The 57,671-nt window shown below is 37.4% G+C and carries 55 protein-coding genes and 6 pseudogenes (1 of these 61 running past the window's edge); 47 read left to right on the top strand and 14 right to left on the bottom strand.

Annotated elements, in window-relative coordinates; all coding sequences use genetic code 11:
* The 3 genes and pseudogenes from ACOMCU_RS09955 to ACOMCU_RS09965 form a co-directional block, all read left to right on the top strand.
* Positions 1-227, top strand: a 227-nt coding sequence (locus tag ACOMCU_RS09955) for a hypothetical protein (RefSeq protein ID WP_421050086.1), incomplete at its 5' end; no start/stop codon positions are given.
* Complete coding sequence (gene tnpB / locus ACOMCU_RS09960) at positions 224-403, top strand: IS66 family insertion sequence element accessory protein TnpB (RefSeq protein WP_421050087.1); 180 nt, start codon at positions 224-226, stop codon at positions 401-403. The genes ACOMCU_RS09955 and tnpB, both read left to right, overlap by 4 nt.
* Positions 404-491: 88 nt before the next feature.
* Positions 492-896, top strand: a pseudogene (locus ACOMCU_RS09965) (IS66 family transposase); the annotation flags it as partial.
* A 557-nt stretch (positions 897-1,453) separates the two neighbouring features.
* Here ACOMCU_RS09965 and ACOMCU_RS09970 read toward each other — a convergent pair.
* Together ACOMCU_RS09970 and ACOMCU_RS09975 are read right to left on the bottom strand one after the other, a co-directional pair.
* A complete protein-coding gene (locus ACOMCU_RS09970) occupies positions 1,454-2,533 on the bottom strand; it encodes a hypothetical protein (protein ID WP_421050088.1) in 1,080 nt (359 codons plus the stop codon).
* Between the two features lie 255 nt (positions 2,534-2,788).
* Positions 2,789-3,448: a septal ring lytic transglycosylase RlpA family protein gene (locus tag ACOMCU_RS09975; protein WP_010861319.1), complete on the bottom strand. Its 660-nt coding sequence runs from the start codon at positions 3,446-3,448 to the stop codon at positions 2,789-2,791.
* 236 nt (positions 3,449-3,684) lie between these two features.
* Between ACOMCU_RS09975 and ACOMCU_RS09980 the strand changes: the two genes are divergently transcribed.
* Genes ACOMCU_RS09980 through ACOMCU_RS09995 form a run of 4 tightly spaced genes read left to right on the top strand, consistent with a single transcriptional unit; the run spans position 3,685 to position 6,442 of the window.
* Positions 3,685-4,263: an accessory gene regulator ArgB-like protein gene (locus tag ACOMCU_RS09980; protein ID WP_421050089.1), complete on the top strand. Its 579-nt coding sequence runs from the start codon at positions 3,685-3,687 to the stop codon at positions 4,261-4,263.
* A complete protein-coding gene (locus ACOMCU_RS09985; RefSeq protein WP_219365015.1) occupies positions 4,250-4,399 on the top strand; it encodes an AgrD family cyclic lactone autoinducer peptide in 150 nt (49 codons plus the stop codon). Before ACOMCU_RS09980 ends, ACOMCU_RS09985 begins: the two co-directional genes overlap by 14 nt.
* A gap of 6 nt (positions 4,400-4,405) precedes the next feature.
* Positions 4,406-5,659 (top strand): GHKL domain-containing protein, encoded by a 1,254-nt coding sequence (locus ACOMCU_RS09990; RefSeq protein ID WP_421050090.1) that lies wholly within the window; start codon positions 4,406-4,408, stop codon positions 5,657-5,659.
* A 12-nt stretch (positions 5,660-5,671) separates the two neighbouring features.
* Positions 5,672-6,442, top strand: a complete 771-nt coding sequence (locus tag ACOMCU_RS09995; RefSeq protein WP_219365017.1) for a LytR/AlgR family response regulator transcription factor — start codon at positions 5,672-5,674, stop codon at positions 6,440-6,442.
* 354 nt (positions 6,443-6,796) lie between these two features.
* On the opposite strand, the pseudogene ACOMCU_RS10000 reads toward ACOMCU_RS09995, so the two are convergent.
* Positions 6,797-7,345 (bottom strand): annotated as a pseudogene (locus ACOMCU_RS10000) (IS3 family transposase); the annotation flags it as partial.
* 291 nt (positions 7,346-7,636) lie between these two features.
* Between ACOMCU_RS10000 and ACOMCU_RS10005 the strand changes: the two are divergent.
* The 3 genes from ACOMCU_RS10005 to ACOMCU_RS10015 all read left to right on the top strand — a co-directional run bounded on the left by ACOMCU_RS10005 (position 7,637) and on the right by ACOMCU_RS10015 (position 10,796).
* Positions 7,637-8,671 (top strand): ABC transporter permease, encoded by a 1,035-nt coding sequence (locus ACOMCU_RS10005; protein ID WP_010861318.1) that lies wholly within the window; start codon positions 7,637-7,639, stop codon positions 8,669-8,671.
* Position 8,672: 1 nt separating this feature from the next.
* The gene (locus ACOMCU_RS10010; protein ID WP_010861317.1) at positions 8,673-9,359 is read left to right on the top strand and encodes an ABC transporter ATP-binding protein; all 687 of its coding nucleotides are present in this window, start codon (positions 8,673-8,675) and stop codon (positions 9,357-9,359) included.
* A 525-nt stretch (positions 9,360-9,884) separates the two neighbouring features.
* Positions 9,885-10,796, top strand: coding sequence for a hypothetical protein (locus ACOMCU_RS10015; RefSeq protein WP_421050091.1), 912 nt, complete (start codon positions 9,885-9,887; stop codon positions 10,794-10,796).
* Positions 10,797-11,148: 352 nt separating this feature from the next.
* On the opposite strand, the gene ACOMCU_RS10020 is transcribed toward ACOMCU_RS10015, so the two are convergent.
* The gene (locus tag ACOMCU_RS10020) at positions 11,149-12,702 is read right to left on the bottom strand and encodes a bifunctional metallophosphatase/5'-nucleotidase (RefSeq protein WP_421050092.1); all 1,554 of its coding nucleotides are present in this window, start codon (positions 12,700-12,702) and stop codon (positions 11,149-11,151) included.
* 190 nt (positions 12,703-12,892) lie between these two features.
* Between ACOMCU_RS10020 and ACOMCU_RS10025 the strand changes: the two genes are divergently transcribed.
* The 5 genes from ACOMCU_RS10025 (at position 12,893) to ACOMCU_RS10045 (ending at position 18,083) form a co-directional block, all read left to right on the top strand.
* On the top strand, positions 12,893-13,978 hold the full coding sequence (locus tag ACOMCU_RS10025; RefSeq protein ID WP_010861314.1) for a phosphate/phosphite/phosphonate ABC transporter substrate-binding protein: 1,086 nt from the start codon (positions 12,893-12,895) through the stop codon (positions 13,976-13,978).
* Between the two features lie 83 nt (positions 13,979-14,061).
* A complete protein-coding gene (gene phnC, locus ACOMCU_RS10030) occupies positions 14,062-14,847 on the top strand; it encodes a phosphonate ABC transporter ATP-binding protein (RefSeq protein ID WP_010861313.1) in 786 nt (261 codons plus the stop codon).
* Complete coding sequence (phnE, locus tag ACOMCU_RS10035) at positions 14,822-15,637, top strand: phosphonate ABC transporter, permease protein PhnE (RefSeq protein WP_421050093.1); 816 nt, start codon at positions 14,822-14,824, stop codon at positions 15,635-15,637. The genes phnC and phnE (ACOMCU_RS10035) overlap by 26 nt, the downstream gene beginning before the upstream one ends.
* Positions 15,638-15,647: 10 nt before the next feature.
* Complete coding sequence (phnE, locus tag ACOMCU_RS10040; RefSeq protein WP_010861311.1) at positions 15,648-16,454, top strand: phosphonate ABC transporter, permease protein PhnE; 807 nt, start codon at positions 15,648-15,650, stop codon at positions 16,452-16,454.
* Between the two features lie 69 nt (positions 16,455-16,523).
* Complete coding sequence (locus ACOMCU_RS10045) at positions 16,524-18,083, top strand: DNA-binding protein (protein ID WP_421050094.1); 1,560 nt, start codon at positions 16,524-16,526, stop codon at positions 18,081-18,083.
* Between the two features lie 244 nt (positions 18,084-18,327).
* On the opposite strand, the gene ACOMCU_RS10050 is transcribed toward ACOMCU_RS10045, so the two are convergent.
* The gene (locus tag ACOMCU_RS10050) at positions 18,328-19,227 is read right to left on the bottom strand and encodes a 3-hydroxyacyl-CoA dehydrogenase (protein WP_421050095.1); all 900 of its coding nucleotides are present in this window, start codon (positions 19,225-19,227) and stop codon (positions 18,328-18,330) included.
* A gap of 341 nt (positions 19,228-19,568) precedes the next feature.
* Positions 19,569-20,201: a LexA family protein gene (locus ACOMCU_RS10055; protein ID WP_010861308.1), complete on the bottom strand. Its 633-nt coding sequence runs from the start codon at positions 20,199-20,201 to the stop codon at positions 19,569-19,571.
* A 143-nt stretch (positions 20,202-20,344) separates the two neighbouring features.
* On the opposite strand from ACOMCU_RS10055, the gene ACOMCU_RS10060 reads away from it, so the two are divergent.
* The 19 genes from ACOMCU_RS10060 to ACOMCU_RS10150 all read left to right on the top strand — a co-directional run bounded on the left by ACOMCU_RS10060 (position 20,345) and on the right by ACOMCU_RS10150 (position 37,043).
* On the top strand, positions 20,345-20,524 hold the full coding sequence (locus ACOMCU_RS10060; RefSeq protein ID WP_421050096.1) for a helix-turn-helix domain-containing protein: 180 nt from the start codon (positions 20,345-20,347) through the stop codon (positions 20,522-20,524).
* A gap of 196 nt (positions 20,525-20,720) precedes the next feature.
* A complete protein-coding gene (locus ACOMCU_RS10065; RefSeq protein ID WP_421050097.1) occupies positions 20,721-21,131 on the top strand; it encodes a hypothetical protein in 411 nt (136 codons plus the stop codon).
* Between the two features lie 238 nt (positions 21,132-21,369).
* A complete protein-coding gene (locus ACOMCU_RS10070; protein WP_010861305.1) occupies positions 21,370-21,765 on the top strand; it encodes a DUF1492 domain-containing protein in 396 nt (131 codons plus the stop codon).
* 593 nt (positions 21,766-22,358) lie between these two features.
* Complete coding sequence (locus tag ACOMCU_RS10075) at positions 22,359-22,670, top strand: hypothetical protein (RefSeq protein ID WP_155242530.1); 312 nt, start codon at positions 22,359-22,361, stop codon at positions 22,668-22,670.
* 60 nt (positions 22,671-22,730) lie between these two features.
* Entirely contained in the window at positions 22,731-22,946 is a 216-nt protein-coding gene (locus ACOMCU_RS10080; RefSeq protein ID WP_010861303.1) for a hypothetical protein, read from the top strand.
* Between the two features lie 78 nt (positions 22,947-23,024).
* Positions 23,025-23,366: a hypothetical protein gene (locus ACOMCU_RS10085; protein ID WP_010861302.1), complete on the top strand. Its 342-nt coding sequence runs from the start codon at positions 23,025-23,027 to the stop codon at positions 23,364-23,366.
* Positions 23,367-23,392: 26 nt separating this feature from the next.
* Complete coding sequence (locus ACOMCU_RS10090; protein WP_010861301.1) at positions 23,393-23,971, top strand: major tail protein; 579 nt, start codon at positions 23,393-23,395, stop codon at positions 23,969-23,971.
* A 59-nt stretch (positions 23,972-24,030) separates the two neighbouring features.
* A complete protein-coding gene (gpG, locus tag ACOMCU_RS10095; RefSeq protein ID WP_010861300.1) occupies positions 24,031-24,345 on the top strand; it encodes a phage tail assembly chaperone G in 315 nt (104 codons plus the stop codon).
* A gap of 210 nt (positions 24,346-24,555) precedes the next feature.
* On the top strand, positions 24,556-29,250 hold the full coding sequence (locus tag ACOMCU_RS10100; RefSeq protein ID WP_421050098.1) for a phage tail tape measure protein: 4,695 nt from the start codon (positions 24,556-24,558) through the stop codon (positions 29,248-29,250).
* Positions 29,247-30,062 carry a distal tail protein Dit gene (locus tag ACOMCU_RS10105; protein ID WP_421050099.1) on the top strand — a complete coding sequence of 272 codons (816 nt, stop codon included), beginning with the start codon at positions 29,247-29,249 and terminating at the stop codon, positions 30,060-30,062. Before ACOMCU_RS10100 ends, ACOMCU_RS10105 begins: the two co-directional genes overlap by 4 nt.
* Positions 30,063-30,075: 13 nt before the next feature.
* Complete coding sequence (locus tag ACOMCU_RS10110) at positions 30,076-32,292, top strand: hypothetical protein (RefSeq protein WP_421050100.1); 2,217 nt, start codon at positions 30,076-30,078, stop codon at positions 32,290-32,292.
* Between the two features lie 30 nt (positions 32,293-32,322).
* Entirely contained in the window at positions 32,323-32,634 is a 312-nt protein-coding gene (locus ACOMCU_RS10115) for a hypothetical protein (RefSeq protein WP_010861296.1), read from the top strand.
* Positions 32,601-32,990, top strand: coding sequence for a pyocin knob domain-containing protein (locus ACOMCU_RS10120; RefSeq protein ID WP_421050101.1), 390 nt, complete (start codon positions 32,601-32,603; stop codon positions 32,988-32,990). Before ACOMCU_RS10115 ends, ACOMCU_RS10120 begins: the two co-directional genes overlap by 34 nt.
* 311 nt (positions 32,991-33,301) lie before the next feature.
* Positions 33,302-33,607: a hypothetical protein gene (locus ACOMCU_RS10125; protein ID WP_010861294.1), complete on the top strand. Its 306-nt coding sequence runs from the start codon at positions 33,302-33,304 to the stop codon at positions 33,605-33,607.
* On the top strand, positions 33,607-33,765 hold the full coding sequence (locus ACOMCU_RS10130; protein WP_010861293.1) for a hypothetical protein: 159 nt from the start codon (positions 33,607-33,609) through the stop codon (positions 33,763-33,765). Before ACOMCU_RS10125 ends, ACOMCU_RS10130 begins: the two co-directional genes overlap by 1 nt.
* A 73-nt stretch (positions 33,766-33,838) precedes the next feature.
* Positions 33,839-35,659: a phage tail protein gene (locus tag ACOMCU_RS10135; protein ID WP_010861292.1), complete on the top strand. Its 1,821-nt coding sequence runs from the start codon at positions 33,839-33,841 to the stop codon at positions 35,657-35,659.
* Positions 35,660-35,674: 15 nt separating this feature from the next.
* Entirely contained in the window at positions 35,675-35,875 is a 201-nt protein-coding gene (locus ACOMCU_RS10140; RefSeq protein WP_010861291.1) for a hypothetical protein, read from the top strand.
* Positions 35,876-35,970: 95 nt separating this feature from the next.
* Positions 35,971-36,375: a phage holin family protein gene (locus ACOMCU_RS10145; protein ID WP_010861290.1), complete on the top strand. Its 405-nt coding sequence runs from the start codon at positions 35,971-35,973 to the stop codon at positions 36,373-36,375.
* Positions 36,372-37,043, top strand: coding sequence for a M15 family metallopeptidase (locus ACOMCU_RS10150; protein ID WP_010861289.1), 672 nt, complete (start codon positions 36,372-36,374; stop codon positions 37,041-37,043). Before ACOMCU_RS10145 ends, ACOMCU_RS10150 begins: the two co-directional genes overlap by 4 nt.
* 91 nt (positions 37,044-37,134) lie before the next feature.
* Here the strand turns inward: ACOMCU_RS10150 and ACOMCU_RS10155 are convergent.
* From ACOMCU_RS10155 to ACOMCU_RS10165, 3 genes and pseudogenes are all read right to left on the bottom strand, one after another.
* Positions 37,135-37,371: pseudogene (locus tag ACOMCU_RS10155) on the bottom strand (multicopper oxidase domain-containing protein).
* Positions 37,331-37,812 (bottom strand): annotated as a pseudogene (locus ACOMCU_RS10160) (multicopper oxidase domain-containing protein). The pseudogenes ACOMCU_RS10155 and ACOMCU_RS10160 overlap by 41 nt, the downstream one beginning before the upstream one ends.
* The gene (locus tag ACOMCU_RS10165) at positions 37,722-37,934 is read right to left on the bottom strand and encodes a hypothetical protein (protein WP_421050166.1); all 213 of its coding nucleotides are present in this window, start codon (positions 37,932-37,934) and stop codon (positions 37,722-37,724) included. Before ACOMCU_RS10165 ends, ACOMCU_RS10160 begins: the two are co-directional and overlap by 91 nt.
* Positions 37,935-38,307: 373 nt before the next feature.
* On the opposite strand from ACOMCU_RS10165, the gene ACOMCU_RS10170 reads away from it, so the two are divergent.
* From ACOMCU_RS10170 to ACOMCU_RS10180, 3 genes are all read left to right on the top strand, one after another.
* Entirely contained in the window at positions 38,308-39,372 is a 1,065-nt protein-coding gene (locus tag ACOMCU_RS10170) for an S-layer homology domain-containing protein (RefSeq protein WP_421050102.1), read from the top strand.
* Between the two features lie 413 nt (positions 39,373-39,785).
* On the top strand, positions 39,786-40,358 hold the full coding sequence (locus ACOMCU_RS10175; protein ID WP_036132426.1) for a hypothetical protein: 573 nt from the start codon (positions 39,786-39,788) through the stop codon (positions 40,356-40,358).
* Positions 40,355-41,305, top strand: a complete 951-nt coding sequence (locus ACOMCU_RS10180; protein ID WP_421050103.1) for a TRM11 family SAM-dependent methyltransferase — start codon at positions 40,355-40,357, stop codon at positions 41,303-41,305. Before ACOMCU_RS10175 ends, ACOMCU_RS10180 begins: the two co-directional genes overlap by 4 nt.
* A gap of 163 nt (positions 41,306-41,468) precedes the next feature.
* Here ACOMCU_RS10180 and ACOMCU_RS10185 read toward each other — a convergent pair.
* Together ACOMCU_RS10185 and ACOMCU_RS10190 are read right to left on the bottom strand one after the other, a co-directional pair.
* A pseudogene (locus tag ACOMCU_RS10185) lies at positions 41,469-41,842 on the bottom strand (transposase); the annotation flags it as partial.
* Between the two features lie 520 nt (positions 41,843-42,362).
* Positions 42,363-43,046 carry a ZIP family metal transporter gene (locus ACOMCU_RS10190; RefSeq protein ID WP_230491922.1) on the bottom strand — a complete coding sequence of 228 codons (684 nt, stop codon included), beginning with the start codon at positions 43,044-43,046 and terminating at the stop codon, positions 42,363-42,365.
* A gap of 512 nt (positions 43,047-43,558) precedes the next feature.
* Here ACOMCU_RS10190 and ACOMCU_RS10195 point away from each other — a divergent pair.
* Both ACOMCU_RS10195 and ACOMCU_RS10200 read left to right on the top strand, forming a co-directional pair.
* Complete coding sequence (locus ACOMCU_RS10195) at positions 43,559-45,247, top strand: FAD-binding protein (protein WP_421050104.1); 1,689 nt, start codon at positions 43,559-43,561, stop codon at positions 45,245-45,247.
* A 269-nt stretch (positions 45,248-45,516) separates the two neighbouring features.
* A complete protein-coding gene (locus ACOMCU_RS10200) occupies positions 45,517-47,217 on the top strand; it encodes a GNAT family N-acetyltransferase (protein ID WP_421050105.1) in 1,701 nt (566 codons plus the stop codon).
* On the opposite strand, the gene ACOMCU_RS10205 is transcribed toward ACOMCU_RS10200, so the two are convergent.
* The 3 genes and pseudogenes from ACOMCU_RS10205 to ACOMCU_RS10215 form a co-directional block, all read right to left on the bottom strand.
* Positions 47,191-47,403 carry a hypothetical protein gene (locus ACOMCU_RS10205; RefSeq protein ID WP_010861324.1) on the bottom strand — a complete coding sequence of 71 codons (213 nt, stop codon included), beginning with the start codon at positions 47,401-47,403 and terminating at the stop codon, positions 47,191-47,193. The genes ACOMCU_RS10200 and ACOMCU_RS10205 overlap by 27 nt on opposite strands.
* A gap of 116 nt (positions 47,404-47,519) precedes the next feature.
* Positions 47,520-47,787: pseudogene (locus tag ACOMCU_RS10210) on the bottom strand (transposase); the annotation flags it as partial.
* A gap of 596 nt (positions 47,788-48,383) precedes the next feature.
* Positions 48,384-48,965 (bottom strand): NUMOD4 domain-containing protein, encoded by a 582-nt coding sequence (locus tag ACOMCU_RS10215; protein WP_010857422.1) that lies wholly within the window; start codon positions 48,963-48,965, stop codon positions 48,384-48,386.
* Positions 48,966-49,158: 193 nt separating this feature from the next.
* On the opposite strand from ACOMCU_RS10215, the gene ACOMCU_RS10220 reads away from it, so the two are divergent.
* The 8 genes from ACOMCU_RS10220 to hutI form a co-directional block, all read left to right on the top strand.
* On the top strand, positions 49,159-50,769 hold the full coding sequence (locus tag ACOMCU_RS10220) for a Na/Pi cotransporter family protein (RefSeq protein WP_421050106.1): 1,611 nt from the start codon (positions 49,159-49,161) through the stop codon (positions 50,767-50,769).
* Between the two features lie 569 nt (positions 50,770-51,338).
* Complete coding sequence (locus ACOMCU_RS10225; protein WP_421050107.1) at positions 51,339-51,782, top strand: SACOL1771 family peroxiredoxin; 444 nt, start codon at positions 51,339-51,341, stop codon at positions 51,780-51,782.
* 198 nt (positions 51,783-51,980) lie between these two features.
* A complete protein-coding gene (locus ACOMCU_RS10230) occupies positions 51,981-52,610 on the top strand; it encodes a sugar transferase (RefSeq protein ID WP_421050108.1) in 630 nt (209 codons plus the stop codon).
* 51 nt (positions 52,611-52,661) lie between these two features.
* The gene (locus ACOMCU_RS10235) at positions 52,662-53,756 is read left to right on the top strand and encodes a glycosyltransferase family 4 protein (protein WP_421050109.1); all 1,095 of its coding nucleotides are present in this window, start codon (positions 52,662-52,664) and stop codon (positions 53,754-53,756) included.
* A gap of 1 nt (position 53,757) precedes the next feature.
* Positions 53,758-55,431 (top strand): GNAT family N-acetyltransferase, encoded by a 1,674-nt coding sequence (locus tag ACOMCU_RS10240; protein WP_421050110.1) that lies wholly within the window; start codon positions 53,758-53,760, stop codon positions 55,429-55,431.
* Positions 55,382-56,170 (top strand): hypothetical protein, encoded by a 789-nt coding sequence (locus ACOMCU_RS10245; RefSeq protein WP_230491810.1) that lies wholly within the window; start codon positions 55,382-55,384, stop codon positions 56,168-56,170. Before ACOMCU_RS10240 ends, ACOMCU_RS10245 begins: the two co-directional genes overlap by 50 nt.
* Positions 56,146-57,141, top strand: a complete 996-nt coding sequence (locus ACOMCU_RS10250) for a polysaccharide deacetylase family protein (protein WP_421050111.1) — start codon at positions 56,146-56,148, stop codon at positions 57,139-57,141. The genes ACOMCU_RS10245 and ACOMCU_RS10250 overlap by 25 nt, the downstream gene beginning before the upstream one ends.
* Positions 57,142-57,587: 446 nt before the next feature.
* Positions 57,588-57,671 carry the 5' end (the start) of an imidazolonepropionase gene (hutI, locus tag ACOMCU_RS10255; protein ID WP_421050162.1) on the top strand. It continues 1,179 nt past the right edge of the window, so only the first 84 of its 1,263 coding nucleotides appear in the window; the start codon lies at positions 57,588-57,590; its stop codon lies off the right edge, out of view.

The raw sequence follows: 57,671 nt of genomic DNA on the forward strand, positions 1-57,671 counted from the left end.
CTATAAAGGTATCAATTAAAGGAGGTGCCTTTCATATGCCACAGCAAAAATTAACGATTATCCCGGTCATATTATATCCCGAACTTAAAAATTCCTCAGTAGTCAACTCAACAGAAGATTCCCGCATTAATACATGTACGATTAAAACAGCAACGGTAGAAATTTCCTTCTGTAATGGAGTAGATGAGCACATCTTCCAAAGTGTGATGAGGGAGTTGAAACTTTGAAACACGATTTTACTAACGTGAAAAATATCTACATCGTTTGTGGAAAGACGGATATGCGAAAAGGCATTGATGGCTTAGCTACACTGATTCAAGATTCTTTCGAACTTGATCCCTATAGCGATTCGATTTTCCTGTTTTGTGGCCTGAATAAAGATCGAAAAATGTTTGTATTTTGATGGGGATGGATTCGCCCTACTCTATAAACGCTTAGTTGGCGGAAAACTCCAATGGCCGAAAGATGAAAATGAAATACCAGGAAACGTGAAACCAATCGTTGAAAAGTTTCAGGATTGGGTTGAAAAATCGCCGTTCTACGGAAAAAATGCGCTTGCAAAGGCTGCGGAATATACACTTAATCGAGTGAATGGTCTGAAAGCATTCTTGAATGATGGACGTATTGAAATCGATAATAATCTAGCTGAAAATACCATTCGTCCCAACGTCATAGGGAGAAAAAATTGGCTTTTCTCTGTCAGTGAAGCAGGTGCAAAAGCAAACGCCATCTGCTTGAGCATCGCAGAAACGGCCAAAGCAAATGATGTGGACTTCTATCAATACCTGATGAAGTTAATGACGGATCTACCGAATCTGGATATCCACAGAAACCTAGAAATTTTAAATCAGTACATGCCTTGGTCAAAAAACATCCAAACTGCATGTGGAAAATAAAATAGCCGTATATCTGATAAATCGTGATGCGTACCGAGAAGGTGCGCCTATTTTTTTATAATTCGGGCTTACGGTTTTTCATACCATATTTTCTTGTTTCTTTGTATAGTAAGAGAAACAAGATTTCGGTATTCGTAAAGTGAAGAAAAAAGTTTGGTATTTTCTAATGAACAATTAACAGACTTAATTGAAGGAAAAATCGTAGGGGACAAGCTCCCATAGAAAAACACCTCCTCATTGATTATTTCAGGTTTCAATACCCGTTATTCAATGAAAGGTGTTTTTCTTTGTCTCATGGTTAGACAAGCCCACTCCTACTCTCAACTCTATTGTTTTACCTGAGGTATGCCATGCATCTATAATACATCTAGTAGCTTTTATTTATCAAAAGGTTAAAAAAGAACCTACGTTTTTTTATTGAAATATATGTATTTAGAGGCAACAATGGCTTGTGACGTGAAGATTTCACTTTCTATAGACGTTTCACTCAACACGGAAGAAACAGCCTGTTTACAAACGAAGGAATGGATCTAGTTTTGACTGAACAACTGTAAACCCTAATATGTAACCGTCAAATCCGTAATCAAAGCTGGTTTTTTATACTCATATACTTTTGTTATTTCTTTATTATCCAAGTCATACTTATAGATACACTGTATTTTAGAAATTATACCGTCAAAATTAACTTCTTCTGCATTTTTAGGTATACCCGAAAAATAAATAAATCGCTCATCTTTTGACAATACCGCTAACCTTCTTTGACCAATCTCTGATAATATGGGATTCTTACTTTTTTTAATCATTTGATCTGTTAATACGGTGGTTAACGATTTGTCTGTAAGAGCTAACTGATAAATGCCGCTTCCTTCATCTTCATTAATATTTTCTCCTCCAAGAATAATAGAATTCCCATTAGATCCATATGCAATCGAATCAATATTGATGGCTTTTATATTCGTTACCAAATTCATGTCAGAGCCATCTAAATTCATTTCATATATTGAATAAACAATTTGCCCGATAGTTCCACCATCTTCATTTGCAGCTGTCCGTCTTGCCGTATTCTCTTCCTCAGAGACAAATGCACCAATAATTTTGTCTTTAGAAATATCATACATTTCTACAGCACGGTCAGGTTGTTCAGTATCAAATACAGTAGAATTCTTCTTTTGCACATCTACTTTCGCAATCTTGGAGACAGGGATTGTTGCTCCTATTATTTCACTGTAGATGGTGTTGCCTTCCTTATCACCAAATCTAGGAATAAGTTGTCCTAAAGTATCATTTGTAACTTGATAAGTTTTTTTATCATTTCTGTCTAATAAATAAATCTCCCAAGGTCCATCACCTTTTGCACTTGTATAGGCAAGATATTGTTTATTGTCTGAAAGTGTTGCATGTAACCAAACTGCTTCATTATTAATTAATTCGTTTTCTACATTTTTTTCAGCATTTATCTCCACTACACTACTTTTACCTTCCTTATCAAATACAGAAACAATGAGTTCTTCATTATCATCAACATGTGGGATGGTATCTTCTTTCTTTTGACATCCAAACAAAACTAATATTAACGATAAAAAAATGATAACAGTAGCACCTATTTTTTTTTTGAATTTACAAATAAATCCATACATTATACACTTCATCCTTTGCGAATTTATTTTAGAAATTGCATTATCACATACCAACAACCGTCAAAATACTACATATTATTTTGATAAGAAACTCAGTTATTTTATAAATTTATACAGCCTATTTCCCCTAATTAAGAAGAATCTAATTTCAATCAGAATCACTGAAAAAGTCAGTTTACGCCAAAAAAAGATTGTGTAAACTGACTTTTCATATCTATAAAAAAAGATAAATCAAAGAATTATTAACCACTCCAACTAATAACTAATCGTTCCGTTAAATAATCCCGCACTTGTAGCATGTAGTTTACCAAAAGATTGTTTAGACATATCTAAAATTCTTCCGTTCACATACGGTCCTCTATCTAGAATTCTAACTGTTGTAGTTTTTGAATTATCGTTACTTTTTACAGAAACAGATGTTTTAAAAGGTAATGATTTATGAGCTGCACCATCATCCGCTTTTTGACCAGATGCTGTAGAACTTTCTGCATAAATATCAAACCAAGAAACTTTCCCCGATTCTGTTTTTGCTTTTGCGGCTAAAGGAAGAATTTCTTGTAACGGACTAATTTCTTTCATTTCAACATTAATGGATTCTCTACTTTCTGGAACAACTACTATTGGTGCACCTAAAGCATCATAAACCACTGTCATACCTGGTTTTATAACTGGCAAATCTGTTTCGTCTTCTTGAAGTCTATATTGCATGAAACTTGCTTTTTTATCTCCTTCTCTCAAAACAACAGATTCTTCCTGTTCATTAAATTTAATTACTGTCCCTGGAGCCATGTATGCAGGAATAGTCACTTCATTGTCTGTACTCGTTTCAATACTTTCACTTGAATTAGCAGCAAAAGCTAAATTGGGAATAGCCAAAGAAGATGCTACTACACAACCTAATAATAATTTTTTCATTTTACATCTTTCCCTTCTCGTTCTTTAGAAATATGTTGCTAGTTGCATCATATTTCTTAAAAAGCATACATGAAAAATATCTTGTATAGAGTGTATTTTCCTATAAAGTAATCTATACATCCTAAACGCTAACTCACACTATTATTGTAACGCATAGGAAGAAAAATTGATATTTAAGGAAATTTAATACCATTTTTATATAATTTGTGTAAAATAGGAAATAAAGGTGGACGTTTATGAAATATATAGAGAATCAACTAGTCAAGCTATTTACACTTGAATCTCATACACAAACTGAGAAGCTAAAAATTGAATATGGTATTAAGCTAATTGTTTCAGAGACAGTTAAATTACTGATTGTCTATATTATTGCTAGTTTATTAGGTTGCTTATTAGAAGTGGCTGTTACTCATATGTCATTTTATTTATTAAGACAAGTTTGCTTTGGCTATCATTTTTCAACAAGTAGACAATGCTTAATAGGAAGTATTTTATTATTTCCTGTCCTATGTAAGATTGTTACATATATAAAGTTTACCACGTTATTCTTATCTATTTTGACGCTGTTAAGTCTACTATTAGTAGTAGCTATAGCACCTCAAGGTACAAAAAAGCATCCTATTTTGAATGTAGCACATAGAGGCTATTTAAAAAAGAAAATTTATAAACGTTCTACCATTCTATGTGGTATCTATTTATTACTTCCGAGGGACTTACTAAAATTCATTACATTAGGCATTTTCTTGGAACTTTTTATGCTTTTATTAGAAATATATTATCAAAAAAGGGAGACTGTTTTACATGAATTATCTTGAAGCAATTATTAAAAATATCTCAACTATTATTATATCTATCACACAAAATGATATGGTCTATGTTTGTAGAGTTTTAGCTTATGAGGAAGAATTACCAGAAGAACTAAAAAAAGAACATCCTTTTTATAAAGGATAGTCCATTATGCTTTTTTACATATTAAGGGATTTAACATTCACTTTTGGAGCATTGTTCTACCTTCTAACGATTCGCCCAACTAAAATAAGGCTTATACAATCTATTGGCTTAGTAATACCTTTTTGTTTACTACTCAAATATGCCTCACAACTTATTGCTATTGGCTATTTATTTATTGTAGCTAGTTGGCTATTTTACTCATTCAAAAAGAGTATTATAGCTTTTTTTGATGTTATTGTCGTTCTACTAATTAGCATTTTTTCAGACAATCTAGCACAGCTTATCAATAGTTGGCTTACTACTAATTCAATACTACTAGAAACATTTTGGTTTATACTATTTTTTATATCTCTTAACATTCTCTATAAAAATATCGTGAAAAAGAAGTTGTCTTCGCGGTATTTGTCCTCGAAAATGCAGCTATTGCTACTTTTTATCGGGATACTAACACTTGGAATGTTCTACTTAAATGTGTTCTTTTTAGGGGTGCAGGATAATGATACCTTGACGACTGCAAATTTCTTTATTCAAATCACCTATATGTTATTGATAGTGTTTGCTGTTAGCTCACTTGTTACAAATCTCAACAAAATGCAAATGATTCGGCAAAAGGAAGTAACACAGCAGCAGTTTTTTGAATATATGCAGGTACTGGAGCAAGTGAATACAGATATGCAAAAGTTCCGCCATGATTATATAAATATTTTAATGTCGTTGCAAAACTATATAGAAGATGAGGATGTACAGGGATTAAAGCAATATTTTTATTCGCATATTATGCAGGCGGAGCAACAGACCTTATTCCAAAGTAAAATGATTGTTACATTGGAAAATTTGCAAATTGTCGAACTAAAAGGCTTATTATCCTCTAAGCTGTTACTCGCGAATCGTTTACAGCAAAGGGTCACGATTGAAATTCCACATACGATATCCTCTGTTAATATGAGCCTTATTGATTTAACGAGGGTGCTAGGCATTTTGATTGATAATGCTCTTGAGGCGAGTGTTGCGGAAGCCGATTCAGTTGTTCATATTGCTATTCTCCCCTCACATGACCATGTTGTTATCGTCATCGACAACCCATTACAGGATGCAACCTTCAATATTTCGACTCTCTTTGATTATCAATCCTCTTCTAAAGGAGAAGACCGAGGAATTGGTTTAGCCAATGTGAAGGAAATTTTACAGACTTATCCTAATGTTACATTAAACACGCGTATTGAAAAACAACAATTTATTCAGGAGTTACAAATTTATTAAGGGGTGTCTACTATGAAAATTGTTATTTGTGAGGATGATGCACAACAACGGAAATTTTTGCAATCGACTATTGTTCATTCTTCTTTATTTCAATATAATGATATTGAGATTGCATTGATTGCCTCTAATCCATCTGAGGTATTTGCATACATACAGGAACACCGAGCAGATTGTTTTTTATTGGATATTGAGCTTCAGCATGAGATAAATGGCTTAGAGCTGGCAAATACTATACGCAGTAAAGATCCTTTTGCAACGATTATCTTTATTACCACCCACGCGGATAAGTTAAGGCTAACCTTTACGTACAAAGTGGCAGCACTGGATTTTATTGTTAAAAACAAGCCGGATTTAGCTGAAAATTTAATCGACACCTTGCATGTTGCTTATCAAAAACATCAAAATATACATACCCAGCAAATCGAAAGGGCTTTTCAAGTGAAAATAGGAGAACATATTAAAATCATCCCATTTGATGATATTTATTGCTTCTCTACATCACCAAATGCACATAAAATTGAGCTGAAGGAGAAAAGTGGTGTCTATGAATTTTTCAGCAATTTAACAGATATTGAACAGCAATTAGATAATCGCTTTTTCCGCTGTCATCGCGGGTATATTGTTAATTTACAGCATATTCATAAGATTGACTCAACTTATCGAACAATTACAATGAAAAATGGCTCTATTTGTAATTATTCATTTCGCTACAAAAAAGCATTAATGAATGCACTGACTCTACATCAGACATTATCTTTAAATAGTGCTAGTCCTGGAAAATGACGTATTTCACCATATTATTCTACTAATTTCACCATGATTCGATTATTGACAGTCGATGATCATGAGATTTGCATGGCTCTCGTTCAACAGCAACCCGCTGAATACTTATTTATTATTGGGGATATCGAGTCTTTTGGCTATGACTAGCCTAATATGGAAAAAATTTCTATTATCATTTTCTTCATTACACTTTTAATAAAGGTTTTTATGCCATTGGGATTTCAGCTGAATTAAATTTTCAACAGAATGTAGGTATTACTATTCCTACTACTGCGAATGAAACAGACCTTGACTTGTATATGTTTCAAACTAATATCACAGATGTTGGTATGTCAACACTAAACTGGACAAAAATTATAAGGTCTGTTGCTTGAATTCCACTGGTGTTAAATAGCCTAGTGTTCCATGAATTCGAATGTTTTTGAACCAATGAACAGTATCATCAAGTTCAAGAGCGAGCTGTTCAAGAGTAGAGAAATGTGCTCTGTTAGCGAATTCGGTTTTAAATACCTTAAACATCGCCTCAGCCACGGCGTTATCATAAGGGCATCCCTTCATGCTCAGGAATCGCTGGATTCCGAATGTTTCTAGGGCTTTTGAAATGAGCTTTTTATCAAACTCTTTTCCTCGGTCTGTATGAAACATTTGAATGTCGTTCAAGTTACCTCTAATACTTACTAGCGCTTGATAAACCAGCTCTGCTGTCTTATTTGCACCAGCACTACGGCCAATGATTTCACGATTGAAAAGGTCGATAAATAAGCATACATAATGCCATTTTGTTCCGACACTGACATATGTTAAATCACTCACGATGACAGCCAACGGCTCTTCTTGCTCAAATTGGCGCTGTAATTCATTTTTTACCGGCGCTTCATTACATGTTGATTTATACGGCTTATACCCAAAAGTCAAAACCCTTAATCCTATAGGGTTTTTGACTTTTTTGTTTTGTCATAAAGCATCAGTAAATACCATTCAACCGTAGTCAAAACCTTAGTTGATTTTCAATAGGTCGATATGTATGTGGTGGGCAAGTATGCATCAATAATTTGCAAAATCGTTAGCCAACGCACTTCTTCAAAGTGATATATCAAAATACTACAGTATTGTTTTGAATGTAATGATTTGTTCATCTTCCGTTCATATAGGCGATGTATTGTAAGCTTATAAAAGTGATTGGGGGCGTTTATGATGAACCTTGCTTGGAAAGAAATTAAGAAATATAAAGTGAAATTTTTGATATTGGGTTCAATTGTTTTTCTTGTGAGTCTACTAACCTTTATAATTTCGGGTTTGGCAAATGGATTATCGCAGGACAATGCTGCTTTAATTAAAGATTTACCAGAAGGGCAATTTTATATGAATGAAGATGCAGATGAAAGCTATAATCTGTCAAGAATAGATAGTCGTATCCAAGATGAAATCTTAAACCAACAAAAGGATGCTGTAGCGTTTTCTATTCAAATGGGCTTTTTAAATGATGAGGCTGGTAAGCAGCAAAGTATTGCTTTTGTGACTTCTACGCCTTCAACAGTATTTGCAAATGTGAAACATGAGGAAGTTATTTTAGATAGCTCATTGAAAGAAAAAGGTATACAGGTTGGCGATACATTAACGAATAATCAATTTAACGGCAAGTTCGTTGTAAAGGGTTTTGTTGAACAAAAAAAATATAGTCATGCCCCTGTTGCTTATATAAGTATGGAGGATTACAAAGAAATGTATCGGGTTGAAGAAATGCAATTGGTTTTCACACCAGGTGGGGATGCGTCACAAACATTTACAGGGTTACAATCATTTTCAAATAAAGATTTTCTGAATACGATTCCAAGCTACAGCGCAGAGCAGATGTCTCTTAATATGATTGTTTGGTTTTTAGTAGTAATTAGTGGCCTGTTGTTTGCAATCTTTTTCTACATGATGAATGTTCAAAAAATCGGGTTATACGGTATTTTAAAAGCAATTGGTTTAAAAACTAGTCGATTATTCAAAATGATATGGACGCAGATGGTTGTGATCACAATTATTTCGCTTGTGATGTCTATTATACTGAGTCAAATTTTTAATGCGATGGCACCGAAAGGAATGCCTTTTAGTTTAACGCTTGAAACAACACTGCAATTGTCTTTAGTATTTCTAATTATTGGATTTATAGGAGCTACGATTTCAGGGATACAAATTAAAAAAATCGAGCCATTACAAGCGATACAGCAAGGAGAGATCTAATATGACACTATTTACAATGGAGAATGTTAGAAAAACTTTTACGAATGGTGAAGTGCAGGAAGAAATACTAAAAGGCATTAGTCTTTCCCTGAATAAAGGCGAAGTAACAGCATTAGTGGGCGCCTCTGGTTCTGGAAAAAGTACACTGCTTACTATAGCTGCAGGACTTCAACCTACATCCGAAGGGCAAGTCATATTCGAAGGGAAAAATATGATGAGTTTGAGTGCTGAACAAGTTCGACAAGTGCGAGCAAGTAAATTTGGTTTTGTCTTTCAATTTGCGCACCTAGTGCCATTTCTTACAGTAGAAGAACAACTCATGCTAATGCTAGATGTTTCTGAAACAACATTAAAGAAACATGAACAAAAAGAAGAGATTCATCGGATACTAAAATTAGTGGGGATGGATCATCGGAAAAATGCCTATCCACCTTCATTATCAGGGGGAGAGAAACAGCGGGTTGCTATTGCACGTGCAATCATTCATAAGCCGAAAGTTCTCTTCGCAGACGAACCAACAGCAAGTTTAGATTCGAAAAAATCTGAAGATGTTATGTTGTTAATCCGAGATTTGACTAAAACATTAAACATTACTACTTTAATGGTGACACATGACGAAGAAATGCTTCCATATACTGATAAAGTAATTAAATTGAGCGATGGTCAAATTCTAGAAAATGGCGATTAAATGCGTGCACTATAGCTAAAAATGTTGACTGCCACAGCCTTTTAGGTTGTGGTTTTTCATTTGTAGCTTTCTCTCTTAGAAAAATACTTTAACCAAAAAGCAGTAACTATCATTTACGCGGCATATGTTTTTCCTGAAAATGTGGATTGGGGTTGGCAAGCACTTAATGGTAGCAACCATACACCCAAAGTTGATGTTCACAACACTGAATGTATTTTGGTAGAATGACACAAAAAATACTATAAATGTAAAATGATTTATTGTGTTATCATATTAGTACTATTATATTATGGGACGTTGAGATGAATAGGTGTTTTGTAATCAATGTGGAGGTACTTTAGTTACTGATACTGATACTGAAACAAAGAAAAAAGAAAAAGATGCTGATATATAATTTTGAGCGGTTGCTTTAGAGCAGCCGTTAATTTTTTGTCAACTTTAAATACACCCATTTTTTATTAGTGGATTACAGTGCAAAAAAAATTTTAAATGAATATTGAGTACATATTAAAGGAGTAGTTGATGATGGTTAAGGTTAAACATTTAGTAATAGGGTTAGGAATGTGTTTACTGTTAGCAGGTTGTAGTGGTAAAGAGGTTGTTAAAGAAAGTACTGAAATAAATGTTGAATCAGAAATTCTAGCATTAGAAACACTTTTGAAAGAAAAGAAATATGAAGACCTTTTAATTAATATGGAATCTTTAGATTTACCAGAATCAGAAACTGATAAAGTGAAAGAAGTCGGTACAAAATTTGTAGACCAATTAATAAAAGAGAAGAATATGGATTTTTTAGCTTCAAAATCTAACAGAATTAGAATAACTGTCAGACGTGATGATTGGAATAGAGTGGAAAAATTTGTAGAACAAGAAACTGAGTTAATATTAGATGAAATGGAACAAGCGGTAAGAAGTAACGATTTTCGAAAGGTTCAGGAAATGTATGAGAATGAGAAAATACTAGAAGAAAATGTTGAATTTTCTGCAATGTATAATTACGCTCTTTATTTACAAACAGACCAAAATTCTTATAAAGCGTCAGGGGCTTTAGCACTTGCAGTTGATCCTAACTACTATGGAAGAATGAAGGATGAAATTGTAGCAGGAGTAACAAATACATCATATGAAAATCCATTATCTTTCGGACCTATAACTACAACTAATTGGAAATGGATAGAAGGAGAGTATCGAATGAATATAGCTACTATGGAAAGGATAGGGAATGAAGAAAAAGAAAGAAAAGAAAAAATTGAAAGTGCTAGAGGTAAGAACCCTACTCTTGGCATGACATACGAGGAAGTAGAAGCATCATTATGGGGTGAACCAGATGATGTTAATAGAACAGTAACAGAATACGGAACGAGTGAACAATGGGTTTATGGCAATGGTCAATATCTTTATTTCGATGATGGTATATTAACAGGTTTTCAAGATTAACTAATTATATTATGAGACCAGTGTCTTCTTTTGACTCTATGTATGCGCCATGAATGAGAAATAAATAGAAAACCTTCAAGTAAACAAAGGAAGAGGGACGCTTGGCGAAAATGAGCCACCAATGATTTTACTACAAAGTCATAACAACATACCGCCTGTAGCGGAAAAACTATGTGATAGGAACAATTACTATTACTTTATTCTCATTAATAATACTCGCATTTAAAGCATAAATTTTCCGCTTGGAAAGTTTATGCTTTATTGCTTTTTCGGAAACTTTAAGAAGCTTATTTTCCGTTTTGTCCGTACATTTTGAACCTGTTTATCTCTTATAAAGTGTCAGAATTAAAGCTCAAAATAATATTTTCCAATTTTGATGCTGCGTTGCTTGAATGATTGGATGCTCTTCAAAATAACGGGTAATAAGTTCGGTCATATCAGTTTGAACATCCTTTATAATCGGACAATCTGCAAAATAGGGGAAGTTCCCAGCGCCGGTAGCACGATAGTTATTCATCACGACATCATAGGAGGCTTGCAGATTTAGTGGCTCACCTTGAAAAGTCACTTCTGTTACTCTTTCTCCAATGGGACGACGAATATCTAGGGTGTAGTTGATTCCTTCCCACATATCATAATTATAGGGTTGTGCTTTCGGATAAAGAAAGCTTTTAGATATAGTTAAATCCCCATCCTTTAATGAAAAATAACTGGCATTTTGTTCAAGCGCTTGGACAATCTGTTTCCCCTTCACTCGTAACACTTTTAAGGTATTGGGAAAAATATAATTTGTTACAATATGCCTCCTAGTAACATCCTTTGGAAACCCTCCAGGCCCATCGTGAAATAATGCCGTACATGAGATTGAGGTGTTGGTCATTGCCATTTGCACATTTTGAATGAACTCGATATATGGATGTTTATAGACACGTACATGAAAGGCATTTTCAAATAACATGTTTCCTTCAATGGTCCCTAGAGGCTCATCCAACCAGTTTTCCGTTTGTTGATGAATGGCTTCCAACAGTGATGTTACTTGGGGACAAGCGGGTGTATCTTCTTCCACGTAATGTAAGGTTGCTTCGTGATGCTTGTTGATGATTTGTCCATTCTCTATATCGAGTTCAATCGTAATCGCAGCTAAGCAATTTCCTTTCGTGCCAGGCTGTACAATGGATTTAGCGAAGGCTTTTGTAGCAATTTCTCGATGCTGATGGCCAGTGATGACAATATCGCACTCAAGTTCTTTACACATGAGATAACCTTGATTTTCTCCTGTGTTAGGTTCTAGTAATTCCCCTGATGATAAGTCATGTGAAAATCCACCATGATAACATAGCACCACCACATCTACCTGTTCATGTTGACGTATATGCGTGATCCATCTTTTGGCACTTTCAAAGGCATCATGAAAATCTAAGTCCTCGATATGAGCTGACTCCTCCCAAACGGGTACAAAATGCGTTGTGACACCAATTATACCAATGCGTATTCCGTCTAATTCTTTGACAATATAGGGCTGCGTAAATGCTGTCCCATCTTCATGAAAAATATTGCCACTTAACCAAGGAAATTGTGATTGGGTAACTGCTTTTTTTAAGAAGGGGAGCCCGTAATTAAATTCATGATTGCCAAATATCGCAACGTCATAGTTTAAGAAATTGGCTATCTCGATAATGGGGTTTGGTCTATGTGAGTGATTGGCATGGTAGTAAGAAGCTAGCGGACTACCTTGAATTAAATCGCCATTATCAATTAACAGACTCGGTGTTTGTCCACGTAATTCCTCTATAATGCTTGCTAATTTCACTAACCCTAAAGGTTCGAGTGTACGGCGATAGGTAGTAGGCATAAGATAGCCATGGATGTCACTTGTTACAAGTAATTGCAGTTTTTTTGTCTCCATAAAATTACTGAACCCCCAAATGATTTGAATTGACTTTAGTATACGATGTTTAGACAGCTAAAAAAGAACTAGTAAAAGAAATTTACAATCAATTTACATATTTTAGAAAACAATATAAACCTTTCACATGGGTTTAACAATGCTTTGCTATATTTATGGAGCACTAAAAAAATCGGAGGGGGAAACACATTTGAAAAAGTTTTTTATGTTCGCAACAACATGTCTGCTTGCTGTATTACTAGTAGCATGTGGAAATGAATCAACAAAAAATAAAGAATCAAGCGGGGCAACGAATGCAGATAATTCAGAAGCAGAAGAGGCTTCTGGTAACAAACAGCTTGAAAAACTTTCAATCGGATTTGTGCCATCTCGTGATCCACAAGAAATTATTACAGCAACAGAACCGTTAAAAGATTTGTTGAAAACCGAACTAGCAAGCTTAGGTTATGACGTAGATAAAATCGATATTACAGTTGGGACAAATTATGAGGCAGTGGGAGAAGCATTATCTGCTGGAACAACGGATATTGGCTTTATTCCAGGTGGTACATATGTCCTTTATGATGATGGAGCAGAAGTGATTTTAACAGCTACGCGTGCAGGATTAAACAATGATTCAGATAACCCTGCTGATTGGAATCAAAATGAACCAACAGAAGCAACGGCAGAGCAAGCCATTTCCTATCGTGGGATTTTAATTGCAGGTCCATCAGAAAAAGGGCAAGAACTTGCAGCGAAAGTAAATAAGGGTGAAGCATTAACATTTGAAGATTTAGACGGTGCGAACTGGAATGTTATGTCTTCATCATCACCAGCAGGCTATATTTATCCTGCCCTATGGTTACAAGAGAACTATAAAAAAACGATTACCGATTTATCCAAAGTTGTACAAGCAGATTCTTATGGTACAGCCTTTGCTCGTTTAGCTTCAGGACAAACAGATTTACTCGTTACGTTTGCCGATGCTCGTCGTGATTACGAAGAAGCTTGGAAGACTGACTTTAATCGTAAAGCAGATATTTGGGCAGAAACAGATTTAATCGGTGTGATGCCTGCTATTTATAATGACACAATTAGTGTAAGTAAAAACTCAGAGATTATGGATGATGAACTGAAAAAAGTATTACAACAAGCGTTCATTAATATCGGAAAGTCTGAAGAAGGTAAAGAGGTTATCGCTGTGTATAGTCATGAGGGTTATCAAGCAGCAAAGGATTCAGACTATGATAATGAGCGTAAAGCACAAGAAATTGTACAACAGTTAGGTTCAAAATAATGGTGAAATGATCAATCTAATAACAAGAGAAAATGAGAACGTTCTAGCAATGTTCTCATTTTTTCTAAGAATGGAGTAAGGACATGATTGCTTTTAAACAAGTTCAAAAACAATATCCCAATGGTTTTTCAGCATTGAAAAATGTGAATTTGCAAATTCAACAAGGCGAATATGTGGCAATTATTGGGCTTTCAGGGGCAGGGAAATCCACGCTATTACGCTGTATCAATCGAATGCATGAAATTACAGGGGGCACATTATTGGTTGATGAGGTCGACATTAATACATTGAAGGGAAAAAGCGTACGTCAATTTCGGCGTAATATTGGCATGATCTTTCAATCTTTTAATCTAGTCACACGTATTTCGGTCATCAAAAATGTACTCGTGTCTTTCGTTCCAGAAATGCCCTTTTGGAGAAAATTGTTGGGGATTTTCACAGAACAGCAGAAGAAGCAGGCTTTGATGGCATTAGATCGCGTAGGAATTTTAGATAAAGCCTATGTACGTGTAGATCAACTGTCAGGCGGGCAGCAACAACGTGTAGCACTGGCACGTACACTAGCACAAAATCCGAAAATCATATTAGCAGATGAACCAGTAGCCTCACTAGACCCAGTAACAGCCCATCAAGTAATGGATGATTTCCGTCGGATCAATAAAGAGCTCAATATGACGGTTATTATGAACATTCATCATGTGGAATTAGCGCTCGAATATGCTCATCGAGTTATTGGCATTCGTGCTGGAGAAATCGTTTTTGATGGAGCAGCAAAGGATGTCACTGAGGCAGTGCTTCAGCAAATTTATAATGGTCAGGTTGAAGAAGGGAGTAGCGTAGTAGATGTTCGACAAGCTGTTACCAACTAAAAAAATAATACTTCCAAATGGAAAAGAAGTGACCGAAAAGCGAGCTCTTACGCCTTTAGTTGTGGTAGCGATTCTTGTGCTTACTTATTTCTCCGCTGTGATTACAGGCTTTCATGTTGAAACGATTATGAAACGAAGCGAACAATTTTTTGTGATTTTACAACAGATGGTTCCGCCGACTTGGGCGTATTTCCCTCACATTTGGCAACCATTACTAGATACGATTAAAATGTCGCTTTTAGGCTCTTTAATGGGTGTTCTATGTGCATTACCTTTAGCAATCATTGCAGCAAGTAATATGACGAAGTGGAAGTGGATGTCAGCAACCATGAAGTTTCTTCTTAGTTTACTGCGTACGCTCCCAACTTTAATTGTCGCACTAGTTGCTACCTTCGTTTTTGGATTAGGGACGGTCGCCGGTACAGTGGCTATTTTCTTATTTACAGTCGCCTATGTAGGGAAATTATTATACGAGCAAATCGAAAATGCCAATATGGGTGCTTATGAGGCAATGAATTCAATGGGCTTAACAACCATCCAGTCATTTCGTTATGCAATTTTCCCTCAAATTCTTCCTAACTATTTATCTACGTCTTTATTTTGCTTCGAAGGAAACGTGCGGTATGCGTCTATTTTAGGGTATGTCGGTGCAGGTGGAATCGGGCTATTGTTAAATGAGAGTTTAGGCTGGAGAAATTATGCGAACGTCGGCATGATTTTACTGTTACTAGCCGTTACGGTCTTTATTATTGAAACAATTAGTGAACATTATCGAAAGAAATTAATGTAGGAGATTACGCATGGATGTCATTCAAAAACAATATAAACTAGAACCGAATCGTCGTGTCACGCAATTAGTGACCATCTTCATTTTATGCCTTCTTTTTGGATGGTCTTTATCGGCAATCGAATTGGAGCAGCTGACAACGAATGGTTTTTCAATTGCTAAAAATATTTTAGTCGGTATTGTTCAACCAGATTTGTCTTTATTAGTGAATGTTACGACAAGTGGTGTGCCCTATTTATTAATCGAAACGATGGCAATTGCATTTTTAGGAACAATCGTTGGTTCGATTTTAGCCATTCCACTTGCTTTTTTATCCGCATCTAATATTGTCCCAAAGCCGATTGCCTATGTTGTTCGATTTTTATTAATTTTGATTCGAACAATCCCAGCGATTGTGTATGGGTTAATGTTTATTCGTGTAACGGGACCAGGGCCTTTTGCAGGTGTCCTTACAATGTCTCTTGTAAGTATTGGTATGTTATCGAAATTATATGTAGACGTCATTGAAGACCTAGACATATCCATTCTAGAATCGATGGAATCAATCGGCTGCACAACTTTAGAAAAAATTCGATTTGGTATATTGCCGCAGCTTTCAGCATCCTTTTTATCAATTGTAATTTATCGTTTTGATATGAATTTACGAGATGCAACCGTACTTGGTTTAGTGGGTGCTGGAGGGATTGGAGCACCCTTAATCTTTGCGATGAATGCCTATCGGTGGTCAGAGGTTGGTTCGATTTTAATAGGCTTAATCGTGCTTATTTTAATCGTTGAATATATGTCCAACAAAATTCGCACAAAATTAGTCAGGGGGTAATAGCAAGGTTTCGAACAATATTTTTGCTGCGGGCTAGAAGTTCATTAAAAAATTGGAGGTTGGTTTACGATGGGGAAGAAATCTAAATTTGTGTTTTCAGCAGTATTGAGTACAGTGATGATTAGTTCAATATTTGTTAATACGAGCTCGGCAGAAAATGCACAAGATCCAGCTCCTATTATTACGCCTGTGCACTCGAATGGTTATTCCGTATTATTTGATAATAGTCATGGACAAACAGCTGGCCAAGCTGACTGGGTAATTGATGGCGCTTTTTCTGATTTTGCTAATGGATTAACTGCAGAAGGGTATACCGTAGAAGAATTCCGTAGTGATGTGCCACTCACTTTAAATGATTTGATAAATTATGATGTCTTTGTCATTCCAGAGGCCCAAATTCCATTTACCTCTTCTGAACAAGAAGCAATCGCTGCATTTGCAGAATTAGGGGGTGGTGTGTTCTTTATCGCAGATCATTATAATGCTGACCGGAATTTAAATCGTTGGGACTCCAATGAAATTATGAATGGCTGGCGTCGTGGTGCTTATCATAATCCAACATTAGGCATGTCATCAGGTGAAGCAAATGCGTTAAATGACGTTGTAAGCTCTACTTGGTTAAGTGACGAATTTGGTGTAGAGTTCCGTTACAATGCAATCGATAATACAGTGGCAAATCAAGTGGTCTCTACTAATGAGTCATTCGGAATTACAGCTGGTGTATCAGAAGTTTCAATTCATGCAGGTTCTACACTAGCCATTACCAATCCACATCTGGCAAAAGGGATTGTCTATTTACCAAATGGTTTAACTTCGGCAAATAAATGGTCAAATTCAGTGGATCAAGGTGTATATGCTGGCGGTGGACTAGCAGAAGGTCCATATGTTGCAATTGGTAAAAAGGAATTAGGAAAAGCAGCATTTATTGGGGATTCTTCACCTGTTGAAGATGCAACACCTAAATATCGCAATGAAGAAACAGGAAATGTAAAAAGAACATACGATGGCTTTGTAACAGACGATAATGGCGAATTATTAATTAATATTATTGACTGGCTCGTACAAGATGAAAGCTATACAACTTTTGCACAAACATCGATTACATTGGATAGTGTAACGCCTAGATTGTCATTAGAGAACCCCCAAACTTCAACTGAGATTTTAGGTGAACCATGGCGTCAGCCTAATGCAGGGTATTTATGGTATGACCCTTCAACATTTGCAGATGGATCCTATGGTTCAGATGTAGACCCTTTACCTACATTAAGTTATTCCGTAGCGGTCCCTTCTGTATTGCCTAATAATGGTGATACATTTAATGTGACAGTTACTGTTAATGGCTTAACACCATTAGCTGCTGCTAATGGATATCGAATTCAGGTTTATCTACCAGGCGGAACATCAATTTCTCAAGTGCAAAATTCAGATGGGACTTGGCCGACAAGCTATGGATACTTCGATATTGGTACTTTAACAGCTAATAGCCAGGGAATCGCTCAAAAAATAATAACTATGCGATTAAACTCATCCACATCTGTTTCGGAAGGTACTATTCGTTTAAAGAATAGTAAAGGAGATAATGTAGTAACAAAAGCAGTCTCTATTGGAGCAGGTTCAAGTGTTGAATAACTAAACTGCACACAATATATTGGGTATCAAAATCTACTATAAGTGAGTGATGCAGGCTATGATTTCTATTGAACAAAAATTAGCAGGGATTGTCGCCTTTATAGATGAAAAGGAAAGTACACATCAGCTTGACCATTATACACAATATTGAGTGAAGCCCAAAAACCCTGTTGATTCTAAATGATGAATCAACAGGGTTTTGAGCTATTCGCACATGAAACGTGCTTATTGTTGCCTAACGCGATTAGCCTTTTAGGAAATCAGGTTTTGCAAAGTTAGGGTTTGGATAATTGTAGAAGCCTTCGCCCGTTGCTCGTCCTAATTTACCTTTGTCGATATACTCTGTTTTTAACAGGTTGGCTAATTTATTCATGTTGTCATCACCAGTAGCGGCAGCTTTAGCTTGGACAATATTAAATGCCGTGTTAATCCCTACAATGTCTAAAATAGCGAATGGGCCAAGTGGCGCACCTGTACCAATCATCCATGTTTTGTCAATTGTTTCAGGGTCAGCTACTTCTTTTACTAATAGCATTTCAGCTGCATCTAAGAAAGGTACAAGTAATGAATTTAAAATGTAGCCTGGTTGTTCTTTATATAATGGTAGTGGCACCATGCCGATTGCTCTAGCGAATTCAACGACTTCATCGAATACGTTCATATCTGTAGCTGGATGTTTCATGATTTCTGCTGTGTTGTTTTTCCAAATTGTATTGGCGAAATGGAGCGCTAAAAATTTCTCAGGTCGCCCAGTTGCATCTGCAAATTGGCTTGGTAATAATGTAGATGAATTCGTTGCAAAAATCGTTTTTTGTGGTGCTACTTTGCCAAGATTTGTGTAAAATTCTGTTTTGATTTTTACGACTTCAGGAATCGCTTCGATAACAAGATCAGCATTCGCAACAGCTTCTGCTAAGTCGCTATTAAAAGTTAGACGTGCATAAGCAGCATCGACTTCTTCCTGTGTCGCACCTAAATCTTGTTGATAGAGTGGTTTTAAAGTTGCAATACGATCTTGTGCATTTTTTAACGCATCATCATTAATATCATAAACAGTCACATTAAATCCTTTAAAAGCGGATTGATAGGCAATTTGACTACCTAGAACGCCACTTCCTGCAACCGTAATATTTTGATAATTCATCTGAACTCCTCCTCTGATATTGTTACATTAGTATAATAGTGTGGATTTAAAACAATTTCCTTAATACAATTCCATACTACTGCTACTCTCAAATAAAAATCAAACGATAGCCTTTATTATTATAATGATATAAAAATATGTGGAGTTTCCACTTGAAAATGCCCTCTTCAAGTATGTACTCTAAGTCCAAAAAACCCTAAATTCGGAAATGTTGAAGACAACATAGCATTTGATTTTAAATGCCAGATGGGGTCATCAGAATCAGCGAATGTTCAATAGTTGAAATAAAAAAAGAGCAGCTCTGAGCTACTCAAAAGGACTAGTGAATTTCTTTGTACTAATTACAGTGTAACTTTGAAACTGACAGCTTTACCGATAATCTTTGCAGGATTATTTTCATTGATAATATAGGGCTCATGTTTAGGGTTATCAGGCATAAGTAAGATGGTATCTCCTTGTTTTTTTACCCGTTTAAGTGTTGCCTCCGTATCACCATTTACTAATACTGCTGCAATCTCCCCATACTCAACTTCACTTTGTTCTCTTATCAAAACTTTAGAGCCATCCGGGATAGTCGGTTCCATTGAATCACCCTTTGCAACTAAAGCAAAAATATTACCAGTTGGTAATAAATCGGGAAATTCATACATGTAGCCTTCAACATTTTGTTCTGCTAGGATTGGATCTCCACAAGCGATGATACCCAGTATTGGAATTTTAACAAAATTGGGTTGTACTGCTATTAAATTCGTTGGCTGTTCCTCAGTTAAATCATAACGTTTTATATTAAAATAATCCGCCATTAATTGTAGTTTATCAGGTCTAGGGTATGTGCTAGCTTTCATCCAATTAGAAACTGTTGTTTCAGGGATGTTTAAATCTCTTGCCATATCTGTTTGATTTAACCCTCTTTTATCTAATTGGTTTTTCAGGTTTTTAGAAAAAACTAACTTTAGCTTATCCGAATTATCCATATTAAAGCACCTCCATTATTATCATAATACCGATATTCGGTAGTATTGTAAACAGATTAATACCTATAAAAAGTATTATTTACTTGACTATACCGTTTAAAGGTATTATATTATATTTACCATTTAAGAGGAGGTGTTGGTATATGTTTCAAATTTCTTTAAAGGCAACTCGTATAAATGCTGAATTAGAACAAGCTGATGCAGCTTTTAAAATGGGAATAACGGCTAAAACATTGAGAAATTATGAAAAAGGAATCACTACTATTCCAGAATTATATTATGAAAAGCGGCAAAGCTCTATGGCATTTCTGAAGAGGAAATAAGGTTACCCGTTGCTAATGAAGGTCACTACAATAATATTTTTGTACATAAATACCGTTTAAAGGTATTTGGTGATAGAGAAAAATTTATTATTTCTAGGAGACGGGATATCAAGCGTCATCTAAATACGAAACGACAATTGGTAATTAGTTCAAATGCGATTAATTATATTAAATAATTTAGGGGGAATTGTATCAAATGAAAGCTAGATTAAATGTTTTAGGCAATAAAATGAAAGTAACAGCTATCAATTTTTATAGTGATAAAGTAACAAGTGCTCAAATCGTGGATGAAAATGGAGATTTACTAACTTTTCACGACGAAAACTCAGGTGCAAATCTTAAGGATGCACTGACAATCAATCTACAAGAAGCACTTGAATTTCCTGATATGAATAGAGAATATGTAGTGGCACTCAACGATTTACTAGAGCAATCGGAGCAATATTTACTTGAATTGCAGCAACAAATAATTCAAGAAGTATTAAACCACGGTGATATGCCATTTGGTGATTGTACATTTCCAAATCTCGTAAAGGAATACAAAGGGCATAAAGAATACATTGATGGGGTAGCTTCAGCTTTAGAAGTTGTTAAAGGTAGCGTATAGAATGAAGTAGCAAAATTAAAACAGTTGAAGTTACGTTAAAGGGAGAAAAAATGTACATAAATAATAACAGTAAGTTAAGAAAAATAAAAACGCTCGTCAAAGGCGGCAACCTATAACGAGCATTGAAGTAATAAGTCCCTAAAAATATAACATAGGGTAGCAAAAGTTCGCTACTCCAAAGTATACTAGTTTCCTTTCCCTTTAAAAAGTCGAAAAAAATGCAAAGTAGGTGCTGTGTATGTATGAATGGTTACGAGATTATCAACAAATTGAAGATGAAATTGGCTATCTTGAATTTAATTTTGAGCAGTCCCAAAAAGAATTGAAACGCTGGGTAAGTGGGGATTTAGCAGGAGTAAAGCTTACTGCCGAATCTGACGGAGCGAAACTAGAAGAACGTATTGAACGAATCAAAAAAGAATTACAAATTAAGCGTACTGAACAGAAAAATTTTTTGGAGCTGATTAGTAGGTTTAAAGGGTTAAATCATAAGATATTAAAGCTAAAGTATGTGGATGGTATGACATTAGAAGAAATAGCAGAAGAATTAAATTACAGCGCTAGCTACATATATAAAAAGCATGCAGAAATTGCTAAGATGGTGCGATTCGCCCATGAAATAAAGTTTTCATAATCCTGACACTCAGGAGTGTGCATAGCAAGTATTGAACGTCCATTATATGATGGTAAAGTACAAGTTCAGCAAACGAACAATGTCACAAAAGAATTAATCATAAGAGTTGAAGGCCACTCAAATAAGAGGGGCCTTTTCTATTTCTAGTTAGATAAGTAATCAATGGAAATACTATCACAAAAATGAACTTTCACTTAACTGACACTCAGTAGTGTGAATAGCAAGAGTTGAAGTTCCGTTATATGATAGTAAAGTAATAGTTCGGCAAACGAACAATGCCACAAAAAAATTAATCATAAGAGTTGAAGGCCACTCAAATAAGAGGGGCCTTTTCTATTTCTAGTTAGATAAGTAATCAATGGAAATACTATCACAAAAATGAACTTTCACTTAACTGACACTCAGTAGTGTGAATAGCAAGAGTTGAAGTTCCGTTATATGATGGTGAAGTAATAGTTCGGCAAATGAACAATGTCACAACAAATAAATTCCCCTTGGTTGAAGGCCACTCAAAAGAGTGGTCTTTTGTATTGTTCTGATTTAAAGGACGGCGCTAAGCCAAATAACATGATAAATAGAAGGAAGTGGAGAGATTGATGGAGCCAATTTATGCTAAGTGCAATAAATCATGCGGTCACAAATTCTATGTCCAACATTTTAAGAAAGACAAACTGCAACATACTATTGAAAAGACTTATTTTACTTGCCCGAACTGTGGTCGAGAGTATATTTGCTTTTATACCGATGAGTATACACGTTACCAACAAGCAAGAATTCGAGAACTGTTTCGGCAGATGAAGTGGGCAAGTAGTGATGAACTGGAGCGGTTAAAGCAGGAGGAGTCCAATTTAAAAGAGGAAATTATACACAGTATGTCTGAGGTTAGAAAATTAATAGAATCTTAGCCAACTAAGATCAACCCTGAGCTTTTCAAAAATAATAGCATTGAAGGGAGGTGACTAAAAATGAATATGCGCGTAAAGATGAAAACGTCAACTGACAAAAAATCAGTTGACGTTTTAAATTATCCGGAAATTTCTAAATACATGAATGCTGAAGAGCCTTCGTTGTTGGATGTCTTACTCTATTATAGGAGTGCAATTTTCCATTCACTAAAGGGGGATGGTGCAGCAATCACAATGTCAAACTGGCATAACCATCTTCTCAGTTGTCAGGGATAAATAGGACGATGGTTCACTTGTATATTGAGCTTAAAGATAATTAAAGTATCGGCAGATGTAGATTGAGGAGATAAAGTTATGAAAGATTTATTTGTGCACATTCCTACTATATTAGAGCCATTAGGTTTACCTGTCGTGTTTAACGGAATTCCTACTGGCTTGGAAAAACCAAATCAGTTTATTACATTTTTAGAGGTAAGTGCAAAGCCAATCTTCGAAGCGGGTGAAGAGGAAATTGAAACAGAGAGACTTATACAACTAAATGTATGGTCTGTCTCAAGTTACCATCACCTTGTAGAAAGCATCAAACAATTGATGGAGAAGGATGGCTATGAACGAATTTTAGAATATGATGTACCATACGAAGAAGGCGAATCTCACTTTAATAGAGTGTTGCAATTCGTCTTTTTTGATGATTAATAATAAAAAATCGGGAGGTCATGTAAATGACAACAACAGTAAATGAAAAACCACAAAAAATTAGCTTAAAGCGTATCCACTATGCACTAATGACAAACGAGCAAACAGAAACTTGGGGCGAAGTGAAAACATTAACAATGCCTATTTCTCTAACACTGACACCTAACTTCTCAGAAGCACATTTGGATGCGGGAGATCGTGTCGTAGACCAAGAGGCACAATTGGATTCTATTACTATTGCTGGTGAAACAGCAGACTTACCAACAGAAGTACTTGTTGACTGGTATGGGCATAAAAAATCTGCAGAAGGCGGTATCATCACAAATGCAAATGATACGCCAAATGCAATGGCAATTGGTTTTGAATCTGGATCTAGAATGGTCTGGCTGTTAAAAGCAAAATTAAAACCAGGTGAAGAATTGAATACTACACGTAAAAAAGGAGAAACAAGCTATAAAGTGTATCCATTTGGTGGTGAGGCACTACCATTAATCGAAGGTATCATCAAACATACTGTCGATACACGTGATGCGGGCGTTACAGCGACAGCAGAAACGTTCTTTGCTGCAGTGGCAAAACCAAGTGAAACAGTACCAACACCTTAAAAGAGAGAAGCCCTTTCGAGGGTTTCTTTTATTATTATGATAAAAAGGATGGATAAATTATGCAGATTACATTAAAGATTGATGGCCAAGAGAAAACGTTTAGCAATGACTTTGTAAAGGCTCGAGTATTCCGAAATGCCTTAAAGATGAACGAAAAAATGCGTAAAGAAGGTAATGACATTTCAGTCGAAACATTCGATGAAATGATTGGTTTCGTAGTAAATGTTTTCGATAATCAATTCACTGTGGACGACATATGGGATGGTCTAGAGGCAGGCAAGCTGCAAGATGAAATTATGCGTGTATTTAATAGCGTGTTGAACATTGGAGGGCTTGAAACAAAACCTGCCGTTAGTGGTGAAGAGGGAAAGTAAGCGGATTAACTCCATATCAAAATATTAAAAAGTTTTATCGTGAATTAATAAAAGAAGGCTACAAATTACATGAAATAGATGAAATGGATATTCATTTTTGGTTTGAGCTTTCAGAAGGCTACGATGACTATGAAGATGTGGAAGAAGTTACAGCCGACGAGATTCCTTGGTTGTAATTTTGATTTTTGGCAAAAAGGCGGTGAAGAATAAATGACGAATATTCGTGCTGTTGAACTGAGTCTCAATACAGCTAATTTTAATGGTTCTATCGATCAGTCGATTAGACGATTGACTGCAATGGGAGCGGAATTACAGGCTTTACAAGCACGCGGTGGTGAATATGAAAACTCTATCGAAGGTTTATCACAAAAACAGAATATTTTATCTCGTTCTGTTGATGCCTCTAGCATTAAGTTAACAGAACAACGCAATAGATATGATGAATTAGTAGCATCGGGATCAGCCTCCACAGAAGCTATTGAACAACAGGCTATTGCTGTCAATGAAGCGCTCGCTGAATACAATGGATTAAATACGCAATTAACAGAAGTGAGCACTCAATTAGATGTTCAATCCTCTAAATGGAGTCAGTTTCAGGAGATAGGTGGGAAGGTGAAATCAGTTGGCGAAAGCATTTCTACGATTTCAACGCCTATCAAAGCTATTGGCGTATTAGCTTTTAATGCCGCAGTAGATTTTGAAAATGCATTTGCGGGTGTGCGGCAATCCGTCAATACGAGTGAAGAAAATTTTAAAAAGCTTGAAGACGGCATACGTAGTATGGCTAAGGAGTTACCAGTAAGTGCTACTGAAATAGCAGGAGTTGTTGAATCAGCTGGTCAATTGGGGATAGCTGAAGATCATTTACTATCTTTCTCACGTACGGTTATTGATTTAGGTGCATCAACAAGCATGACGCGGGAGCAAGCGGCAACAGAATTCGCACGTTTTGCTGGTATCGTTGGAATGAGCCAGGGGGATTTTGACCGATTAGGCTCATCTGTCATCGAGCTTAGTAACAAGATGGGGGTAACCGAATCTGACATTGTTGGAATGGGCATGGAATTTGCTAAACAAGGTGAGCAATTAGGCATGACAGAGGCCCAAATCATGGGTCTTGCTGGGACAATGTCTAGTTTAGGTATCCAGGCTGATACTGGTGGAGCTGCCATGACAACAGTTCTACAAAAAATTCAAAAAGCTGTCGGTGATGGAGGAGAGAGCTTATCTGGTTTTGCAAAAGCAGCAAATATGTCGAGTGCTGATTTTAAAAAGGCATTCGAGACGGACGCTGTTTCAGCATTAGATGCATTAGTGAAAGGGTTAGCTGAGACTTCAGAAGGAGGCGCCGACTTAACAAGTGTTCTAGCAGAATTGGGTGTTAAAGGCGACGAAACAGATGTGCTATTAAGTATGGCAAATGCTTCGGGCCTATTATCGTCTGCAGTGGATACCTCTTCGCAAGCGTGGAAAGATAATACAGCATTATCCAACGAGGCTGCTCAAAATTACAAATCAACCGAATCGCAAATGACCATCATGAAAAATCAGCTTGTAGATATTGGTATTAGTATTGGTCAGATTTTAATACCGATGGTGCTTAAAGTAATGGATGTCATTGCACCATGGATAGAGAAATTTAGTAATTTATCATCTGAAACACAAAAAACAATCGTTATTATTGGTGGCTTAGCAGCTGCGATTGGTCCTTTACTTGTGGTTGGAGGAACGTTAATATCCAGTGTTGGTTCCATTATCAGTGCTGTAGGTGGATTTTCTATGGCGATTGGTGCAGCAGGTGGCGCGACAACAGCATTTGGCGCGGCATTTGCATTAATCTCAGGGCCAATTGGGATAGCAGCAGCCTTGCTTACAGGTTTTGGGATAGCAGCGTTAGTAGTTGGTCGTGAACTGAATGAATCATCCATTCAAGTTGAGGATTGGAAAGATAAAGTATCAGATTCGACCGCAGAATCAGTTGGGAGTTTCCTAGAATTATCTGATCAGGCGACAGTAGCACTTAACCAAATGGCTTGGTCCGGTGTAGCAGTAACAGAAGAAATGGCTGCCAATATGGTAGGTATTTATAACGAGATGGGCGATCAAGTGTTAACCGAAATGCAATCTGATCATGCGCAAGAATTAGAGACTATGCAAAATCATTTTGCTCAAAGTGATGCCTTAACTGAAGAACAAGAAGCAAAAATTTTAGAACGGGTTGCACAAAGTCAAGCTAAGCAACAACTGGTTATAACAAGTGGTAAGGCGAGGATTGAAGAAATTTATCAAAATGCCTCAGAAAACAATAGAGGGATTACAGAGGATGAGCAACAAGAAATCAATCTTATTCAACAAACGATGACTGAGAACGCAATTAAACATCTTTCTGATAGTGAAGTTGAGCAAAAGATTATTCTAGAAAGCTTAAAAAGTGAGGCTTCAAAAATTACAGCAGAGCAAGCAGCTGAAGTTGTGAAAAACTCTCTTAAGCAAAAAGATGAGGTTCTGAAGGAAGCAGAAGAACAATATAACGAAACGAATAAATGGGCAGTTCGTCAACGAGATGAAACAGGTACGATGTCAGCAGAAGAGGCACAAGCAGTTATTGATGAGGCAGAGAGAAAAAGAGATGAAACTGTTGCTAACGCAGAGGATATGCACCAAAAGGTTGTAAGTGAGGCACAATTGCAAGCGGAAGAACATGTCAATAAGGTAGACTGGGAAACTGGTGAAATAAAGTCACGGTGGAAGGTATACACGGAAAATGTTGCAAGTGACGCCAAAGCACTCGGCAAGGCAATTAGTGATGGCTGGAACAACGCATGGACGGCTACTAAAAATAGAGTACATGACATTAAGCAAACAGCTGAAAATAAAATTCATGAAATGAAAACGGCTGTTGGTAATAAAATGAGCGAAGTGAAAACTAAAATCGAGACAAAATGGAATGAAGCACAAGCTTTTTTATTTGGCATAAGTTTGAAAAAAATCGGTAAAGACATTGTTTCCGGTTTGATTAGTGGTATTGGAGATATGTTCGATGGAGTAAAAAAGAAAATCGGGGAATTAGCTAGTCTTATTCCAGATTGGGCAAAGAAAAAATTGAAAATCAATTCTCCATCACGTGTCATGATACCAATTGGTAAAGGTGTGGGTGAAGGTTTAGCGATCGGGATCGAGCAAGGAAGTGAAGGAGTTAGAAAAGCGGCTGAGGAATTAGCTGAGGCTGCCATACCAAATATTACACAGCATTTATCAATTACTAAAGAGGCAATGCAAAAAGTCCAAGAAGTTATTAGTAATACTACAAAAGCTAATGCAGCGGAAATTGAAGCATTGCAAAAAGAGGCTGAGCATAAGCGAATTGAAATATCCCAAAAAGCTTCAGACAAAATTGCTACGATTAAAAACAATGCAACAAAACAACAAATCGCCCTTACCGTAGATCAGATAGCTCAAATTAAGCAGATAGAAGAACAATCCTTGAAAGATAGTGAAACTATTACAAAACAATACGCTGAAAGAATTGCAAAAATCGACTCTAACTCAGTTGATGCAAAATTCAAAACTTTGAAGGAATACGTAGAGGCTCAAAAGGCTGCTGGAGAAATGACAGCAAAGCAAGAGGCCGAGTTTTGGCGTTATAGTGCAACAATATTTAAAGAGGGAACTAAAGAAAAGACCAATGCTTTAAAGGCGTTCAACAAAGCGTATTCTGAAATGGTTAAAGCTCAATTCGAAAATGAAAAGGAATACGTTGATAAACGTAAGAAATATAACACACTATCGCTCGCAGATGAATTGAAGATTTATGAGAATTATCTTGCACAGTATGAAGCAGGTACAGAGGAACGTACTTATTATGAAGAGAAGTTCTATGATACCAAAAAAGCAATTAGCGAAAAAATTAAATCAATTAATAATGATTATTTAAAGCAAACACAGGATATTAATAAAAAGCTATTAGATGAGGAACAGAAGCTCAACGAGGCGTATAACAATGCATTGGATAGTCGCACGAAGAGCATTAAAGGATACTTTGGACTATTTGATGAAGTGAAGATAGCCGAACCAGTAGATTCATCTAGCTTAACTCAAAATTTAAGTGAGCAAGTGAGTGCACTCTCTCAATGGCGAATTGAATTATCGCAACTTGAGTTGCGTGGATTATCAAGTGTTATTATCGATGAACTTGAAGCAATGGGTCCTAGTGTTCTAGCACAATTAGAAGCCCTTAATCGAATGACGGATGCTGAATTGCTGGAATATCAAGAGTTGTATGGAAAGAAACTTTTAATAGCTCGTGAAGCAGCGATTAAGGAGTTGGAGCCATTACAAGCTGAAACAAAAATAAAAATCCAAGCTTTACGTGATACGGCAAACACCGAATTGTCCACTTTAAATACTGAATGGCAAGGGAAAATAAAAGAAGTCGTTTTTGGTACCGGCGAAATATTAGGTTCAATGAACGATATAGGAAAGAATGCTATTCAAGGTTTAATAGATGGAATGAAGGGGATGCAGTCAGCATTACAGCAAACAGCAAATAATCTTGTGAAAAATGTGTCGGAGACAATTAAAAAAGTTTTCGATATAAATCCAACTTCTTCTTTAATGCAGAACGTTGGCGAAGGAATAGTTAATGGGTTCGATTCAATTATGAATAAAGCTACAAATGTCAGTGAACGATTGGCGAATAGTGTTGTACCCGAATCCCCTACCTTATTGCCAATACAAAAATCTAAGAACAACGCCGTAGCACAAAATTTAGGACCTTCAACTATTATTGTACAATCAGTTTTAGATGGACAAGTTCTAGGTGAATCAGTTGTAGATGTAGTCAGCGGCAGACAGTATAACAATGCAAGTATCCATGCATTGACAAGGGGGTTGAATCATATATGAAAATGATTTTAAAGGATGGTCGTGAATTATTGATGAGCGACTACAGTTTGAAATTATTAAAATATTTTATCCCTTCCGTATCAATAGAGCATCAATCGTCTGTAATGGATGGTAGTGATGGAGCAATTTTTACTAACACGCGTTTTGGCGGACGTACAATTACAGCGAAGTTTATGTATAAAGCATTTGATTATCATGATTTTAAATTGTTTATTGCTGACATAAATGCATTGTTTGCCCGAAAAGAGCACTTTTATATTATCTTTGACGCTGAACCAGGTAAGCGTTGGAAAGTACGATTAGCTGAAAGTTATTCTCCAAATGAGCTGTTACGGAAAGTTGGGGAATTAGAAATTAAATTTATATGCGAAAATCTCTACGCTGAATCAGTGGCTACAACAAGTGACCTAAAAGAATGGGACATCGATAAGTGGCAATGGGGCATGGGGATTGATTGGGACGATGACCTATCTTACGCATTTAGTAGCAATAACTTTACAGTTGAAAATTACGGTAATGTCGCTATTGATCCCCGGCAACATGAACTTGAAATCATATTAATAGGTTCATTCAGCAATAGTGTCACAATAACAAATCGTACAACCGGCGAAACCTATCAATTTAACGGATCAATAAATGGTAGTACAGATACATTGATTTTAAGAGGGATTCAATCATTTAAAAACGGTACATCCGCTTTAAAACAAACAAATAAAAAGCTACTCAGCTTGGCAGTTGGAGAGAATAGCTTTCAGGTTACAGGCGGTACTGTTTACAGTATCGTTTTTAATTTTAGATTTTTATATATGTAAAGAAGGTGGAAAAGTGGTTATAAGTTTACACACAACGGGCTCGCCAGTTAGTCGAGCAGAACGGAATAAAATAAACGAAAACTGGAATCGTATCATTACAGGTTTAACGAACCTGCAGATACAAATCAATATTCTAGCAGGTGGTGAAGTAGATGAACTGTTAGAGAGACTAAATCAGGCTGTAAATGATGCGAATATTGCCGTACAACAGGCTATTGCAGCTAATGAAGCAGCTACACAAGAGACGATTAATGCAAATAATACAGCTTTACAAACGGCTCTACAGACCGTGTCAAATACTCTAACGCTGTTGGATGGCGCTATTACAAGTGCTAATACTGCTACGGCAAGTGCAAATGACGCTACTAACAACACAAATCAAGCTATTCAAAATGCTCAAAATGCCACACAGGATGCACTTAATGCGGTTACTACAATGCAGAACTATGTTAATCAGTTAAGCCCAAAATCTGAATACAACAATGAGGTTCAATATTTTACCAATAACATTGTAACGTTAAATGGTAGTAGCTTTATTACGTTAAAAAACACCAAAGGAAATGCACCTCCTACTCCTCCATTAGTCGTTAATGCACATTGGCAATTGCTTGCTGAAAAAGGAGGAAAAGGTGATAGAGGTGACAAGGGCGAGAGAGGAACTGATGGTAAAGATGGTACAGGGGTAAATATTATCGGTGAGTTATTGAGTGAGAGCGATTTACCGACTACTGGATCACCTGGTGACGCCTACATGATTCATGGTGATCTTTATGTATGGCAGGACAACTCGAATACTTGGAAGAATGTTGGTCCGATTCAAGGTCCGCAAGGTAAATCAGCATACGACCTAGCTGTAGAGAATGGGTTCGAAGGAACGATGGAAGAATGGATTGAATCCTTAAAAGGTATTCAAGGACCTCAAGGACCAGAAGGACCACAGGGACCGCCAGCTGATTTAACAGAAGTTACTGCACGTGTGGCTGAGGTTGAAACTGTAGTTGATGGTCTACCTAAGCCCAATGCTCTTAGCCCTGCTACAATCGATAACACAGGTCAACATTGGTTCAAAAAATCGTTAACATTTAATGCTAACCTTTGGAATAATGACCCTGCTGCTAAGGAATACGCATATATTAACATTCCAATCGCAAACTTCATGGGAGCAGTAAAAATGACTATAACAAGCGGTTACAATGTAGGCAATTCAGCAGGTTCCGCAGTCGTGATATGGAATATAGGTAAATCTGGTGCAACATCGTTTATAAAACAAATGGAGATAATTAGTATATCACCTGCCTTTGCTAGTTGTTTTTACGTAAGTGATGTGCAGTTTGAAGCTACTCGAATGTACTTCCCTATTCATAAAAAAGCAGGCACTTCTAACAATTTGTTTGTTTCTATGGAAGTATATGCAGAAGTATACTCTGACCAAGGTCAAGTAAAGTTTAATGAGATTAACCTTTCGGAATTTACAAAGAGTGGTGAACCAAGTACATTGCCTCAACCGTGGACACCGCAGACATCAAGCTTTGTAACGAAAACAGGTAACAACGTTATGGCAGGCGCATTAGGGATGGGCGGTAACTTGTCTATTACTAAAGGTGTTCCGACGTTTGAAATGATTGTGCCCGGTTCTGCTACTTCTTCCAGTGCTTCTATACAGTTGAACGCAAGCTCTACTGTAGACTACGGTTTAGAGTTCAAGAAGAATAACACACCGTTTCAGATTGTACACGACCAAACGAATGTAGTGTTTATGGGGTATGACAGTAAGTGGTTCTCTATACAAGATTTAAAGCAATCTGCCAGTGATGTAAAAACAAATGTAGCTGCGGCCATCACTGAGCAAGGAGTTACAACAAGTCCAACAGCTACAGGCGCACAGATGGCGGCTAATATTAGAGCTATTCCAGTAGGGGCAAAAAAGTCTTCAGGTACGACTACTGTAACCTCTAATAGACCCGGATATGCAGCAGGTTACATTAGAATTGCCAACTTAGGATTTACGCCTAGAGCTATAGTGGCTAAAAGGAATAGTTTTACAAGTGATAAGCATAGGTCATGTTCTGTTTATTACAACTCTCCTATTGTTTTCGGTGAGATAAACCTTTATGTAGATGATAACGGTAGTAAATATCAGGGAAATGGCGGTGGAAATAGCACTGAGTTCTGGCTACAAGTAGAATCGCCTAACGGTGCATTATACGACTGGCAAGCATATGGAGATTAATTAAAACTATTTTACGAGGGAAACGCAAACATGGCTTACACAGGTGAAATCGCTTACCAGACCTTAGCGCCTAGTCTTCAGGAACATTTAGAAGGCTTGAAAACACCACTTGTCAATGATTTAACGATAGGTGATGTAGATAAAGGTGCAACAGCAGAATCGGTAAAAGGTCTGAATACTAAAACTAATAATCATATCGGAAATAAAGAAGTGCATATTCAAAGTGGAGAGCGCTCAGAATGGAATAAAACTGTACTCAAGTATAGTGATGAGTTTCTTACTGGAGCGATTAACTTTGATAACCTTGCTTGGGGGTACATTTATCAGATAGGGAACGTTTAGCTACCAATACACCACCTGATTCTTGGGGTGTATTAGAATGCATTAACCCTAGAGGTACTAACTATGGTATTCAAAGGTTTACGACAGTGGCGGATAACAATGTTTATTATAGAGCATGGTCGGAAACTGGATGGCGACCTTGGCGCAGATTAATGACAGATATAGAGTACGACACACTTTTTCAATCTGTAAGTAGTGGTAAGGCGTTAGTTGCGAACGCCACTACTTACATGGGTGTACAAACAAGTACTACTGCTGAGTTCGCAACAATAGCAGCTAACATAGTAGCTATTCCAACAGGTATTCCGTATTCTACAGGGACTTACACTACTATCTCTAACACTATGAGTTTCTAATATTTAGCATCTATAGCTAATGTAAATTCACACTATATTGAGATATTAAATCTTTCATTTGAGCCAACACTTATTTATGTTTGGTACGGTAATGGAACAAACTTTTTCTCAACTACGTACAGAAAAGCCACAGATAGCATGGGTGTAGACTCTTCTAAAATAGCTTCGTGGTCAGGAACTAACGCGCAACCTACTACATTTAACTTAAAAACTATAAAACTTGCAAACGGATTGAAATTGCCTGTGACTATATCACAAGCTACTTTCAACTGGATTGCATGGGGATAAAATTAAAAGGAGGCCAACACATCATGGCAGAAATGAACAATCGTGTAGTATTTGAGAGACAGAAAGGACGAATTATTTATCAGACAGGAGAAGCGCAGGGAGATGTAATCCCTCATGGAGATTGGGGTACAATTGGATATATCGACATTCCATATGGTTCTATCGACCACACAAAATGCTTCCTCAAAGAAATCAATCCTGAGACTTTGGAGCCTGTAATTGAGCTATACCCTGTTCCTGAGTTAACTGAGGAACAAATACGCATTCAAAAATTAGAGGAAGATATTCTTTTATTACAAACAGACAGCCAAGTAGGAGGTATTTTATAATGATAAATCAAGTAGTAGTTCGTATTGCAGCAGAACGTATCATGTCAGGTGGTCAAAATCCAAAAACAAATGATACGTATGTAATCAATGACATCACGAACCAGGACTATAAACAATCTGTGGAAGAGTATATTTTAATGAATACTAAAGGACTATAATCATCCTATATTATTCAGTAAGCGCTACTCTTTATGGATTGGCGTATTTTTATTATAAAGAAGGTGATGTAACTTGCTCATTGTCACAAATGGTTCACGAACAGAACCTCTTTTGGAAACAAACTACGAAAAATTTGAAGAGTTGAACGGGGCATTACGCATCTCGTTTAGCTCTTTTTTACATGAAAAGAATCCAGGACATGAATTGCTAGACTTTGAAACCTTGATAGAAGACGAGGATGGCCATGAATATGTTGTGAAAGATTTTAGTGGCGACACATTCACAAAAAAGGCAACTGCTGTTCACAGTTATTTTTCACTAGCAGACGATTTCAAATATGGCATTCATGGTGGGACAAGGACTTTGAATGATTTTATGTCGTTTATCCTTGATGGTACTGGTTGGACTTTTATGAATGTGGATGTTGAGGGTTATCAGCTACTTCCGAACTTTGGGGAAGCTAATCCTATTGTGTTGATTGAGCATCTTTGCTCCGTATTTGAATGCGAGCGTCAAATTTTGCCGAATAAGGTTATACGATTCGCCAAAAAAACAGGCGTAGACAATGACTTGCAGTTCCGTTATCGACATAACATCGAGACGTTATCTTATAGTATTCCTTCAGCTGGTTTAAAAACTCAAATTAGAGGCTATGGGGCTAATGGCATTGATATTACTTATACCTCGCCATTAGCAAGTTCACCAAGAATCGGAATACGTATTGCCGATCCAATCCATGACGAGAACATAGAAACTGTTGAAGATATGACAACACGTTTAGCTAGTGAGCTACCTGCAGCACCTGAGACAAGTATCAAAGTAAAGGTGACTACAGTAGATGGTAATGTGGGAGATATGGTTTGGCTCATTCATGAAGACCTACAGCTCGAATACCAAACACGTATTATAAGCAAAAAAACAAAGCGTGATTATAGTGAATCTGAAGTTGATGTAGGAAATACACAGGCTAAAACAATTGTGGATGCACTACTAAATCAACGAGCAACTATTAATGCCAATGACAAACGTTATCGTTCAAAGTTTGAGCAGACAGACGACCGGATTGACTTAGAGGTTGAAGAAATAGGCGTATCGATTGCAGCTATCAATATACGTGCTGATAGCATTACACAAAGCGTAACAGACTTAAATAACAACTTAAGTAGTCGTATTACTCAAACTGCAGCTGAAATACGTAGCGAAGTATCGGCCCAAGTTGTAACGATTAATAATGATATTCGAACCGTCCGTAATGACGTTTCCGTTGTCTCTCAAACTGCTTCACAAATACAGTCAACAGTGACTAGCCAGCAAATGCAAATCAGTGGTATAGGTACACGTGTAAGTAACGCTGAAAGTAGCATTACGCAACAAGCGAATCAAATCAGTCAAAAAGTTAGTACGATGGACTATACTGGTAATAAAATTGCATCTTTAATCAACCAAACCTCGACGACCATTTCTATTCAAGCATCTAAGGTTAATTTAATTGGTGCAGTAAATGTATTGTCTGACATTACTGGTAATCTAGGTTCTATTCACACTGGTACATTAAACAGTGTAAATATTTATTCGGCTAACATTAATATTTCTGATGATGTTCAGATAGGAAAAGTACTTAGAATAGGGAGCCATTATTCTGACCACGAACCAAAAATGATTAGTTTTGGTGGGGCAACTGGTGGGGTTATTCGACATATATATGACACTCTTGTTTTAGGTGCTCTTAATGGAGTGAGAACTGATGGCGATTTAATTGTCGATGGTAATTACGGAAATGTAGCAAAAACTGATACGAGTGGATTAGGTTTTGGGTTATCGACAGCAACAAATCCAAAAAGGCTATATGTAAGACTTTTTGGTGAAGACCAAGGTTATTTAGAACTTAAATAAAAAGGAGATTTTAATATGAATTATCAAGTACAACTAAACAATGGAAAAGCAATAAATCTAATGAATGCGGAGTTTGATGCAACAGCATTTACCGTCACATTAAACGATCAGAAAATTAACTTTGTAAATATTGGTGGGGCCATTATTAATAAACATATTATCATCAGTGTTTTACCATCAACAGCAATAGAAGAACAACCAGAAACGCAGTCATAAGGCGAGCGTTATTTTTTATCTAATTTTTTAACAAGTGCCTTCCACACGTAGTTGTGGAGGGTTTTTATTTATGTACTAAAAAAGGAAGTGTTGTAATGGACAGATGGATTGCAACAATGAGTGGCGTTATCGGCACAATTGTATCTTATTCTGTGGATGGATTGGGAATGGCGGTAACCGTATTAATTGGGTTTATGGCAATTGATTATATGACTGGTATTTTGACCGGTATTGTTAATCATAATTTAAATAGTCGTATTGGGTTCAATGGCATCATACGTAAAGTTTATTACTTAATGCTAGTTAGTTCTGTGTATTTATTGGCTGTTGTTGTGCCTGGTATCGAGTATGCAGGCGATGGTGCAGCGATTGCATTTTGTGTGCTTGAATTTATTTCAATTACTGAAAACGGTACAAAGATGGGTTTACCCACACCAAATTTCATTAAAAATATCTTAGCAATTGTGAAGGATAAAACTGCTGAGGGGGACACTAAATGAGTACAAGCGTAACAGCAACCTGTAGAGACTTAGCTGAGTTATTACCTCCTGCACAATCGGCATGTCGTTTATTATTCCAGGAGTGTTACAAGGCTGGCGTCATCAACATCTTCATTACAGAAACATATCGCTCACAAGCAAGGCAAAATTATTTATATGCGCAAGGGCGTACTCGACCAGGTCAGATTGTTACTTGGACATTAAGTAGCAATCATAAATCACGTTTAGCTTGGGATCTTGCTGTTAGTCCCCCTCAATCTTTGTATGATGTAATGACGTTAAATAAAGTAGGAGGTATTGCCAGAAAACTTGGTATTACATGGGGAGGAGATTGGGCGGGTTCTATCGATCGTCCTCATTTTGAGGTGAAATCATCTTGGAAAATGCCCACTGGCTACAAATTAGAAGGTGTTGTAATCGTACCGAGTAATAGCAAAATGAAGGTACAACTAATTGTAGAAGATAAAAAGGAGGAAATAAAGGTGACTCAAACATGGAATCCTGCATCACCAGCTATGCGAACAGCAACAGAAAAATATATTGCGCAAGCGGTCAATAGTGGAATCATTCAAGAATCACATTTAAAAGACTTACAAAATGGTATGATGCCCACTGACCGATTATTAGGTTTATATATTACTATCCAACAAAGACGAGCTTTGTTATAAGAAAAGAATCTGCGATACTCCTACCGGTGATCCGTAAAAAGTATGCAGATTCTTTTTTTTATCTAAATTTCTACTTATATATAAGAGATTATTAGACAACTTTCGTTTCCCCAACACCAGGTGCTCCATTATTTGTGACATGGTGTGGCATATGACAATGGAACGGCCAGATGCCAGGGTTGTTGGCTTGAAAGCTGATATCTCATGTTTCGCCGGAAGCCACGAGAATCGTATTTTTACAAATTTGCGTGTGTTCAGCAATTGGGAAACCATCTGCTCCTACAACGCTAAACTGATGACCGTGGAGATGCATGGGATGGTGATTCATTTGAATGTTGCCGAAACGAACTCGTTTGACAAAATTTAAGGGATACGTACCTTTTGTCAAATCCCTCCCATGGTAGCTCACCAATCGCCCATTCTTCCAGTAAACATAGATAATTTCTATACATTGGGAGGTTTTGTAGTGTTGGATCTTCGACAATGAAGCCACCTAACAGCCCCGCATCTTGCACCGCAACATCTACATGAGAATGATACATATATGTGCCAGATGGATTTTTAATTGTAAATGGTAGTCAAAATAATGCCCAGGTTCTATAAACGGGGAAGGTTCGATAAGAGGCACACCGTCCATCGTATTCGGAACAATTAAACCATGCCCATGCACACTCGTTTTTACAGGTAAGCGATTAATAACACGAATACAGACTTGATCCCCAGAGTAGACATGAATAGTAGGACCGGGTGTGGAACCGTTATATCCCATGCCTTAATAAAAATACCGTCTACAAGCTCCCATGTTATTTCTTCGACAATCAAAGTGAAAAACTTTGTCCCATTCGATTGCGTCCCATAACGTAAATCCCCAATGCCGGGGGTTGTAACCATACAAGCCCTCCTACAATTATTTATTGCTAGCACACATTAAAATCGAAAAACCATATACGTCTCAACTGACTACTAAATTATATGTACAGTAAAGGTTTCTATGCTCATTCGCTTGTTTGCTTTAAATAGGGCACACCTATTAGTCGAAAACATAGGAGAGCACGATAATATACCGATTTCACATTGGGTTAAATAACCTATTTAATAATAGTGCTTTACTAATGGGTTTTGCGATTTGGATGAATAATTCGGAAGTCCTTTTTGTAGTAAAGAATAGGACTTTTTGATATTTTTACAGTACTTACATATTTTTATAGATTTACTAACTGTTGTTTTAGTACACTAAATTTATGAAAAGAGAGGGGCAAGAAAAATGAAAAAAACGATGTTAGCTGGAGCACTTAGTATTGCATGTTTAACAGGAGGATTTGGACTCCAAGCACAAGCACAGGAGAATGTAGATGTTACAAAAATTGTCAATAAACAATTGTTAGTGGCATCAACAAACACTAGTCAGGTACAATCGATGTCCTATCAAGATATCTATAAAATGTTTTTACTTTCCAAACTATTCTCAGATGATCATCTGACACTAGTATCAACTAGTAATAGTATTACTGTAAAATTTTCATTAGCAGCACTGATGAAAAGTTACGAGGATGGGACAAACCTATATCCAGAGGGAGAAAAGGCATTTAAAGAGAACTATGAAGAGTATAAAAAACTTTTCGGAGACTCTATTCAAATGAAAATTACACAATCCGGCAACTCCTTTACAGCTGAAATATATACAGGTGGTAAATGGGAAGCTGTTAGCGGTCAAGATTTGAATGATTTAATTATGGTCTTTAATCGCGCAGATTTTGAATTAAAGCCAGGTGGATATTTCACAGATACTATTGGACATTGGGCTGAAAGTTATATCCAATTACTTTATCAAGCAGGGATTGTAAGCGGTACTACTGACACAACATTCAATCCGAATGGTCAAGTAACGCGTGGTCAATTAGCAGCTATGATTTTCCGTGCATCTGGTCTAGATGTAAATGAAGATTATGAAGGACCTGCTACATATAATGATATGCAAGGGTTTTGGGGTGCAAGAGAAGTAGCGATTTTACAAGAGTATGGCTTAATCGATATTTTTGATGGCAATAATTTCGAGCCAAATAAACCAGCAACACGTGAGGAAATGGCGTATGTAACTGCAAGCTACTTGCAAGGAATGGAGTTTGATGTAGCGAAAGCTAGCAAAAATAATACATTTACTGATAAGGATCAGATGCGCAAGGAGGCTGTAGAATCGATTGGGTTATTACAGCAATTAGGTATTATTGATGGTGCGAATGGTAAATTTAATCCTAAAGGCAACCTGACACGTGCACAGTTTTCTAAAATTCTGTCGCTTACGTTAATGACGATGAGCGAAGAGGAATAGCAAGTTTTTGGGAAATGGCTTTATTTCCATGCCCATAGCAGCAACAATTAAATAAAGTTAGGGTGATGTGCAAGGAGGATACTCCATCACATCACCTTTTTTGCGTTTTTGCTAGGTTACTTTATCGCTATCAATAATCTGAAACAATGTATACTAGGGAAATCTTTTTTGTCACAACGTGAAAGTATAGGGTAAAAAGAATCTTCGCTACCAGTAACACCCGATATTTTTCATATTGTTATGCAAACTAAGTTATACTGATGGTTAAGATAAATTTATCTTTATTCAGCACATTATGTTATTGTCCCAAAAGCGTAGTGACAGCTACAGAAAATGTACACCTCTATAGATGATGAGATGATATGGAATGAATGAAGATAAAGCCATTGGCGTAATTGATTGGAGCTGGCGAATTGCTAAAAAAACAAATGGAATTATTGATGAATGAGCAGGTTGACCTTGCGTTATTGGATGTGGAAAAAGCGTATGCAGAAAAACATGGGTTGCTGCTGAATCGGACAGTGCAGGATTTAGGTTATTTACATGTTAATGTGATAGAACGATGCGACAAGCTAAGTGAAGAGTTGCTAGCAGAAGAATCACAGTCGTTCTTGGAAAGAGCCGTACAATATTTAAGAGAGCATGCGAATGAATTTATGTATGTGGCGTCTGATCGTCTAGCAGTCATTCGCGTGGACTCCTTTGCGCTAGAATTTGATGAGGCATTCGGTGTGTATAGTGCCTTATTTGGTCTACGATTGCAAAAGAAGCAAGGTGAGTTATTACATACGTATTTAATAACACATTTGCAACATGAGAACATGACGTATAGTGCGGCATTTTCGGGGCAGGATGGACTTTGGGAAATTAATCTTGCATTGAATGCGCTTGATGAATTTAGTGAGCAACAGTCATTTGCAGAAGTATTGGTTTGTTTGTATCGTTTTATTTTCGGGCTACTTGAAGAACTTGAGGAGACAGTATGATAGAGCAAACGATTACTTCTTATCTTTATACGTATGCGTGGCAAATAAATGAGCGAGAGCTTTGTCATTTAGAAATGCGCGCGATGTTTGGCTTTGATACAGCATCGAATATGCTAGTAGCACCCCAAAAAATTGAGCCGAGTAGAAGTCCATTTATGCGTAGTCGGTTAGATGTGCTATACGAAGCAGCTCATGTTGCAGACATTGCCCATTTTGCACAGAATCTTGTATTAGGAGAAGGTACATTTAAAGTATTATGTTTAAATAAGAATGACCTTGGGGATATTAAGAAGATTCAACAGCATGAACGTCATCAGGTGGAGCGAGAAATTGGCTTATGTATACAGGCAGAGCCAGATTTAGATAATCCCGATATTGTATTTGGACTTGTTTGGCATAATAATCGTTGGTATTTTGGTTATTATGTTGAAGGTGAGGCAGTTTGGCTCAAGCATCAGCAAAAGCCTGAGATGTATTCGACAGCTTTAAGTACACGGGTTGCACGAGCGGTCGCTAATATTGCTATTCCGAATCCAACAGGTGTACGAGCGATTGATCCATGTTGTGGTATCGGCAATGTTTTAATAGAAGCATTGTCCATGAATATGAATATTGTTGGCCGTGACATTAATCCACTTGTTGTGAAGGGCTCGCGAATAAATATTGCTCACTTTGGCTTACAAGGAGAAGTGCTAATGGGCGATATAGCACAAATAACGGAAAGCTATGATGTGGCAATTATTGATTTACCTTATAATTTATTTACACATATTTCAGTGGATTCACAGTTTATGATTATTAAATCAGCGCGTCGTATTGCAAAGAGAGTCCTATTTGTGACTATTGAAACAATTGACAATATGGTAAATGAAGCAGGCTTTGAAATAATCGATCGTTGTGTCGTAAAAAAAGGTTCTTTTGAAAGACAAATATTACTATGTGAATAGAATTTCTTAACCAAAAAGAAAATCCAATAATGTCATTTTTGACAATGTTGGATTTAGGTTGACGACAAAAGGTATTCGGAATGATTACATTCCGAATACCTTTTGATTTTTTATCAGAAATAGTAGTTACAAATAACTCTATTAACAGAGTAGTACGCTACGTTCAACTATTTTCTTCCATTTTCGGACTTTGCCATGTCCAATTAGCTAACTTCTTCAAATTCATGGCAGTCAAAGTAAGCATCGCCTGCAAGGACAATTTATTAATCCCTTATAAGGTCGTCCAACGCATACCATGCTTTTCTTTCGCATCCGTAAATATGCGTTCAATCGTTTCTTTTCGACGTGCATAGTTTGCTTCATGTCACTTTGATGACGTAAATGATAGGCTTCTTCCAAATGATGCACCCAAATAGGACGTTCAATGATTTTCTGATGATCCTTACTCGTCGTACATGGAGCCAATAAGGGACAACTTGTGCATTGAAATGGATAGGATTTATACTGTATTCTGCTTTCTTTCGTTGTTATTGAATAGGGTACACTAGTTCATTGGAGCGCAGGCGGCGACTTCTGCGGGAAAAGCATGAGTTGAAGGCCCCGCAGGAGCGTAGCGACGAGGAGACTGAAGCCATGCCCGCGAAAAGCGTCCGCCGTAGCGGAAGTCAACGGGTTCATATAGAGTCTTCTATTTTTAAAAGAAAAAGTACTGTAAATAATAAGTTCATTATTACTATTGTTCGTTATCCTATCCATCACCTCAATCATTTATAACTACACTAGTTGATTGGAGCGCAGGCGGCGACTTCTGCGGGAAAAGCATGAGTTGAAGGCCCCGCAGAAGCGTAGCGACGAGGAGACTGAAGCCGTGCCCGCGAAAAGCGTCCGCTGTAGCGGAAATCAACGGTAAAATGTAGATACTTCTATTTTAAAAGATGACAAACTCAATTTTTTGAGTTTGTCTACAGCCTGGATCCAACGAAGTCATTTTTGACATTGTTTGATTTTTTATTGAATTGGACGATGTGTAAATTTTATAGGTTGTAGCATCGCCCCTTTATATCATTAAATGAAACGCATAACTCAAAAAATACCCCAATAGTATATATGTCAAAAATAACCTTACCGACACTGCTCGAATATGATGCAAGATAAATTCAGAAATACTAGTTGTAGCAATCAAACCGATGGATACACCCATTAGGATACCTTGTACCTTATCGGTCAAATTGGTGTATTGACCGATTAAAATAAAGACACTAAAGAATATTGAAAAACCTATAAAATAAAGAAACAGCCGCCATAGTTTTTCTCCTTGGGAAAGAAGAGCCGTACTAAAAGCAAAACCCTCCGGAAGATGATGAAGAATGATTGAGGCGGTAATGGTGATGCCAAGGGCTGAATTCCCTAGTAAATTTCCGACGGTGAGGCTGATTGGAATTGTATGAATTATCATAGCGAATGCAAGTAAGAAAACGGAGGGATTTTGAGAATTAGTAGGGTGAAATAAGCTACTAAGAATTTGAAACATCAGATAGCCGATGACTATGCCGAGAATTATGCTAAAGGACTTGTACATGTCAAAAGAAGTTGGAATGATATCTAACGCAAGCAACCCCACTAAAAATCCACCACATAACAGTGATAAACCTTCAGTTGTATGCTGAAATAACTTTGAAAAAATCCAAGCGATAGCCCCGCCTACGCTGACACTGAAAAATAGAAAACCACCAAGTATCATTGCACTCAACTACAGTATTCCTCCACCCCATCATAATCTTTAAGCTGTTTTACCAAATATATGCAAACTAGAGTTTTATATGATAACTGCTGCAATTTTTAAAAATAAATTACACTATGTGAAATGCATATAAATGAAGCAATTTCATATCAAAAAGGCAAATATTATGAAAGAAAATAAAGAAATTGTTCCTATCACATAGGTATATTTCGCTACAGGTGGACGCTTTCCGTGGGCAAGTGGTAGTTTGTTTTACCTGCCAATGATTTATAGTATTATCCATATTGTTTGGATTTTTATTGGGAAAAAGCGTTAACATGTTCTAATTGTTCTCTGATATGAAACGCTCTATTTCATTCACGTCTACTATGTGATTGCTAACCAGTCAGAGTTATAATTTGGAAAAATAATTAGTAGATTCAATTGACTGAATTTTAGTTTAATTCTATACTTTTAGTAGTTATACAGATTCATTGATTTAGTAACTACTAATGAGAGCGAGGAATGTGTGTATGAATTGGGATGCGAGTTATGATGTGGTAGTTGTAGGATCAGGGGCAGCGGGGTTAACGGCAGGGCTGACAGCAAAGCTACAGGGAATGAAATCATTAGTCATCGAGAAAACGGATTATTATGGTGGGGCATCTGCATTATCTGGTGGTGCGCTATGGATTCCAAATAACCATGTGATTAAAGGTGCAGGAGTTCCTGATACACACGAACAAGCTCGTTTATACTTGGATTCAACTATTGGGGATCGAGTACCGGCAGCATTAAAAGAAGCTTACATTACACGTGGACCTGAAATGTTAAAGTTTTTATACAATCATACGAATCATATGCGCTTCCAGTATGCTACAGGTTATTCGGATTATTATCCTGAAAAACCAGGGGGCTTCGCTCAAGGACGTTCGATTGAGCCACTTTTATTTGATGTAAAAAAGATGGGTACTTTAGTAGATACAATGCGGCGCTCAACAATGTCCACTAAGGGCTTCACGATGAATAGCTATGAATTCCATAAGGTAAATATGATTAGACGTACAACGGTTGGTAAAACAACTGCGTTGAAATTAGGCGTTCGACTAGTGAAATCGAAAGTAACAGGGAGTCAGCCAGTAGCCTTAGGAGAAGCAATGATTGCACGACTAAGAATGTCACTAGCTGAGGCGAATGGTGAACTTTGGCTTTCAACAGCGTTTAAAGATTTTATTGTTGAAAATAATCGTGTTGTTGGTTTACTAGTAGAACGAGAGGGACAAGAGCTGTATATTGAGGCGAAGCGAGGTGTTGTCCTTTCATCTGGTGGTTTTTCACATAATCAAGCGTATCGTGAGAAATACTTGCCGAGCCCAACAGATACCAAATGGACTTCTACTCCAGACGGGCAGACAGGAGACATTATCGAACCAGGTTTACGAATCGGTGCAACATTAGATCTTATGGATAAAGTTTGGGGAGCACCCTCAGTAATTGATCCAAATGGACAACCATTCTTCCTAGTAGCAGACCGAGGTGTGCCTAATATGATGGTTGTTAATAATGCGGGTAAACGTTATTTAAATGAAGCTGCCCCTTATCATGAATTTGTAGACAATATGCTAGCACATCATAAGGAGACGAATGAAGCTGTACCGTCTTGGATTCTTATTGATGCAACGGCAAAGAGTCGATATATTTTTACGGGGTTATTTCCTGGGCAAGCATTTCCAAAAAGTTGGTTTGACCATGGTATTGTGAAAAGTGCACAAACAATTGAAGAACTAGCGCAGCAGATGGACGTACCTACAGAGAATTTACTAGAAACAGTTACGCGTTTTAATGACTTTGCTCGTAATGGCCACGATGATGATTTCCGTAGAGGGGATAGTGCCTATGATAATTATTATGGTGACCCGACGTTGAAAAATCCGAACTTAGCTGAATTGAGCAAAGCGCCTTACTATGCTCTGCGAATATATCCAGGTGATATTGGTACAAAGGGCGGTTTAGTAGTGGATGAGCAAGCACGTGTTGTCAAGGCTGATGGTACGCCGATAGAAGGCCTTTATGCATCTGGAAATTGCTCGGCTTCTATTATGGGCGAAACCTATCCAGGACCAGGTGCGACACTCGGGCCTGGCATGACTTTAAGCTATATTGCTACCTCTCACATGGCAAAAGCAAGTAAAGAACAACAAGCGGCCCTAGTAGAGGTATAAAACTTACTTGTAGAAAAACCTTCTAATTCTTTATTGAATTGGGAGGTTTTTTACGATGCCTAAAGCTTGCGAAAAAAAAGACAGAGCCTATATAGCATACCAAAATGAGCACTTATTGAATGTTTAGGCTAATTGTTCTAATGTTTTGTATATAGGAATATATTGTCTATTAATGAAGTGCACAATTGAAAAAATAAACATTCAGAATGATTTGCTTGAAAACAACAAAGCATTTTCAGCGAAAGTAAAAAGGAGTGACTAAACACGACGTGTTAGTGTATAGACTCGTGACAACGATTGAAGAGCTAGAGTCGTATAAGGACACTTGGTCAGGAATACTTGAACGTGAGAAAAATGATAATCCTTTTATAGAATATGAATGGATTTCGACTTGGTGGACGACACTCGGAAGCAAAGAAAATGTAGAAATTTACATTGTCGAGTACAAAGGAGACAGTATAGCGTTTTTCCCTTTCATCCGTTTTGTTCGGTTTGGTGGTATCCATCAATTTAGCTTTTTAGGACAAGGATATGCTACTTATATGGAAGTAATTGCTGAGGGTATTTGGAAGGAACAAGCTATGGATTTCTTATTAAAAGAACTTACACGAAACTATAAAAGAATTATTTTTGTCTTGCATGGTTTATTAGAAAGTAAGAAAACATCTTATGTAATGGAAAAATATGCGCAAGAACGTCAACTACCCCATTCAGTTTTCCGCACTGTGACTCCTTATATAGATTTTAAATCAATGGAGCTAAAAGCTTTTCTACAAAAACATCACAAGAAGTTTAAGAGCATTCATCGTCGAGAAAAAAGATTAAGGTCACTTGGGCAATTAACATTTCAAGAGGTTAGTGCGGAAAATTTAGATGGAATGTTTGAGCTGTTTGAAAGAAGATGGCGCAAAAAAATTGATAAGAGTAGGTTTACAAAACAACAAACACGTCTTTTCTTTGAACGTTTAGCAATGCAACAAAGTAAAGCTTTTCGTGTGGAAGTAGACAATCTAGTGTTTGAAGACCATTGGATTGGTTTTACAATAGATATTTGTTGCAGAGAGCGGAATTTTTGTCAGGCGATGGGCCATGAGCCTGATTTCAATATATTTGGTCCTGGGCGTTTAATTGAAAGAGCAAATATGCTGAAGGCACATGGTTCAAACTATCGCTTTTATGATTTTGGCATCGGTTATGAACCGTATAAATTTGAATGGTATACACATATAGATTTCACTCGAAAATTTGTTATGAGTACTAAAGGAACCAGAGAACGTGTTTTACGGCTGATGATGGTATTGCATGATACATTGAAAAGAAAATTAAGTGATAATCATCAGCTGGTAAAGTTGAAACGTGATCGATTTGGTGAGCTTCAATATTTTTTAAAAGAAGCCAGGCTGAAAGATTGGTTTATGACCTTTAAAAAAGGAATAAATCGCATGATAGCTGTAACCAGTTTTGACTTATATTATTTACAGAGTAATGTACGTCAAACAACAACGGATTTACAGGAAATATCAATTCAGGATGCATTGGAAAGTGACAATCGATCAGAGCTCATTTCACAATATTTTAAAGGTTATAGGCTTTATGGTGACGGCACACAACAAGTTTTATTTTTGCGCCATGACCAATTTATACGAGAGGAAGCGATCGATTTTACTCAGCAACTTCCGCCTAATTCAACGTATATTAAAGCGTATACCACTCAGCTATTTCCGAAAATAATAGCACAGGTGCAGCAAGAAGGAAGGGCGATATGTATCACTGTCAATTGGTATGAATGGCGCAAACGAAGAACACTTATGAAGTTAGGGTTTGAAAAAGTGGAACGAGTACGGATTAGTCGGTTATTTAAATGGAAAAAGATTTCTCGTCAAGAAAATGAATGGGCAAAGTATATACAGTGTAAAGGGCAAAAATTTGAACATATATGGCATTTAGTAATGTTTCCATTGCTTATATAAATAAAAATCCTCAGTGCCTACAGTCTTTTTCTTTTTGAATAAATCGTAAGAAACCGTTGATTTCTGTTCCAAGCGCTCCCTTTCCGCAGGCACGGCTCCAACTAATTTTTGCTGCGGGTCGCCGCAAAAATGGATTTTCCCCACGTGCTGTTCCTGCAGGAGTGTCGCGCCTTCCACGCCAATCAACTTGTATCGCCTACGGATATCCTATTCTGCTCCTAACCTGCTAAAAATCCTTAAGGTGATGATGATCATGATGACAAAAAATCAAATCAAAGAGCGTGAACGGCTTGAAATGCACCTTAAAAACGACAAAAGGTATTTGGAATGTGATTAACTAGCTTTTTCAAATTCATGGCAGTAAAAGTAAGCATCGCCTGCATGGACAATTTTTTAATCCCTCGCAAGATTTAGCCAACGCATACCATGTTTTTCTTTCGCATCCTTAATTACAAGTTCAATCGTTTCTTTGCGACGTACATAGATTTGCCTCATGTCACTTTGATGACGTAAATGATCGACTTCTTCCACATGATGCGCCAAAATAGGACGTTCAATGATTATCCGATGTCAGCATTTCTTATTGATCTCGTTCATTATTTATATGTTTGGTCCTCCTATCCATCACCTCAATTATTTATCGACTACACTAGTTGATTGGAGCGCAGGCGGCGACTTCTGCGGGAATAGCATGAGCTAAAGGCCCCGCAAGAGCGTAGCGACGAGGAGACTGAAGTCATGCCCGCGAAAAGCGTTCGCCGTAGCGGAAATCAATCGTTTCATATAATACTTCTATATTTAATAGAAAAAAACTATAAACATTAAGTATTTTCGAGACCTGAGATGCTACTAATGGATAGATTTTTAAAATCACTAGTAGCTTCCCACTTATGTACTAAATGGACCTCAGGCACCATTTGGTCAACTGTCAGCATGTCTAATTAGCGCAGGCGGCGACTTCTGCGGGAATAGCATGAGCTAAAGGCCCCGCAGGAGCGTAGCGACGAGGAGACTGAAGTCATGCCCGCGAAAAGCGTCCGCCGTAGCGGAAATCAATCGTTTCATATAGGTACTTCTATTTTTAAAAGGCCAGACTGTCTACAACCTCAATCTTTTGAGGTTGTAGACAGTCTGGCCTTTTACTTGGGCATGAGGATTTTTTATGTTTAGAAGTGAACGCCTGGCTTGTCAGAAAGTTTGCAACCAGTGCCATATTTTGCTTTTAATGCACCTTTGAAATTGGTTTGTTCTAACTCAGGGTATGCCTGTTTCCATAACTCAAATACATTATGATTAGATGCTACACCGTCTTTTGTTAAACGGACGATATGAAAACCATACTCATCATTACATCTAGCTAACGGGCGATTTTCACGAACTGTAATGATACGACCGCTCGCAGTAATTTCATATAAACCTTCAAAGCCAGACACTACTCGTTTGTCTTCACGAAGCTCTGCTGTTTTTTCATCCGTTTCTACTTCAGAAGCTTCTTCAGCGGTATTTTGCGTAGGTAGATCCTCTACAATTATAAAATCCTTGTTTGAAGCTTTGTCGCTCATCGTGGCCATCACGTTCATGATTGCGCCTACATAATGCATTGGTTTTTCATTACCTTCTTCATAAACAAAAATATTATAGTCGGTTTTATTGACCTTCTTTATAATTATATTGCCTGTTGAAATAGTAAAACCGATAAATTGATTTTTATTGAGTGCTTGTAATGCTTCTTGCTTTGTTAAAATCATCATTAAATCTCCTAAAAAAATATTTTCTCTATTTTACCATAAATTAAGGTCAATTGTTTTTTTCATAAAAGGGCAACAAACATAGCTATCCTATAAAATATAAAGATGGTAATATTAAGTATTATTTGTTTTTGTAAATATTTATTAATTTTTCATGACATTTGTAAAATATTACAAAAGGAGTGTTTGTAGTTTGATTAATGTATTAGGGGGCATCGGTTTATTCTTACTCGGTATGACGATGCTTACTAACGGTTTAAAAGAGCTAGCAGGGGATGCTTTGAAAAAATGGTTGAACCGTTTTACCGGAGGCACAATTAGTTCGGTACTATCAGGCACATTGATGACGATGATAGTGCAATCCTCTACTGCGACAACGTTGATTACAATCGGCTTTGTCAGTGCGGGACTCTTAACATTTGTACAATCCATTGGGGTCATTATAGGTGCAAATATTGGGAGTACAAGTACGGGATGGATTATTTCGTTAATTGGCTTCAAGATTAATATGCAAACCATGTCACTGCCTTTCATTTCATTTGGTGTATTTGTGCAATTATTAGCACCTCGTGATGTTAAAGCAGCAGGGGGCCTTTTTACAGGCTTTGGCTTATTATTTTTAGGCATTGATGTACTTCAAGGCGGAATGGCCTCTGTACAGGATATGATTCCATTTGATTCGTTTCAGGCGGATACAATTGGAGGTAAAGTCATTTTAATCGTGTTGGGGCTTATCATGACAGTCATTATGCAGGCATCAAGTGCAGCAATTGCTGCTACATTGACGGCGTTATATGCAGGGGCTATTGACTTTGAACAAGCGGCATATTTAGTCATAGGTCAAAATATTGGTACGACCGCAACCGCACTATTTGCAGCAATTGGTGCTTCAACCGCGGCCAAGCGAACAGCGATGACGCATGTGCTATTTAACGTTGCAACAGCAATCATTGTAACACTCGGTGCCACGCTCATGTTTAAACTAACTGAATTTGTGACAATAACCATTAATAATAGCTTCGATGCAACACTAGGTATTGCAGTATTCCATACACTGTTCAGTGTTGTAGGTGCAATTATATTTGTGCCATTTGCACGGCCATTTGCACGATTAATTGAGAAAATAATTCCTGAAAAGGGCAGCTATTTAACGCGCAATCTTGATGATAGCGTAGCAAAGGTGCCAGGAGTCGCTGTGGAAGTTTCATTTAATACACTCCAGGATATAACAAGGGAATTAACAACAGTTATTGTGACGCTCATTCAAACGCAAAAGATAACAACAGAAGCTGAAATTAAGTTAAATCAAATTGATGAGGCAATTGAAAAAACGCGTTTGTTCATGGATGCCATACAATCAACATCTAAGAAAGACCGTTATAAGCATATTTCACTGTTACATGCATTGGATCATTTGTATCGTTTGGCAAAGGCACTTCGTGAACAACATCCCAATACACTTCAATTACAACCAAGATTAACGAAAAAATGGCTGACAGTGCTGGAGGAAGTGCTGATCATTATAGATGAGGATAGCCGCCTCCCAGAGATTTCGATGCTTTTACAGGAAACATCGGCTGAAATGGCAGCTGAACGACGAGATAAACGCAATGCTTATTTTGAGAACTCTGTTGGCAACATGGTAGAGTTAGAAACCGCGGTGTCGAAAGTAGAAGCATTACTGTGGATCGATCGCCTTGTCTATCACTACTGGCGTACAACTGCGCGTTTAGCAGAATATCAAACTGCGACGAAAAAAAGCCGCCATGGGGAAGCAACGAAAAATTATGCTTTAACAGATTAATAGGATGCCCGACTCTCTTTTGGTTAGAGGACGGGTATTCTTCAGATAGACGTCATTTACTATCCTTCCAATTGAATGGTCACCTCTCGGGTGGTAGTTGGACTGCTCAGGTGGGTAGCTGTTACCGCTCGGGTAACCACAGTGACCGCTCAGGTAGGAAGCACTATCGCTCGGGTAGCCACAGTGACCGCTCAGGTAGGAAGCACTATCGCTCGGGTAGCCACAGTGACCGCTCAGGTAGGAAGCACTATCGCTCGGGTAACCACAGTGACCGCTCAGGTAGGAAGCACTATCGCTCGGGTAGCCACAGTGACCGCTCAGGTAGGAAGCACTATCGCTCGGGTAGCCACAGTGACCGCTCAGGTAGAGAGCTTTACCGCTCGGGTCCCAGCTCTAACCGCTCAGGAAATGCGCCCCATCGCTCGGGTCCCAGCTCTAACCGCTTCGGTAGAGAGTCTGTTATAGAAACTTTAACTATTTTCATAGGAACACACCACAACACACCATTCTAGTTTGTTATAAATACAAGGCGATACTATTATTCACATGACTGAAAGGGAGAGATGTAGATGGTTCAACATATGTTTCGTATGAATTTGAAATGGTCAGAGGGAAGAAATGGTACAGGTGATTTATCTACGAGTCAATTGAACACCAAGATTTCTATTCCTCAGGAAATGAATGGACCCGGAATTGGCACGAATCCAGACGAGATGCTACTTGGTGCGGCGGCTACATGTTATTTAATTACACTGGCAACGCTATTAGAAAATTCAAAAGTACCTGTGGTGGATTTGTCGATGCAAGCAGAAGGGTTTGTAGATGTTACAAATGGTGTTTTTACATACGAGCGAATCGTTCATAAGCCCACTATACTTGTCAATGACCTAACTGATCGTGAGCACAAGCGCATATTTCGATTAGCTGAGAAGGCAGAAAAGACTTGCATGATTAGTAAAGCGTTACAAGGCAATGTACAAATTGAATGTCAAATTCAAATTGTACAAGGTTAACGCAAAAGCTCAGTAACTAAAAAAACAATCCATTTTCACCTGCAAATTTTAAAGGAGTTATTTCAGAATCATATCTGAAATAACTTCTTTTTTTTCACAATAACTGTGATTTTGCTTTGCTTGAAACAGTTCTATTAGTGCGCGAAATGAATATATAAAGTTAAGTGCTAAAAAAATGCAAAGGATGATGTATTGCACGTGCAGGCAACTGAGACTATCACATTTTACGGTCAGTATGGGAAGCGAATTTTAGATATTGTAGGGGCACTACTCTTACTTTTAATAACAATTCCTCTTATGTTAGCGGTAATCCTCATTTTATTAACTACCACAGGTCGCCCCATTTTCTTTAAACAAATTCGCACAGGCTCTGATCATCAGCGGTTTATCATTTGGAAGATAAGAACGATGAACATTCAGGCAATCCCTGTAAATATGCCTGCGATGTGTGCTGATGGCATACCGGATGATTATTATTTTAAAACTGACCAAGATGCGCGTATTACAAAGGTGGGGGCTATTCTTCGCAAGTTAAGCATTGATGAAATTCCACAGCTCATTAACGTTTTAAAAGGGGACATGAGTATTGTCGGACCACGGCCAGATGTGCCAACAATAACAAATGCTTATAATACATTGCAGTCACGGCGTTTAGAAGTTAAGCCGGGGTTAACAGGGCTTGCTCAAATTAACGGACGCTCAACTATTTCACATGGGCAAAAAATATCATATGACATTCAATATGTTGATAATTTTTGCTTTTGGATGGATTTAAAAATCGTTGTCAAAACCTTAGTCGTAGTGTTAGCGAGAACAGGTGCTTACTAATAAAAAGTGGGGAGGTGATGGATACTGAAAATTGTTCAACTCATAACGCGCATGGATAAAGTAGGAGGCGCGCAAAAGCATGTAGAGGCACTTGCAATAAAATTAAAACAAGATGCTCACGAGGTAACGATAGTCACGGGCTTATATGATGAATCGCTGTGGCGTTTGCAAGATGAAGAAATTAATGTTATCAGTATACCTGCTATGCAACGAGCGCTGCATTTATCGAAAGATATACAGGCACTGTGGCAATTGAGATCTGCTTTAAAAATTATAAAACCCGATGTAATCGCGGCTCATTCTTCAAAAGCAGGTGCCATTGGGCGTATAGTGGGTAAATTTTTACGTATTCCCACAGTTTTTACTGCCCATAGCTGGAGCTTTACAGACGGGGTTCCACCAAAAAAGAAACTTATGTATCGGCAGCTTGAAAAAACAGTGCAACCGTTAACGACGACCATAATTACAGTATCTGAGTATGATCGTAAGCTAGCTCTTACAAAAGGTATAGCTCCTGCCCATAAATTAACGACGATTCATAATGGCATCGAGCAATTAAGCGAGTGCGTTACACAAAGTAAAAACAGTCTAGAATATCCGCTGATTATGATGGTTGCTCGTTTTGAAGTGCCAAAAAGGCAAGATGCACTATTGGAAGCATTGATAGAACTAACAGAAGTGCCGTGGCGGATTCAGTTTATCGGTGATGGTTCACGACGTCCGGCACTTGAAAAATATGTTGCAGATAAAGGTTTTACAGACCGTGTAGCGTTTTTGGGCAATCAAACAGAAGTCACAGAACTGCTCGCAAGAAGTCAAATATTCGTTTTATTGTCGGACTGGGAGGGGCTACCGATTTCAATTATCGAGGCTATGCGAGCTGGGCTCCCTATCATTGCAACGAATGTAGGGGGCGTAAGAGAGCTAGTCACCGATAACGTCAATGGTTATTTAATTGACCGTGATGATAAAGAATTGCTTAAACAAAGAATGACACAATTACTAACAGATGAAACACTACGTCAAAAAATGGGAGATGCAAGTGAACGTCGCTTTTTAAGAAATTTTACATTCTCACCGATGTACCAGAAAACATTATATGTTTATGAACAGGCCGTCTTAAAGTTAGCTAAGAAAGGTGATTAAAGTGCAATTAATACGTATTAGAACTGATGATGAGCTTACATTATATAAGGAAATCTGGGATAACATTTTAGCGAGTGAACATAATGATAATCCGTTTATTGAATATGCTTGGTTTTATAATTGGTGGAAATTCATCGGAAATAAAGAGCGAGTGGAGTTATATGCTGTTAAAAAAGAAGACGATATCATCGCTTTTTTCCCATTCACTGTGCGAAAGCAATGGGGGGTTGTCATGTATGCTTTTGCAGGTGAAAATACGGCTAATTATTCAGGTATAGTAGCGCGTAATAAGTGGAAATTACCGTCTGCAACCTTTGTGTTTGAGGAAATAATAAAAAAGCACCGCCATCTCATCTTTTCGTTTCATGGATTATTGGAGAGTGGTGAATCTTCGAAGGTAATTGAACAATATTTCATTGAAAAGCAGATACAACCAAGTATTTTTCGGGTAATAACACCGTATCTTGCCTTTAACGAAATAGATTTTTCAAGTTATTTTAATAACCGCCGCAAGATGCATGGGGTAGATAGACGAGAAAGAAAGCTACGAAATTTAGGCGCCTTGAGTAGTAAAATTCCGGAACCGAATGAGCTGTGGCAGATGTTCAGCTTGTTTGATAGACGTTGGGCCAAAAAGGTAGATACGAGCAGTTTCACGAAAGGAAAGAAAAAGGAGTTTTTCGAGCATCTAACACTTCTTACAGGTGATGCGTTGAAAGTAGATATACAGGCTTTGGTGTTTGAAAATCAGTGGATTGCTTTCACATACGGGTTTTGCTGTCGAGGACGATATGTGTCTTATGTACTTGGACACGAGCCGAATTTTAATTCATTTGGGGCCGGTCGTATTGTGAATCAACATATGATAAAGCGCTCCTTTAATGAGGGCTATAGCAAATTTGATATGAGCATTGGCTATGAGCCTTATAAGTTTGATTGGCGTTCAGGCATAGATTTTACAAGGCATTTGATTGTCAGCAGCGGTTCGAGGCGTGCAAAGCTTGTAAAAAGTGGTTTTGCACTAAAGGAACGAATAAAGGAAACGTTAAAACGTAACCAACGGATGGTGGAGTGGAAACGTAATACACTTGGGCAATTGCGTTATTTAGTAAAGTATGGAAAAGGAAAAGATTGGCTAGAATATGGACAACGATTCGTAGAAAAGTTTTTTCGTTTTAAGCAAGTAGATTTATTTGAATTACCCCCCACAGATAGTGAAACACCACTTCGACCTGTCGGGCAGTTGTTTGAGGAAATGTCAATTCAAGAGGCCATACATCTCGATCAGGAAGTAATTATTTCCTTGTTCTATCAGGGGTATACAATCTACAAAGATTCTTTTGCGGAGACGAGTAAGCCTGCGTTTGCATTGCACACGGATAACTGGCGTGTAGACACCTTGCACATTGTTGAATCTTTGCCTAAGCAGACCTATTTTTTAACATATGATGTCTATAAAAATATCGATATTATTACAGCCTTCTTTCAAAAAATAAAACCAGCACACACACTTTGGGTAACAGCAAGCATTTGGCAATGGCGAAGGCGTAAACGATTGCAGCAACTAGGCTATAAACGAATTTCTCGAATGAAACATTTCAAATGTGCTCGCTATGAGCGAAATCATGTGGAAAAATACACAGAGAGTGGGGGCGATGTTCATTCTATCCATTAGAAGTAAGCGATGGAATATCGCAATGCAGCATATTTATTTTGCAGAGAAACCAGCCAATATTAGAAAGCCAATGAACCTTGTATGTCATACACATTCACTTGTGCCGAGTCGCAAGCTTGCCAAAAGCGAAACTGTTCATATTAGACTAACAGATAATGAGCGTACCATGTATGCAGCATTGTCGAAGAACAATCAAAAAATGCTCCGCCGTGCACAGCAAGAAGCTTATCAAATGCTTTTATATGAAAAACCATCAGAGGAGAATTTGCGTGCATTTCAACACTTTTATAATAATTTTGCCAAAAGGAAAAAACTTGAGCAACTGAGTAAATCTCACATGGAGTCTATTTCGTTGATAAATAACAAAGGAGCTTTGTTATTATCCGAGTCACGTAGCAATTGTGGACAAACACTATGCTATAGACTGGATATTGTCCACGCTAATAAAGCCATGTCTTATTATGTGGCGACTTGTCACCCTTCATCAATGCCTGCACATTTAAAGCGACCTATACGATATGCTAACCGCTTCTTGCTATGGCATAATTTATTGCATTTAAAGCAACAAGGCTGTTTGGTGTACGATATGGGAGAGTTGACAGATATAAAAAATATTCGAGAATTTAAGCTTAGCTTTGGAGGACAAGTTGTAGATGTTTATTCTGGTTTCATTGCACAATCGAAAATCAGTGCTTTGTTACTGGGCGTGCAAAAGTGGAGGAAACAGCAATTAAAGTAAAAAGTGGTGGGTTCGTTATTTCTTTGGATTTTGAGCTGAACTGGGGTGTCCATGATGTGTTTAAACGTGGACAATATGATGAAAATTTATATGGAGTACGCCATGCATTGCCTAAAATACTTACATTATTTGAGCAATACGGCATTCATGCAACGTGGGCAACGGTGGGTTTATTGTTTGCAGAAACGAAGGATGAAATGGCACATTATTTGCGGGGAATCCCAGTAAAATATGATCAAATACGCTTTGCTGCGCATTTGCAGCTTGCCAATGTAGGCGAAAATGAGCAAGAGGATTCTTTACATTTTGGCAAATCCTTAATTGAAGCAATCATTTGTACACCGCATCAGGAAGTGGGTACCCATACGTTTTCACATTACTATTGCTTGGAGAATGGTCAAACAGAAGATAATTTTCGAGCAGATTTGCAGGCAACAACAATGATAAGTGCAGATTATATCGCACCTATGAAATCTATTGTTTTCCCTCGCAATCAGGTGAACAGCAGTTATTTCGAGGCCTGTCTGGAAGCGGGACTTGTATGCTATAGAGGAAATGAAGCACACGCATTATACAGCCCTAAAAAGTTTACAAAAAAAAATAGGCTATTGGGTGCGATGAAATGGCTAGACAGCTATGTTAATATAACAGGCAATCATTTAATACGATTGGAAGAAATGAAGAACGAAGGATTCGTTAATGTACGTTCGAGCGCATTTTTAAGACCATACTGCAAGCGACTGTGGATTTTAGAAGGACTAAAGGTAAGACGAATTAAGGAAGGAATGCTTGCCGCTGCAAAGGCAGGAGCTTTTTATCATTTATGGTGGCATCCGCATAATTTCGGCAAGCATACAGAAAAAAATTTAGCTATGCTGGAGGAGCTTTTACGATATTATCGAGAACTACAAACAAAATATAATTTCCAAAGCTATTCTATGCATGAGGTAGCACTGCTTTGTAAGCAATAACATTTCTAAACAGAATGTTATTGCTTTTTTGTATCCCGCAGTAACGGTCAGTAAGCTGCCACCTCAAGTGGAGAGGTAACAACGAGTGAACGAAGTGGACGAACAACTGACCGTAACAGCCCGATTGGTTCAACTACCAAGCAGTGGGAAATGAGAACCCCCACTGCTTGAGTTTCACTGTATCCCGCAGTAACGGTCAGTAAGCTGCCACCTCAAGTGGAGAGGTAACAACGAGTGAACGAAGTGGACGAACAACTGACCGTAACAGCCCGATTGGTTCAACTACCAAGCAGTGGGAAATGAGAACCCCTCACTGCTTGAGTTTCACTTTATACGGTCAAATGTTGGGGATATTTTGTGAGAATAAGAGGGAAAATGCCGAAGGATGACGAAATTGAAGATAGAAGATAAGCCTTAGTATATAGGGGGAGTTAGGGATGAAGGGAATGTCACAGAAGCCAATTTGGATTCAAAATATTTCACAATTAGTGACACTGGCCAGCGATAAAAAAGGGCCACGTGTACGGGAA

This window comes from Lysinibacillus sp. UGB7 (assembly GCF_049058285.1).
Taxonomy (GTDB): domain Bacteria; phylum Bacillota; class Bacilli; order Bacillales_A; family Planococcaceae; genus Lysinibacillus; species Lysinibacillus sphaericus_B.

Excerpts from the sequence above, each read along its gene's own strand:
- ACOMCU_RS09970 (WP_421050088.1), bottom strand. The coding sequence starts at position 2,533 with ATGTATGGATTTATTTGTAAATTCAAAAAAAAAATAGGTGCTACTGTT.
- ACOMCU_RS09975 (WP_010861319.1), bottom strand. The coding sequence starts at position 3,448 with ATGAAAAAATTATTATTAGGTTGTGTAGTAGCATCTTCTTTGGCTATT.
- ACOMCU_RS09980 (WP_421050089.1), top strand. The coding sequence starts at position 3,685 with ATGAAATATATAGAGAATCAACTAGTCAAGCTATTTACACTTGAATCT.
- ACOMCU_RS09985 (WP_219365015.1), top strand. The coding sequence starts at position 4,250 with ATGAATTATCTTGAAGCAATTATTAAAAATATCTCAACTATTATTATA.
- ACOMCU_RS09990 (WP_421050090.1), top strand. The coding sequence starts at position 4,406 with ATGCTTTTTTACATATTAAGGGATTTAACATTCACTTTTGGAGCATTG.
- ACOMCU_RS09995 (WP_219365017.1), top strand. The coding sequence starts at position 5,672 with ATGAAAATTGTTATTTGTGAGGATGATGCACAACAACGGAAATTTTTG.
- ACOMCU_RS10005 (WP_010861318.1), top strand. The coding sequence starts at position 7,637 with ATGAACCTTGCTTGGAAAGAAATTAAGAAATATAAAGTGAAATTTTTG.
- ACOMCU_RS10010 (WP_010861317.1), top strand. The coding sequence starts at position 8,673 with ATGACACTATTTACAATGGAGAATGTTAGAAAAACTTTTACGAATGGT.
- ACOMCU_RS10015 (WP_421050091.1), top strand. The coding sequence starts at position 9,885 with ATGGTTAAGGTTAAACATTTAGTAATAGGGTTAGGAATGTGTTTACTG.
- ACOMCU_RS10020 (WP_421050092.1), bottom strand. The coding sequence starts at position 12,702 with ATGGAGACAAAAAAACTGCAATTACTTGTAACAAGTGACATCCATGGC.
- phnC (WP_010861313.1), top strand. The coding sequence starts at position 14,062 with ATGATTGCTTTTAAACAAGTTCAAAAACAATATCCCAATGGTTTTTCA.
- phnE (WP_421050093.1), top strand. The coding sequence starts at position 14,822 with ATGTTCGACAAGCTGTTACCAACTAAAAAAATAATACTTCCAAATGGA.
- phnE (WP_010861311.1), top strand. The coding sequence starts at position 15,648 with ATGGATGTCATTCAAAAACAATATAAACTAGAACCGAATCGTCGTGTC.
- ACOMCU_RS10045 (WP_421050094.1), top strand. The coding sequence starts at position 16,524 with ATGGGGAAGAAATCTAAATTTGTGTTTTCAGCAGTATTGAGTACAGTG.
- ACOMCU_RS10050 (WP_421050095.1), bottom strand. The coding sequence starts at position 19,227 with ATGAATTATCAAAATATTACGGTTGCAGGAAGTGGCGTTCTAGGTAGT.
- ACOMCU_RS10055 (WP_010861308.1), bottom strand. The coding sequence starts at position 20,201 with ATGGATAATTCGGATAAGCTAAAGTTAGTTTTTTCTAAAAACCTGAAA.
- ACOMCU_RS10060 (WP_421050096.1), top strand. The coding sequence starts at position 20,345 with ATGTTTCAAATTTCTTTAAAGGCAACTCGTATAAATGCTGAATTAGAA.
- ACOMCU_RS10065 (WP_421050097.1), top strand. The coding sequence starts at position 20,721 with ATGAAAGCTAGATTAAATGTTTTAGGCAATAAAATGAAAGTAACAGCT.
- ACOMCU_RS10070 (WP_010861305.1), top strand. The coding sequence starts at position 21,370 with ATGTATGAATGGTTACGAGATTATCAACAAATTGAAGATGAAATTGGC.
- ACOMCU_RS10080 (WP_010861303.1), top strand. The coding sequence starts at position 22,731 with ATGAATATGCGCGTAAAGATGAAAACGTCAACTGACAAAAAATCAGTT.
- ACOMCU_RS10085 (WP_010861302.1), top strand. The coding sequence starts at position 23,025 with ATGAAAGATTTATTTGTGCACATTCCTACTATATTAGAGCCATTAGGT.
- ACOMCU_RS10090 (WP_010861301.1), top strand. The coding sequence starts at position 23,393 with ATGACAACAACAGTAAATGAAAAACCACAAAAAATTAGCTTAAAGCGT.
- gpG (WP_010861300.1), top strand. The coding sequence starts at position 24,031 with ATGCAGATTACATTAAAGATTGATGGCCAAGAGAAAACGTTTAGCAAT.
- ACOMCU_RS10100 (WP_421050098.1), top strand. The coding sequence starts at position 24,556 with ATGACGAATATTCGTGCTGTTGAACTGAGTCTCAATACAGCTAATTTT.
- ACOMCU_RS10105 (WP_421050099.1), top strand. The coding sequence starts at position 29,247 with ATGAAAATGATTTTAAAGGATGGTCGTGAATTATTGATGAGCGACTAC.
- ACOMCU_RS10115 (WP_010861296.1), top strand. The coding sequence starts at position 32,323 with ATGGCTTACACAGGTGAAATCGCTTACCAGACCTTAGCGCCTAGTCTT.
- ACOMCU_RS10125 (WP_010861294.1), top strand. The coding sequence starts at position 33,302 with ATGGCAGAAATGAACAATCGTGTAGTATTTGAGAGACAGAAAGGACGA.
- ACOMCU_RS10130 (WP_010861293.1), top strand. The coding sequence starts at position 33,607 with ATGATAAATCAAGTAGTAGTTCGTATTGCAGCAGAACGTATCATGTCA.
- ACOMCU_RS10140 (WP_010861291.1), top strand. The coding sequence starts at position 35,675 with ATGAATTATCAAGTACAACTAAACAATGGAAAAGCAATAAATCTAATG.
- ACOMCU_RS10145 (WP_010861290.1), top strand. The coding sequence starts at position 35,971 with ATGGACAGATGGATTGCAACAATGAGTGGCGTTATCGGCACAATTGTA.
- ACOMCU_RS10150 (WP_010861289.1), top strand. The coding sequence starts at position 36,372 with ATGAGTACAAGCGTAACAGCAACCTGTAGAGACTTAGCTGAGTTATTA.
- ACOMCU_RS10165 (WP_421050166.1), bottom strand. The coding sequence starts at position 37,934 with ATGGTTACAACCCCCGGCATTGGGGATTTACGTTATGGGACGCAATCG.
- ACOMCU_RS10170 (WP_421050102.1), top strand. The coding sequence starts at position 38,308 with ATGAAAAAAACGATGTTAGCTGGAGCACTTAGTATTGCATGTTTAACA.
- ACOMCU_RS10180 (WP_421050103.1), top strand. The coding sequence starts at position 40,355 with ATGATAGAGCAAACGATTACTTCTTATCTTTATACGTATGCGTGGCAA.
- ACOMCU_RS10190 (WP_230491922.1), bottom strand. The coding sequence starts at position 43,046 with ATGATACTTGGTGGTTTTCTATTTTTCAGTGTCAGCGTAGGCGGGGCT.
- ACOMCU_RS10195 (WP_421050104.1), top strand. The coding sequence starts at position 43,559 with ATGAATTGGGATGCGAGTTATGATGTGGTAGTTGTAGGATCAGGGGCA.
- ACOMCU_RS10215 (WP_010857422.1), bottom strand. The coding sequence starts at position 48,965 with ATGATTTTAACAAAGCAAGAAGCATTACAAGCACTCAATAAAAATCAA.
- ACOMCU_RS10225 (WP_421050107.1), top strand. The coding sequence starts at position 51,339 with ATGGTTCAACATATGTTTCGTATGAATTTGAAATGGTCAGAGGGAAGA.
- ACOMCU_RS10235 (WP_421050109.1), top strand. The coding sequence starts at position 52,662 with ATGGATAAAGTAGGAGGCGCGCAAAAGCATGTAGAGGCACTTGCAATA.
- ACOMCU_RS10245 (WP_230491810.1), top strand. The coding sequence starts at position 55,382 with ATGTGGAAAAATACACAGAGAGTGGGGGCGATGTTCATTCTATCCATT.